Source organism: Simplicispira hankyongi (assembly GCF_003570885.1).
GTDB lineage: Bacteria > Pseudomonadota > Gammaproteobacteria > Burkholderiales > Burkholderiaceae_C > Simplicispira > Simplicispira hankyongi.
The window spans coordinates 1-54,304 of the sequence record NZ_QXJC01000008.1 but is presented as its reverse complement, the minus strand read 5'-3'; the positions used below and the strand labels follow the sequence as shown (position 1 = coordinate 54,304).

Below are 54,304 nucleotides of genomic sequence, written 5' to 3'. Positions count from 1 at the left end.
TTCCAGGACGCCTTGATCCAGTCTTTGGTTTCAGTCATGGAGCCAATATAGGCGCTTTGCCTCCGCTTTCCAAGCATTTTTTGCTGCGGTGCAACAAATTAGACTATGGAGCCAAATTTCCAATGAAATCAAATGCTTGCCAAAACACCTCCAAGTAAGAGGCAGGCGTGAAAGGCCGTCAGACAGGTACCGCCGTCGTCGCCTTGACGTGGTCCAGCACAAAGCTGGTCTTGCAATCCTGCACGCTGGGGTGCTTGAGCAGTGTCTCCATGATGAAGCGGCTGTAATGCGCCATATCGGCCACGACCACACGCAGCAGGTAGTCCATTTCGCCGGTGAGCGAAGCGCACTCGACCACTTCTGGCCAAGTCTGCACCGCCGCGCGAAACACATCCATCGGGTTGCGCTTGTGGCTCTCGGTGGCCTTTTCCAGCCGCACGTTGAGGTAGGCGGTGAGCCCTAAGCCCACCGACTCTGGCTTGACCAGCGCCACATAGCGGTCGATTACCCCGGCTTCTTCCAGGCGCTTGACCCGGCGCAAGACGGCACTGGGCGAGAGCCCCACCTGCTCGCCGATCACATCGTAAGTTTCGCGTCCATTGGCTTGCAGAGAGCGCAGGATCGCGCGGTCCAGCTTGTCGAGTGCGTCTTTGGTTTGCATGGCGCAGGATTTTATCGACTCACGTTCCGTATGCGCGACGTGCGGCACCACGGGTATGTCCGAATACGCAGCGCCCAGCGCCACAGAAACAATTCTGTTCACAAAAAAGAACGCGCGTTCTTTTTTGTCTATAACGATCAGGAGACACCATGACCGCATTTTTCCGCCAGTTGCCGATGCGCTGGTTTTTCGCTCTCGTGCTGCTGTGCGCCACTGCCCTGCCCGCCACGGCTGCAAGCACCTACGCCCAAACGCGTTATCCCATCGTGCTGGTGCATGGGCTCTTCGGCTTTGATTCGGTTTTTGGTATCGACTATTTCTACGGCATCCCCAGCAACCTGCGCCAGAATGGCGCCCAGGTTTACGTGGCGCAGGTGTCGGCCGCCAACAGCACCGAAGTGCGCGGCGAACAGTTGCTCGCACAGGTGCGCAACATTCTGGCGATCACCGGCGCGGCCAAGGTGAACCTGATCGGCCACTCCCACGGCGGCCCCACGGCGCGCTATGTGGCCGGTGTGGCGCCGCAACTCGTGGCCTCGGTCACTTCGGTTGGCGGCGTCAACCGTGGTTCGCGCGTGGCCGATGTGTTGCGCGGCGTAGCCCCGGCCGGCAGTGTAGGCGAGACAATTGCCCAGGGTGCCGCTGGCGCCCTGGTGACCTTGATCAACCTGGCCTCGGGCGGCAGCGGCCTGCCGCAGATGCCCACCGCCGCCCTCGATTCGCTGACCACGGCCGGCTCGGCCCGCTTCAACCAGCGCTTTGGCGCAGGCGTGCCCACCAGCGGCTGCGGCAACGGCGCCGAACTGGTGGCGGGCGTGCGCTATTACTCCTGGACCGGCAAGAACACGCTGACCAACGTGCTTGACCCGAGCGACGCGGCCTTGTTTGCCACCGGCCTGGTGTTTGGCGAAGCCAACGATGGACTGGTGGCGGCTTGCTCGGCCCATCTGGGCCGCCACCTGGGCGATTACCGGCAGAACCACCTGGACGAAATCAACCAGATGGTGGGCCTGCGCGACTGGTTCTCACCCGATCCGGTCACGCTGTACCGTGAGCAGGCCCACCGCCTGAAGAACGCAGGACTGTGAAGGGACGCGCCATTGCGCTGGTGTGCGCGGCCGCGGTGCTTGCGGCCGGCGCATGGTGGCTGATCCCACAGGGCACCGGGGTGCTGACGCCCCAAAGCCCTGGCCATGCACCAGCGGGCGTTCGGCTGGCACAGCCTATGCACGGCCCAAGCGCTGCGCCGCCTGACGCGTTGGCGCGGCCCTCCAACGCCGTCGACCCCCTGCTCGCCCCAGGGCTGCGCGATGAACTGGAAGCAATGCTGCTGGAAGCCGGCAACATGCCCGACCCCCAAGCCTTGAAGCGACGCCTCGCCGAGTTGGTGGCACGGCGCTTTGGCGAGGCGCTCAGCACGCGCGCCCTGGCCTTGGCCGAGCGCTATGTGGACTACCGCGTCGCCCTGGGCGAACTCAAGCCACCCGAGGACGCCACCGATCCACGGGCCCTGCGCGACGTGCTGCAGGCCCGCGATGCGCTGCGCCGCCAGTATTTCGACGAATCTGAATTCGACGCGCTGTTTGCCGACCAGCAGGCGCTCGACCGCTACACCCTGGCGCGTCTGGAAATCGAGCGCAACCCCGATCTGACCGCGGAGCAGCGCCGCCAGGCGCTCGCGGGCACGGAAACCGAACTCGACCCGCAGCAACGCGCCGAGCGGGCGCAGAGCGTGGTGCAAGAAGCCGTGGGCGCGCAAACCGCCGCCTTCAACGCCGCCGGAACCGACGACCGCACCCGCTTTGCCCAGCGCAGCGCGCGCTTTGGCGAAGACGCCGCCCAGCGCCTGGCCCAACTGGACGCGCAAGACCGCGACTGGAACGCACGGCTGGACGACTATGCACGCGCCCAGGCAAGCCAGACCGACGCCAATGCCCTGGCGCAGTTGCGCGAGCGCAGCTTCACGCCGCAGGAGCAATTGCGGCTCGATGCGGCGCTGGCGTTGCGCGCTGTTTCGGTCCACTGAAACAGCGCAGGCGCCCCTTTAGGCGCCGCAGATACGCTGTTGAGCGCCTTGACGCAGCGCAGGACCATCGAATAAACCTGCGTTAAAGCGGAGCAATTCGCCTAAATATTGATCAAAGTCACGTCTAAAGTGCAGGAGTTCGTTCGCAAAGGCCCGCCCGCATCGGCTCCAAGCTTCGCGAACCAGCGCCAAGAACCTTCCACAAGACGGAGACCGCATGCAGCCCACCGAAACCCTCGCGTCCACCGACGCCCATGCCGCCTGGGACAACCCCATGGGCACCGACGGCTTTGAATTCATTGAATACGCCGCGCCCGACCCCGCCGCCATGGGCCGCGCCTTCGAGGCCATGGGCTTCAAGCCGGTGGCGCGCCACCGCCACAAGAACGTCATCCTGTACCGCCAGGGCACGATCAACTTCCTGATCAACGCCGAGCCCGACAGCTTCGCCCAGCGTTTTGCGCGCCTGCACGGCCCCAGCGTCTGCGCCATCGCATTCCGCGTGCACGACGCCAAGGCAGCCTACGAGCGTGCCGTGTCGCTGGGCGCCTGGGGCTACGCCGGCAAGGCGGGACCGGGCGAACTGAACATTCCGGCCATCAAAGGCATTGGCGACAGCCTGATCTACTTTGTCGACCGCTGGCGCGGCAAGGGCGGCGCACAGCCCGGAGACATCGGCAACATCGGCTTCTTCGATGTCGATTTCGAGGCCCTGCCCGGTGTCAGCGCCCAGGAAGCCCTAGCGCCCTTTGGGCACGGCCTGACCTATATCGACCACCTCACGCACAACGTGCACCGCGGCCGCATGGGCGAGTGGGCCGATTTCTACGAACGGCTGTTCAATTTCCGCGAGATCCGCTACTTCGACATCGAAGGCCAGGTGACGGGCGTCAAGAGCAAGGCCATGACCAGCCCCTGCGGCAAGATCCGCATCCCGATCAACGAGGAAGGCAAGGAAAACCCCGGCCAGATCCAGGAGTACCTCGATAGCTACAAGGGCGAAGGCATCCAGCACATCGCCATGGGCTCGGACGATCTCTACAAGACCGTGGACGGCCTGCGTGCCAGCGGCGTGCGCCTGCTCGACACCATCGACACCTACTACGAGCTGGTGGACAAGCGCATTCCGGGCCACGGCGAGCCGCTCGAAGAACTGCACAAGCGCAAGATCCTGATCGACGGCAAGAAGGGCGCCCTGCTGCTGCAAATCTTCAGCGAAAACCAGCTCGGCCCGATCTTCTTCGAGTTCATCCAGAGGAAGGGCGACGACGGCTTCGGCAACGGCAACTTCAAGGCGCTGTTCGAATCCATCGAACTCGACCAGATCCGCCGTGGCGTGCTCAAGGCACCAGCCTGAATAGAGACACCCCCTGTGTCGCTCCGCTCCTTCCCCCCGCTCTCGCATCGCTGCGCGACGCGGGCAGGGGGACGCCGCCAGCGCGGCGGGGCGGCCCTGGCCTGGGCGGCGCCGGTTGCATGCGCCGTGGCCGGTACATGCCCCATGAAGACTGAAAAGGAGACCCCATGGCCATCGAACCCGTCGTCTATGGCGCCAGCGAGCGCCCCCCGCGCGGCGACTACGCCCGCGCGGGCGCCGACTACACCTGCCCGCAAGACTACGCCCGCTACACCGAGCAGGACCACGACACCTACCGGCGCCTCTACGCGCGCCAGTCGGCGTTGCTGCCAGGCTTGGCCAGCGAGGCCTTCATCGCCGCGCTGCCGTCGCTGGGCGCAGAGGACCGCATCCCACGCTTCGAAGACATCAACGCGCGCCTGAAACCTGCCACCGGTTGGGAGATCGTCGGCGTGCCGGGGCTGATCCCCGAAGTGCCTTTCTTCACCCTGCTCGCCAACCGCAAGTTCCCGGTGACGGACTGGATCCGCACGCCCGAAGAGTTCGACTACATCGTCGAGCCCGACATCTTCCACGACCTGTTCGGCCATGTGCCGCTGCTGTTCAACCCGGTGTTTGCCGATTACGTGCAGCGCTACGGCCAGGGCGGGCTCAAGGCCGAGCGCCTGGGCGCCTGCGAAATGCTCTCGCGCCTGTACTGGTACACCATCGAGTTTGGCCTGATCCGCGAAGCCGGCGGCCTGCGCGCCTATGGCGCAGGCATTCTGAGTTCGTCGGGCGAGTTGCCGTATTCGGTGCAAAGCAGCGCACCACAGCGCCGGCCGCTGCAGTTGGAGCGCACCATGCGCACCCGCTACAAGATCGACAGCTTCCAGGAAACGTATTTCGTCATCGACAGCTTCCAGGACCTGTTCGACATGACAGCGGCCGATTTCGCGCCGGTGTACGAACGCTTGCGCGGCCTGCCCGAGATCGCCGCCAACGCATCAGGCGACTGAGCAGGCAGGGAAGTTGCTCTTGTTTCAATAGCTACTAACGCTTATCAGATAAGCGCTATAGGCCAATTTGGCTTAACTTTTTACAACAGGATCTGCTGCCCGCGCCAGCAAGGCCAGGCAGCCCTGCAGCACCTCGGGGCGGCGCGCCATCTCCACATGCGCCACGCCGGCAATCAAACGGTTGTCGGCGCCCCGCAAGGTGGCGGTGCTGGTGGGGAAGACGATGTTGTCGCAGTTGGAATACCAGCAGGTGAACAGCGCCGCACGGCCCGGCGGCTCGGCCCCGCTGAGCGCGCCTACCCAATCACCGTCAAGCGCCATCTGCCGGCCATTGGCGGCGCGCGAGAAGCGCCCGGCCCAGGTGCCGCGGTGCGGCGTGCCCAGGGTAATGACATGCTGCACCCGCGCCTCGCCTGCGCAGGCGCGCAGCCAGGCACGCGCGGCGAGGCCCCCCATGCTGTGGCAGATGAGCACCGGCGCCAGGCCGGTGGCCGCGTGCACACGCTGCACAGCCGCCTCGATGGTGGGCGCGTAATCGTCAATCGAACCGAACACCGGCTCCAGGTTCACCGCCTCGTAGGCATGGCCGGCGGCGCGCAGGGGCTCGAACCACGGGCGCCAGAGCGCCCGGTTGCACAAAAACCCGTGCACCAGCACCACACCGCGCTGGCCAGCGGGCGCCGTGGGCAGCCAGTCGGGTTCCGCATGGCTGCGAAAGGGCTGGTCCCAGCAGAACACGCGCAGCGCCACGCCCAGCTCGGCCCACCAGGCGCGCACCACCTGCGCAAGCCGGGCGCGCGGCGCCGGGTCTGCGGCATTCACGCGCTGCATCAAGGTGAACTGCAGCGCCATCACAGCCAGGTACAGCAGCGCGGCGAACGCCAGACCGCCCACGGCCCAAACGGGCGAGCGCGGCAGGGCAAAAACCAGCCAGAGGGCCGCCATCAGCAGCAGGCCAATGGTCCAGGTGGCTTGGAGGCGGGCGATCATGGCAATGGTGTAATGGGTGCAAGCCCTATTGTGCAAGCCGAAATCTCGAAATGGACGCAGCAGAAAACATCCGGCAAAGTATTGCCCGCGTGACCGAACTGCGCGCCGCGCAGGCGTCCAACCCCGCGCTGGCCACCGCCGTGCGCGACATCAAGCAGTTTCAGTCGCGCCGCTTCATGGGAAGCTACACCGATCTGATGCGCGACCCCACGGTACGCCCCGCCACGCAATTTTTCCTGGATGAGCTCTACAGCCCCGGCGACTACAGCGCCCGCGACGCGCAGTTCGCACGCATCGCCGGCACGCTGCAAACCGTCTTTCCCCGCCCGGTGGTCCACACCGCGCTGACGCTGGCGCTGCTGCACGCCAAGACCGAGGAGCTGGACCACGCCATGGCCCAGGCCTGGCTGGCGCAGCCCGCAACCACCCCCGAAGCGGGCCGCTACGCCGCAGCCTGGAAGACGGCGGGCCAGCCCGAAGCGCGGCGCCAGCAGCTGGCCTGGGTGATGGAGCTGGGCCACGACCTGACGCGCTTCACCCGCACACCCGGCCTGCGCCTTCTCCTGCGCGCCATGCGCGGGCCCGCCCAGGCGGCAGGCATGGGCGCATTGCAGCATTTCCTGGAGGTGGGTTTCGACACGTTTGGCGCGCTGGCAAGGAAGCGCGGCGCCGTCGAAGGTTTTCTGGACACGGTGCGCGAACGCGAAACCCGCTTGATGGGCTTGCTGTTCGACGCCGAGCTTGTCGCCTGCGAGACGCAATTGGCCCACACCCTAGGACAAGCCCGGTAGGCCCGTACAGCAAGGCCCAACAGAATCAAAGGTTTCGTCACTTTGCACCCGCTTCCTCGCATGGACAAGATCTGGCTCAAGAATTACCCCGCAGGCGTACCGCACGAGGTGCACCCCGAGCAGTACCGCTCGGCCGCCCACATGATCGAAGACGCCATGCGCCAGCATGCCGGGCGCCCGTTCTCGGTCTGCATGGAGCAGTGGATGGGCTATGCCGAGCTCGACCGCCAGTCTGCCGCGCTGGGGGCCTGGCTGCAAGGCCAGGGGCTCGCACCCGGTGCGCGCGTGGCCATCATGCTGCCCAATATTCCGCAGTTCGCCGTGACCATGGCGGCGGTGCTGCGCGCGGGCTACATCTGCGTCAACGTCAACCCGCTCTACACCGCACGCGAGCTGGAGCACCAGCTCAAGGATTCGGGCGCCAGCGCCATCGTCATCCTGGAGAACTTCGCCCATACCCTGGCCGAAGTCATTGGGCACACCGGCGTGCAGCGCGTGGTGATGGCGTCCATGGGCGACCTGCTGGGCTTCTGGTACGGCCGCTGGATCACCTTTGCCGTGCGCCACCTCGCCAAGATGGTGCCGGCCTACAGCCTGCCGCTCTCGGCGGGGCGCACGCTGGTCACCTTCCGCCAGGCCCTGGCCGATGGCGCGCGGCGCACGCTCACCGCCAGCAGCGCCACATTGGACGACACGGCATTCCTGCAATACACCGGCGGCACCACGGGGCGATCGAAAGGCGCGGTGCTGACCCACCGCAACATCGTCACCGCGACACTGCAGGCCGAGGCCTGGTTCACCCCGGCGCTGGCCAAAATGGGCGACGTCACCCGCGCCAACAGCATTGCCGCGCTGCCGCTGTACCACATCTTCGCGCTCACGCTGTGCCTGCTGGCAATCCGCCAGGGCTCGCACCTGACCCTGATTCCCAACCCGCGCGACATTCCCAAGTTCGTCGAGGTGCTCAAGAAGCGCCCCTTCCACATGCTGCCGGCGGTGAACACCTTGTTCAATGCGCTGCTCCACAACCCGCAGTTCCGCACACTGGATTTCTCGCAGCTCTGCGTGTCACAGGCCGGCGGCATGGCAGCATCCGAGGGCACGGCGCGCCAATGGCAGAAGGTCACCGGCAGCACCATGGTCGAAGGCTGGGGCATGAGCGAAACCTGCGCCATCGGCACCAACAACCCGGTGAACACCACCGAGTTTTCCGGCAGTATCGGCCTGCCGCTGCCGGGCATCGACATCGCCATCAAGGACGACGAGGGCAACAGTTTGGCACTCGGTGAGCCGGGCGAAATCTGCATCCGCGGCCCCAACGTGACACCGGGCTACTACGAAAAACCCGAGGAAAACGCCGCCGCCTTCACGGCCGACGGTTTCCTGCGCACCGGCGACATCGGCATCATGGACGCGGAGGGCTACACCCGCATCGTCGACCGCAAGAAGGACATGATCCTGGTCAGCGGCTTCAACGTCTTCCCCAACGAAATCGAGAACGTGGTCTCGCTGTGCCCCGGCGTGCTCGAATGCGCGGCCGTGGGCGTGCCCGACGAGCGCCAGGGCGAGTCGGTCAAGCTCTTCGTGGTGCGCAGCGACGCGAGCCTGACCGAGGACGACGTGGCGCGCTATTGCCACGACAATCTGACCGGCTACAAGCGCCCTAGCCGTATCGAGTTCCGCGACGACCTGCCAAAAACCAACGTAGGAAAGATCCTGCGGCGCGAGTTGCGGCACACTGCATGAACTTCAAAAACAATAGCTGATGACGCTTGCTACACCTGCGCTACCGCCTGAAATCACCGTATTCGAGCGCGGCTGGCTCTCGTCCAACAACGTCTTGTTCACGGGCCCCGACGGCGCTGCACTGGTGGACACTGGCTACTGCAGCCACGCGCAGCAGACGGTGGCGCTGGTGCGCTCGGCCTTGGGCGACGTGCCGCTCACCCGCATCCTGAACACGCACCTGCACAGCGACCACTGCGGGGGCAATGCCGCGCTGCAGCAGGCCTGGCCGGGCGTGCACACCGCCATTGCGCCCGGGCAGGCAGAGCATGTGCGCCATTGGGATGCCTACGCGCTCAGCTACACGCCCACCGGCCAGGAATGCCCGCCCTTTCGCTGCGACAGCGTGCTGGCGCCGGGCCGCGAGGTGCGGCTGGGCGGCAAACCCTGGCAGATCCACGCCGCGCCGGGGCATGACCCGCATTCCATCGTGCTGTTCGAACCGCAGGAGCGCATCCTGATTTCGGCCGATGCGCTGTGGGAAAACGGCTTTGGCGTGGTGTTCCCCGAACTCGAAGGCATCGCCGCGTTTGGCGAGGTGGCCGCGACGCTCGACGTGATCGAGCGCCTCGCCCCCGCTGTGGTCATTCCGGGTCACGGCCCGGTGTTTGCCGATGCGCCGCGCGCCCTGAGCACGGCACGCCGGCGCCTCGACGGCTTTGTGCGCGCGCCGCAAAAACATGCGCTGTATGCCGCCAAGGTGCTGCTGAAATACAAGCTGCTCGAATGGCAGCGCATCGAACAGCGCGCACTGGAAGCCTGGGCCAAGGCCACCCCGTATTTCGGCCAGTTGCACGCCACGCATTTTGCCGACCAGAGCGAGCGCGAATGGCTCGACAGCCTGGTGGACGAGCTGCTGCGCTCGGGCGCCGCGCGGCGCGAGGGATCGCTGCTGCTCAACGTCTGAGCCTGCAGCAGCACCTGTTCTGGTGCGCACGGGTCGGGGAAGCCCGGGTGGCACGTCCTATGATGGACGCTGTTGCCACCCGCAGGAGAACGGCCCATGGCCCGCGTGAATGCGTTACCCCGGACGGCTTCGGCGGTCCTGCCAGGCCCCGACGCAGCGGCGGCAGCATGAGCACCGTGTTCGACGCACTGCGCCTGTCCACGGTATCGCTAGACGTGGCGGCCGCCCAGCGCGGCACGCCGCAGGACATTGCGCGGCGCCAGCAAACCCGCCTGGCTGCGCTGCTCGAATCCACCCTGCGGGGCTCCCGCCTGTACCGCTCGCTGTGGCCCGCCGGCACCACGCCCAACACCGCACTGCACCAACTTCCCGTGGTGACGCGGGCACAGTTGATGGCGAACTTCAACGACTGGGTGACCGACCCGCAGTTGCAACTCGATGCGCTGCGCGCCTTCACCGCCGACCCGAACCGCATTGGCGAGCCCTGGCTGGGCCGCTACATGGTGTGGGAAAGCTCGGGCACCAGCGGCCAGCCGGGCATTTTTGTGCAGGATGCCCAGGCCATGGCCGTGTACGACGCACTCGAAGCCCTGCGCCGCAGCCCGCCGCCCAAACCCCTGCTGTCGAGCTGGTGGGACCCGCTGGGGCTGGGCGAGCGCACGGCCTTTATCGGCGCCATCGACGGACACTTTGCCAGCACCGTGTCGGTGCGGCGGCTGTGCACCCTCAACCCATGGCTGGCCCACAGCACGCGCAGCTTTTCGCTGCTCCAACCCCTGGGGGCACTGGTGCAGGCGCTCAATGCCTTTGCCCCCACCGCCATCGCCACCTACCCCACAGCCGCCGCCCTCCTGGCCGACGAAGCCGCACGCGGCGCCTTGCGCATCCGGCCGCGCGAAATCTGGACCGGCGGCGAGTATCTGGCGCCTGGCGTGCGGGACCACATCACGCGGCAGCTCGGCGGCGCGGTGCGCAACAGCTACGGCGCCTCCGAGTTCCTCTCCATCGGCTGGGAATGCGCACACGGCCAGATGCATGTGAACGCCGACTGGGTGATTCTGGAACCGGTGGACGAGCACCTGCGCCCGGTGCCCGCCGGCCACGCCGCCAGCAGCGTGCTGCTGACCAACCTGGCCAACCACGTACAGCCGCTGGTGCGCTACGCCCTGGGCGACCAGATCACGGTGCACACCGAGCGCTGCCGTTGCGGCTCCCCGCTGCCCGTGGTGCAGGTGCAAGGCCGCCACGACGAGCCGCTGGTCATGTGCGGGCCGGACGGCCGGCGCGTGACGCTGCTGCCGCTGGCGCTGTCCACCGTGCTGGAAGACAAGGCAGGGGTGTTCGACTTCTACCTGCGCCAGATCGATGCCTGCACCCTGGAACTGCAGCTGCCCCTGGAAGGCGAGGCCGGGCACCAGGCGCTGGCACGCTGCTGCGCCGAGCTGCAGAGCTTTGCCCGCGCCATGGGGCTGGGTGCCATCGAGGTGCGCGGCAAGCTGGGCCAGCGCACACCGCGCGGGCGCAGCGGCAAGGCCTGCCGCATCGTGGCCTGCGCCAAGACCTGATCGACCCATGCGCCGTCAGGCCGCCATCACCACCGGCCCACCCTTGGCGATGGCCATCTGGTACGCCGGCCGCGCCTGCATGCGTGCGCAATAGGCCTGCAGCTTGGGGCAGTCCTTGGCCTTGGCGGCGCGCGAGAGCGCGGCTTCGACGGCAAAGCTCATTTGAAAATCGGCCATGCTCAGGTGCTCGCCGGCAAACCAGCGGTGGCGGCCCAGGTGGTCTTCCATGAAGGCCAGGGCCGCATCCACATTCGGGTCCACCAATTGCTCCTGCACCTTGGCGCAGAGCGCGCGGGCAATGGGCCTGGCAAAAAACGGCATGGGCTGGCGCGGAATGCTGGTGAACACCAGCTTCATCACCAGCCAGTTCATCAGCGAGCCCTCGGCGTAGTGCATCCAGAAGCGGCAGCGCCGGTGCTCGGGCGTTCCGGGCCGGGGCTGCAAATGCGCCAGATCGCCGCTGGCATGGGTTCCGTGGGTTTCCACCAGGTATTCGATGATGGCGCCCGACTCGGCAATCGTCTCGCCGTTCTCGGTAATCACCGGCGACTTGCCCAGCGGATGCACCTTGCGCAGCGCGGCCGGCGCCAGCCGGGTGCGCGGGTCACGCGCGTAGACCTTCAGGTCGTACGGAACACCCAGTTCTTCCAGCAGCCAGAGAATGCGCTGCGAACGCGAGGTTTCAAGGTGGTGGACGGTGAGCATGGCCACTATCTTAGGCAGAAACCCCGTGATGCGCTGACCCAAGATGCAGCGATGTAGCTATCATAAACATAGCTTCTTGCGCTTACCCCATAAGCGCTAGAGGCCAAAAATATCAAAACTTCAAGGCAGTTCCTTGTTCACCTCGGGCGCCGCCGCATCGCGCGGACCGATCTTGCCCAGACGCTCGCGCAGCGACTGCGGCTTGCCGGTGAGCAGCGCCGCGTAGTTGGTGGTGTTGGCCAGCACCTTCTTCACGTAATCGCGCGTTTCGGTGAACGGTACGTTCTCGGCCCAGATGGCCGCGTCCAGCACCGGGCCGTTGCGCCAGTTGCGCGGCCGGCCTGGCCCGGCGTTGTAGGCCGCGGCGGCCAGCGGCATGGAGCCGGCAAAATCGTCCAGCGCCAGCTTGAGGTAGGCCGTGCCGATGGTGATGTTGGTGTCGCGGTCGTGCAGCTGGTCGGGGGTAAAGCCGGCCAGTCCGATTTTTTTCGCCGTCCAGCGCGCCGTGGCCGGCATGACCTGCATCAGGCCCGAAGCGCCCACGCCCGAGCGCGCGTCCATGATGAAGCGGCTCTCCTGGCGGATCAGTCCGTACACGTAGGCCGGGTCCAGCCCCACCTGGCGGCTGTGCGCCACCACCGCGCCCTCGAACGGCATGGGGTAGCGCTGCGAATAATCGGCCACCGCCTGGGTGCGCTCGCTGGTGTTGATGCAGCGGTCCCACACCTCGTACTGGCAGGCGAAATCGGCTGCGGCGAGCAACTCGCGCTCGCCCATACCGCCGCGCTCGTGCAGGTTGGTGGCGTAGTTCCATTCGCGCACGCCTTCGTGCCGCAAGCCAATCAGGATCGCGTAGAGCCCACGGTTGAGCCCGGGGTTGGCACGCGCGGCCGCTTTTTCCTCCGCCGTGAGCGGCGCGGGCGCTGGCGGCACGCTGACGCGCTCGCCCAGGTCTTCCAGGGCCAACTGCCCGTAGAAACCGCCGGGGCCGGCAATCGAGCGCAGCAAGGCGGTGGCCTCGGCACGTTCGGCGTCCGTCACACGGCCCTGTAGCAGGGCGCGCGCCTTCCAATAGGTCCAGGCGCTGTCTTTTTGCGCGCCGGGCGACATGGCGGAGATCGCCTTGCGCACCATGTCCCACTGGCCGGCACGCAGGGCTGCGCGCACCTTCCAGGCGAGCAATTCGTCGCTCAGATCGGCGTCGCGGCTGACCTTGGCAAAGTAGTCGCTCGCCATGGGCGAGAGGCGCAACGCGGCCTGTTTGCCGATCACGCCCCAGGTCCAGTTGCGCTCTTCGGCATTGAAATGCACGCTCCATTTGGCGTCCAGCAGCTGGGCCGCGTTGTCGGGGTCGCTGGTGGCCAACTTGATCAGCGCCAGCACCATGATTTCCTTGCGCTGGCGGCCAGGCGCGGTGGAGTGCGCACGCAGGAACTTGGTGGGCGCATCGTTCAGCTGCGTGACCTGCGGCAACCAATCCGCCGCCACGATGGCCACGGCATCGCGCGCAGCACGCACGCGGTTGGCCTCCATGGCCAGGCGCGCCTTGCGCCATACATCACTCGCTGACAGCGCACCCGCAGAAAACAGCTCGCTCGCCGCGTGCGTGCAGCCGTCGTCCGCGTCACGCTGCGCATACCAGTTCTCGCGCACCTGGGCCCCTATGTCCTGCGGCGCGTGCCCTTCGATCTGGTCGATCGTCAACGCGTAGCAGCGCACTTCGCGGTCATCGCCCATGCGAAATTGCGGCTGCATGGCGGCAAAGCGCGCCCATTCACGCCGCTGGCCGAGCAGCAGCAGCCAGTCGTTGCGCAGCCGATCTTCCTGGTAAGTGCCGGCCCAGCGCTGCAAAAAGGCGTCGACTTCGCTCGCCTGCGCGTCTTCCAGCCGCGCACGCAGTTCCCAGTACGCGGCCCAGGGCTCCAGTGCATGGCCGCGCGTTTGTGGCAGGAGCTGCGCCAGACGCACGCGGTCCTTCTTGCGAAATGCCTGCTGCATATCGATCAGCACCTGGTCCGCCGCCGTGGGCGCCGCACCCACGGCCAGCGCCTGCGCACTGCTCCCCATGCCCATCAGGGACAACGAAAGCGCCAAGGGTGTCAGAATCTTCATCCAATGCATGGGGGGAATTATGTGATGGACAAAGCAGCCTTGCGCCGAGCGCTGGTAGAACAGCGCCTGAATATGCCCGACCGGCTCAAACGCGCCGACCTGTTGCAGCGCGTGATGCGCATCTGGCTGGTGGACAGACCCGACACGGTGATTGGTGCCTACTGGCCCATCAAGGGCGAGTTTGACCCCCTGCCGGCCCTGCACCGCTGGAAGGAAGACGGCGAACTGCTGGACGAACCCCAGCTGCGCCGCATCGGCCTGCCGGTGGTGAACAAGCAGCACAAAACCCTTACCTTCCACGCCTGGTACCCCGGCTGCGAGATGGAGGAGGATGCCTACGGCATCCCCAAGCCCAAGGACACCGAAATCATTGTGCCCACGCTGCTCTTCGTGCCCTGCGTCGGCTACGCCGCAGGCGGCTACCGCCTGGGCTACGGCGGCGGGTTTTACGACCGCACGCTGGCCACGCTGCAACCGCGCCCCGTTACGGTGGGTCTGGGCTATACGCAAGGCTTTCTAGACGATTTCGTGCCCGAGCCGCACGACCTGCCGCTCGACGCGATCCTGAACGACAACGGCATCGTCTGGCCTGTATAAGAGCCTGTTGAGAACGTGCTCACGATCTAAGGGCAACCCTCTGAGCCGCGCGCGGCTCCGCGCCATCGCCAGATGGCGGCAAACAACAGGCAACAAGTGCGCCCAGCGCATGGCAATAAAAAGTGCCATGCATGGGTGCGCACTGTTTTATTACACATATACACAGCAATAGATTATTTATGTAATATTCAACCGCCATGTCTTCCCCCCACGCACCGGACGCCAAGGTCCAACCCAAGCACCTGCTACTGGAACTGCTGCTGGCCAGCGGCGACAACCCGCTGCCGGTCAGCCACGCCGTGGCGGCGTGCGCGGTGTTCGGCATCAGCGAAAACCATGTGCGCGTGACGCTGGCGCGGTTGGCGGCGCAGGACATGGTGCTGGCCACCGAGCGCGGCGCGTACCGCCTGGGCCCGGCAGCGCAGCGCCTGGCCCAGGACGTGGCCAACTGGCGCAGCACCGAGCAACGCCTGCGCCCCTGGAACGGCCAGTACGTCGCCGTGCACTGCGGCGCGCTGGCGCGCAGCGATCGCAGCGCCACCCAGCAGCGCGAGCGCGCCCTGCACCTGCTGGGCTTTACCGAGCTACAGCGTGACTTCTGGCTGCGCCCCGACAACATCGAGCAGGACATCGCCGCCATCCGCGAGCGCCTGCGCGCACTCGGGCTGGAGCCACAGGCCGTGGTCTGCGGCTGCACCTCGCTTGATGCGGCGACAGAAGCCGCTGTGGACGCGCTGTGGGACGGCTCGGCCCTCAACCTTGGTTACCGCACCACACAACAACGCCTGAAGGACTGGTTGGCCGGTGCAGCGCGCCTGCCCACCGCGCAGGCAGCGCGCGAATCCTTCTTTCTGGGCGGCGCGGCCATCCGTCAGCTGGTGTACGACCCGCTGTTGCCCGAGCCCATGGTGGACGGCGCACTGCGCGCGGCGTTCATCGCCAGCGTACATGCCTTTGACGATGCCGGCCGCACCATCTGGAGCCGCTTCTACAGCGCCCTGCCTGCCCCGAGCACGGCCAACAGCAAGGCACGTCTGATTCCCTCGCACCTCCTGGAGACCTTGCCATGAACGCCCTTGACGACACCACCCTGAACACCCGTTACCTGGCCAACACCCATGTGGTCGAGAACGTCTCCTGCGAGCTCGCCGACTACAACACGTACGCGCAGGACACCGCGCTGCGCGAAGCCGTGCAGCGCGAGGGCGCGCTCTGGGCGGACGCCGAGCTGCAGCGCTTCGGCCAGCTCACCGGTTCGGCCGATTACCTGGAGCAAGGCCATCTGGCCAACAAGTTTCCGCCTGAGCTGGACACGCACGACCGCTTTGGCAACCGCATCGACCTGGTCAAGTTCCATCCGGCGTACCACCAGTTCATGCGCACGGCGATCCAGCACGGCCTGCATTCCTCGCCCTGGACCGACCCGAAAGCCGGCGCCCACGTGGCACGTGCCGCCGGCAACTACCTGCACACCCAGGTGGAGGCCGGCCACGGCTGCCCCATCACCATGACCTTTGCCGCCATTCCGGCGCTGCGCCTGCAACCCGACCTGGCAGCGCTGTGGGAACCCAGGATCACCGCCCGCGTGTACGACCCGCGCAACGTGCCCGCAGAGCAAAAGCAGGGCGTGACCATTGGCATGGCCATGACCGAAAAGCAAGGCGGATCGGACGTGCAGGCCAACAGCACCCGCGCCTACCCCGTGGGCCAGGGCGGCCCGGGCCAGGCCTATGAACTGGTCGGCCATAAGTACTTTGTGTCGGCGCCGATGTGCGACGCCTTCCTCGTGCTGGCGCACACCGACAAAGGTTTGTCGTGCTTCCTGCTGCCACGCTGGCGCCCGGATGGCACGAAGAACCCCATGCAGGTGCTGCGGCTGAAGAAAAAGATGGGCAACGCCTCCAACGCATCGAGCGAGACCGAGCTGCGCGGCGCGCTGGCCTGGATGGTGGGCGAGGAAGGGCGCGGCGTGCGCAACATCATCGAAATGGTGGCCATGACGCGCTTTGACTGCATGGTGGGTTCGAGCGCGGGCATGCGCATGGCACTGTCGCAGGCGCTGCACCACTGCGCGCACCGCAGCGCCTTTGGCGCGCGCCTCAACCAACAGCCGCTGATGCAGAACGTGCTGGCCGACCTGGCGCTGGAGAGCGAGGCCGCGATGACCCTCTCGATGCGCATGGCGCGCGCGCTCGACCACCGTGATGATCGCCACGAAGACTTGCTCGTTCGCCTGGTCACTGCCGTGGGCAAGTACTGGATCTGCAAGCGCACCCCTGGCCACGCCTATGAGGCCATGGAATGCATCGGCGGCAGCGGCGTGATGGAAGACAGCATGTTCCCGCGCCTGTACCGCGAGGCGCCGGTCAACGCCATCTGGGAGGGCAGCGGCAACATCCAGTGCCTGGACGTGCTGCGCGCCATGGGCAAGACGCCCGAAGTGGTGGAAGCCTTTTTTGCCGAACTGCGCCCCACGCAAGGCCAGAACGCGCTGCTCGACCAGCAGGTGCGCGGCCTGGCCAAGGAATTTGCCGACACCGCTGACCTGCCGTACCGCGCCCGCCACGTGGTTGAGCGCATGGCGCTGGCACTGCAGGCGTCGCTGCTGGTGCGCAGCGCGCCGGCCTTCGTGGCCGACGCGTTCTGCGCCTCACGCCTGGCGCCGGAAAGCAGCTTCAATTACGGCGCTTTGCCGCGCGGCGTAGATGTGACCGCCATCATCGAGCGCGCCACACCGAGGTTGGGTTAAGGATGTCCTGCAAAACTCTACGCGAGTGGGTGTAGCGCGGATCGGGATGGGATGCTAGGCACGTTTTGCAGGCAATAGCCGTAGCTATTGGCTGTGAAACGCAACGACGCAGACCGCCCGAGTCCGGGCTATCACACGCCGCGAGGAGTTATGCAGGACGTCCTTGAGCCCCCTGAAGCACTTCGCGCTTTCCCCCAAGGAGGACGCACCCAGTGGCCCGGCAAAGCCGGTTCCACGGGTGCACTGGTGGAGGCAAACCCTGCGTGCGGCGTCCGAGATCTAAGGTCCGACATAGCGGTATGGAAAAGCGCATTGCCGCACAATGCCCGACGTCTTTCTGACCACCAAGGTGCCCCATGCTCAAGCTCTATATCGGCAACAAGAACTACTCCTCCTGGTCCCTGCGCCCCTGGGTGCTGCTGCGCCAATCCGGCATCCCCTTCCAGGAAGTGGTGGCCCGCTTTGACAGCTTCGATGCAGACTCGCAGTTCAAGGCGACGCTGGCTGGCATCTCGCCTACCGGCAAGGTGCCGGTGCTGGTCGATGGCGACTTGACGATCTGGGACACCCTGGCGATTGCCGAATACCTGGCCGAAACCTATCCCGACAAACAGCTCTGGCCCCAGGACAAGGCGGCCCGCGCCCGCGCCCGCAGCGTGGTGGCCGAAATGCACAGTGGTTTTGCCGCCTTGCGCGGTGCCTGCCCGATGAACATCGAGGCCGATCTGGCCCAGCAAGGCGCCCTGCTCTGGCGCGACCGCCCCGCCGTGCGCGCCGACGTGGCGCGGTTGGTGCAAATGTGGACCGAACTGCTGGAGCGCCATGGCGGCCCAATGCTGTTTGGCACCTTCACCATCGCCGATGCGTTCTATGCACCGGTGTGCATGCGCCTCTCGCGTTATGGACTGCCCGTTCCGAAACCGATTGCGGAGTACATCCAGCGCGTCGAGCAACTGCCTGCGATGCAGGAATGGATTGCCGCAGCGAAGGCAGAGCAGGATTTCCGTGAGTTTGAAGAACCCTACCGACTGGGGCGTTGACGCCTCGAACGATGCACTGGGTACCATCAAAGCCAGACAAGAGATCACAAAACTCTGCAAGAAAGGCTTGATGGGTAATGTCTGCTTTCCATTTTCTGGATGAGTTGCTCGACGACACCATCCACGCACTCGACTTCCGCACCTATTGGCGCATATATGCCGCTGTGGGGATCGGATGTCTGGTGGTCTTCATGCTGCCCTTTTTTGTTGCAAAGGAATCTGTGTCCGTCATTGGCATCCTGGGCATCATTGCCGCATCTGGAGTCGTTGGCGGCATTTGGCACGGCAGATCTACCAACCGCTGAGCCTCCGCGGCATTCCTCTCGCCACGCACACCTTCTACCGGAACTGTTTGCGTAAACACGCCTTGTGCCGCGCTATGTGAGCCATCTGCACGGGCGCAATGCTGCCCCCCAGGTCTTCGCCGTCCCCATTGAGCACCGCAATGGCATGCCCCATGGCGCGGGCCACCACGTCGGCCTCGTCAACGCCGTGCTGTGCCGCCAAATCCATGGCCACGCGGCGCATGGCACGCTGCGAGAGCATCCACATGGCACCAAAGGCGTCCCAGGCGGCTGCGGCTTCAAGGGCCTTTTCACGGTCGGCCAGGATTTCATTCAAGGGCTTGGCAAGCAGTGCCTGGAGTTGATCCACCTGCGCCTGCAAGTGCTCTATCTGCCCCTCTTGATGAAATGCAGCCGCCGCAGCATTGGCCGCTGCATCTGGTGCAACGGGAACTGGCACGCTGCCATCAGGGTTCAACTGTGCAATGGTGAGCGTGGACGACAGGGACATGGTGCAAAACTCCGGCAAACCGCCTCGGATGGCGGCCGGCCACTATACGGCCGGGCAAGCCGGCCCAGGCGCTGTCCAAAGGCAATACTGAACAAGTCCCTCACGCTCCGCGCATCCGCACCTCAAGCTGTATGCGGCGTTGCAAATCCTCGCCATAGCTTCGGCTATGGCGAGGATTTGCGCGCAGGGGGCCGCCCCCTTGCCTCCCCTCCCGATGCACGGCGCGCCTCATCGCGGTGACCTATTCGGCATCGCCCTAAACTCGCGGCCATGCAAATCTATATGGTCGGCGGCGCTGTACGCGACCGCCTGTTGGGCCTGCCCGTCAACGACCACGACTGGGTCGTGGTGGGCACCACGCCCGAGCAAATGCTCGCCCGGGGCTTCGTGCCGGTGGGGCGCGATTTCCCGGTGTTCCTGCACCCCAAAACGCACGAGGAATACGCCCTGGCGCGTACCGAGCGCAGCAGCGCACCCGGCTACCGGGGTTTTGTGGTGCACGCAGCTCCCGACGTGACGCTGGAAGAAGACCTGGCGCGGCGTGATCTGACCATCAATGCCATAGCCGCCAGCGCCGACTGGGCCAAAACGGGGGTGGTGATCGACCCTTATGGTGGCCAGCGCGACTTGCAGGCGCGCGTGCTGCGCCACGTCACCGGGGCCTTCCGAGAAGACCCGGTGCGCATCCTGCGCGTGGCGCGTTTTGCCGCACGCTTCACCGATTTTTCCGTGGCACCCGAAACCATGCGGCTGATGCGCCAGATGGTGCAAGCGGGGGATGCCGACCACCTGGTGCCCGAACGCGTCTGGCAAGAGCTTGCACGCGGGCTGATGGAGGCGCAACCCTCCCGCATGTTCGAGGTGCTGCGGGCCTGCGGCGCGCTGGCCGTGCTGCTGCCCGAAGTCGAGCGCCTGTGGGGCGTGCCCCAGCGCCCTGAATACCACCCCGAGGTGGACACCGGCGTGCACCTGATGATGGTGCTGGACATGGCGGCGCGGCTGAACGCGCCGCTCGGCGTGCGCTTTGCCTGCCTGACGCACGACCTAGGCAAAGGCACCACGCCCGCCGACATGCTGCCGCGCCACATCGGCCACGAGCAGCGCAGCGCCCAATTGCTGCGCGGCGTGTGCGAGCGCCTGCGCGTGCCGGTGGACTGCCGCGAGCTGGCCGACGTGGTGGCGCGCGAGCACGGCAACATCCACCGCAGCGGCGAGCTGAACGCGGCGGCGCTGCTGCGCCTGCTCGAGCGCTGCGACGCCATCAGGAAGCCGGCGCGCTTCGAAGACGTGCTGCTGGCCTGCGAATGCGATGCCCGGGGGCGCCTGGGGTTTGAAGAATCCGCCTACCCGCAGCGCGCGCGCCTGCTGGCCGCCCTGCACGCCGCGCGTGCGGTGGAGACGGCGCCGCTGGCGGCCGAAGCGGCCAAGCGCGGCCTTAAGGGGCCGCAGGTGGGCGAGCAGATACATGCCGCCCGCGCACAGGCCATTGCTGCCGCTGTGCCGCGCTGAATCACCAACGCAGTACCCGCGGCCCGAGCAAGGCGCCCAGCCCCGTGGGCAGGGCAATGCCCAGCACGTACCAAACGGCGAGAAAGGGGGCCTGCATTTCCGGGCAGTGCAAGGCATAGGCCAGGGTGGCCAGCGCGCCGGCCAGCAGACCAGCGCACGCGCCGGCCAGCCGCAAGCGCGTCGGCGCGGCCTGGCGCATGGCCCAGAGCAGCGCGGCAAAACCCGGCAGGGACAGCAGAGCAATATTGAACGGGCAGCTGCGCCAGGTGCTGCCCAGCACCATCGCCGCGCGCTCACCGGGCGCGGCGCCCTGCAGCGCCGCCAGCGCCATCAGCCACAGCACCAGCGGCGGCAGCAGCACCCAGGCCGGCGCGTGGCCCAGGCGCATGCCGGGGCGCGCCAGGCGCAGCAGCGCCAGCGCTGCGGCGCCAGCCAGTACGGCAGCAAAAGAAAACTTCAGCCACCACATGGGCAACTGCAGGGCCTGCGCCAGGTCCGGCCGCACGCCATAGATCAGCAGCATCAATGCGCCCGCGCCCACCAGGCCCAGCAGCACCGCGCCGCCAAAGCGCTGCTCCAGCCGGTGGGGCGCCACGGGGCGGGCGCCCGTGGCCAGAATGCCAATCAACTCATCCGTCTTCATGCCACACCCCTGATTCGAGCCGCCAGGGCCTTCAGGCCCCGGTGTACACCTACTTTGACCGCCGACTCGGAAAGCCCGGTCAGGCGGGCCGTCTCTACCACCGACAAGCCTTCAAGCTTGACGTGCTGGATCGGCAGACGCTGTTTGTCGGGCAACGTTTCCAGCAGCAGCCCCAGGTCGCGGCGTGCCTGTGCGGCATCCTGGTCTTGCGTGGAAAACAATTCGTCCGCGTCATCCAGCGGCACGTTGCGCGCACCGCGCACCGCGTGTGCGCGAAACCAGTCCACCAGCTTGTAGCGCGCAATTGCGTGCGCCCAGGCGGTGACCGGCATATCGGCACGGTAGGTGTGGCGCTGGTTGTGCACCGCGAGCAAGGTTTCCTGCACCAGATCCTCCACTTCATCGGGCCATTGGCCCAGTCTGCGCCGCAAGAAGGCGCGCAAATGGGTGCTCAGTGCCGCGAGAAAGCGTTCGTAGTCCCGCGCCTCGCCAGCCAGGCCCTGCAGCAGCAGCGCACGCAGGCGCTCTTCAATTTCCATAGTCGGTTCCTGCGGATATTCGTTGCGAGGCGTGTTGCGGTTACAGCGTGGCGCAAAAAGAAATATCTGCCCTTTTTAAGCCAGCCGTAACCGGTGGGATCAAAAGCGCGAATTACACCGCAGACAGGCCGGCGGTGATCACCCGGCATGGCCGGTCTGGAATAAAGCCGTATCCCAATCAACTTTCGCAATGGAGAAATTCACATGAAAGCATCTTCTCTCACCTTCGCCGCCATCGCCCTTGCCGCCCTGACTTCGGGCGCTGCCATGGCCCAGGCCCAGAACGGCGACATGAAATCGGACATGGCAAAACCGAAAATGGAAAAGTGCTTCGGCGTCGCCATGGCCGGCAAGAACGATTGTGCTGCCGGCCCCGGTACCACCTGTGCGGGCACCTCGAAGATGGACTACCAGGGCAATTCCTGGAAGTACGTGCCTGCAGGTACCTGCACCAGCATGAAGACACCCAAGGGCATGGGATCGCTCGAAGCCATGAAGTCCTGATCCACGCGGCGCTGCCATGAACACCTCCCTCACCGCCGGCCTGGGTCTCAAGCCCGAGCACTATGAACAGGCCCTGGCCTGCCAGGACACCGGCCTGTGGTGGGAAGTGCACCCAGAAAACTACCTCGCAGACGGAGGGCCGCGCCTGGCCTGGCTGGACGCCATCCGTTCGCGGCACCCAGTGTCGCTGCATGGCGTCTCGCTGTCGCTCGCGGCCGACGCGCCGCCCGACGAGACGCACCTCACCCGCCTGGCTCTACTCGTGCGGCGCATCGAGCCGGCGCTGGTCTCCGAACACCTCGCGTGGTCGCACTGGCGCGGGGTGTACCAACCCGATCTGCTGCCGTTTCCCCGCACCCAGCAAGCCCTGGCGCGCGTGGCGCGCAACATCGAACGCACGCAAGAAGCCTTGGGCCGTCCCATTGCCATCGAAAACCCCAGCCACTACCTGCACCTTCCCGGCCACGACATGGGCGAGGGCGCATTCTTTGCCGAACTGGTGCGCCGCACCGGTTGCCAGTTGCTGCTGGACATCAACAACGTCTTTGTCAGCGCCAACAACCTGGGCACCGACGCGCTCGACTACCTGGACCAGTACCCCTTGCACGCGGTGGCCGAGATGCACTTGGCCGGCCACCATGCCGACCCGGTGCACGGCGCAGCCCTGCTGATCGACAGCCACGACGCACCCGTAGCCGAACCGGTATGGGCACTGTGGCGGCACGCCATTGCACGCACCGGGCCGGTTCCCACGCTGATCGAGCGCGATGCCGAGCTGCCGCCACTGGCCGAGCTGCTGGCCGAACGTGCACGCGCCCACCGGGCGCTTTGCGGCACGCCGCACGAGGAGCTGGCATGCAACTGAGCGCGTTCCAGGACGGCTTCTGTGCCGCGCTGCGCACGGCGGCCCCCACACCTGCCTGGATGGACGCCCTCTGCGCCCAACCCGGCTTTGCCGTCTACCGCAACAGTGGCCGCAAGGCGGCGCTGGACGCGCTGCGCGCCAACTACCCCACGGTGGTGCAACTGGTGGGTGAGGATTGGTTTTGCGGCGCAGCGCAAACCTACCTGGCCGTGCAGCCGCCCGCCGATGGCCGCCTGATGCACTATGGCGTCGGCTTTGCGGCGTTCCTGGCCCGCTTTGCGCCCGCCGCCGAACTGCCTTACCTGAGCGACGTGGCGCGTCTGGACCGCGCCTGGACCGAAGCGCACCTGGCAGCCGATGCACCGCCGCTGGCCGCCAGCTGGCTGGCTCGACAGCCGCCCGAAGCCTTGGGCGCGGCACGTATCGCGCCCCACCCAGCCGCCCGCTGGCTGTGGTGCCACGAACACCCCGCGTATTCCATTTGGCAGCGCCACCGCGAAGGCCTGGCCGTCGATACAGCGCTGCCCTGGCAGGCCGAAGGCGCCTTGCTGACACGCCCCAGTGGCGCTGTGCAGTGGTGCGCCCTGCCGCGCGCCGGCGTGGCCTTTCTAGACGTTTGCGCCGCCGGCCAACCGCTTGCCGAAGCCGCCGAGTCAGCGCTGGCAGCAACGCCTGGTGGCGCTGGCGAAACCCTTGCCCAACTGACGGCGCTGCTGCTTTCCAGCGGCGCCCTGTGCGCGCCAACTGGCGCAGAGGACCCCGTATGAACACCGCCGCCCTGCCCCACCGCCCCACGCACACCGAACGCCCCCTCACGCGCCTGCGCCAACTCGCCGAACGCGCCACGCCGCACACGCTGCTGGCGCTGGTCAATCGCCTCGGCATCGCCAGCATCTTCTGGATGTCGGCACGGACCAAGGTTGACGGCTGGTTCCACATCAAGGACAGCACCTATGTGCTGTTTCGCGAGGAGTACCACCTGCCCGTCATTCCGCCCGAATGGGCAGCGCAGATGGCAACCGCCTCCGAACACCTGTTTTCGATACTGCTGGTGCTGGGCTTGTTCACACGCCTGTCCGCCCTGGCACTGCTAGGGATGACGGCGGTGATCGAGGTTTTCGTCTACCCGGACGCCTGGCCCACACACCTGTCATGGGCCGGCCTGTTGTTGTATCTGGTGGGGCGCGGCGGCGGTGCACTGTCGATGGACCGCGCGCTGTTCAACCGCTAGAACCGTCGAGGGACCCGGCCCCGAGGTGGCGGCACCAGCGGCGCAGGCCGTCCGCCGCGGCGTCTCTTGGCGATGTAAAAACTTGGTCTAAATAGCCTTTAGCGCTTTTCATTAATGCGTTTACAGCTATCATTTTTATTGTATCCACCCGCTACAGGTGGAGCAGGGCGCGCCTGAATCCAACCTGTGGGCTTGTACCATCAAGCGCTTATGCGCCTTCTCGTTCAGCTTCTGCGGTTTTGCCTGCCTTTCTGCGCCCCACGCGCTGCACGCGCTGGCGGCAGTGGGCTGGCGCACACGCCGCCTGGCGGGGTTTCGTCCAGCAGCTTTCGCCTTGTCAGGCCGATGCCCAGGTGCCTACGTGCCGTCTTCCTCATGGCGCTGGTCCATAGTGGTCTGGGCGTTGGGGCTGCGTGGGCGTCTGGCACTGCATCGCCCAGCGTCTACCTCGAAGACATGACATGGACCGAACTGCGGGACCGCATCGCCGCTGGCAGCACCACCGTGCTGGTGCCCATCGGTGGCACCGAACAAAGTGGGCCACACATGGTGCTGGGCAAACACAATGCGCGCGTTCGCTTCCTGGCCGGGCAGATCGCGCAGCGCGCAGGGGGCACGGTGGTGGCGCCCGTGCTGGCCTATGTGCCCGAGGGCGCCATTCACCCACCACAGGCGCACATGCGCTTTGCGGGCACGATTTCGATTCCCGATGCCGCCTTTGAAGCGGTGCTGGAGGGCGCTGCGCGCTCGTTCAAACAGCACGGCTTTCGCCATGTCGTGTTCCTCGGTGACCACGGCGGCTACCAGCAACTCGAAGCCCGCGTGGCCCAACGCCTCAACCATGAGTGGGCGAGCGATCCGAGCTGCCGCGTGTATGCGCTGGCCGAGTACTACCAGGTCACGCAATCGCTCTACGTGGCCGAATTGTTGAAAAGGGGCTTCACCCGCGCTGAAATCGGGACCCATGCCGGCCTGGCCGATACATCGCTGTCGCTGGCGGTTGACCCGGCGCTGGTGCGCGCTGGTGAACTGAACAGGGCAGCGCAGGCCGGCAAGCGCGGCGGCGTTTACGGCGACCCGCGGCGTGCGAGCGCCGAACTTGGCCGCATCGGCGTGAGCCAAATTGTGGACAGCAGCGTGGCAGCCCTGCATGCCCTGATGCAGGAGCAAGCTGGCTCAAGCCCTGCGCCAACCCCCCTCAAAAAATGAAACCCACTCCCATGAAAATCTGGCTTCTTCTCCTGACCGCATTCGGCGTGGTGGGCGCCAGCGCAGGCGATCGCCAGGAGGCGAGCGCACCGGTTCAGGCGCAAGGCACAGCCGTGACGGCCCTACCGACACCCCCGATCAAGACGGTGCCTGGCATGCCGCCGGTGCCAGACCCGAAAAACCTCTACAGCGAAACGACACCGGACCATATGAGTCCCGCTGTGAAAGACCACCTTGAGCGGGTTTACGTGCCCAACCTGCGCTCCGGGTCTGTGTCGGTGATCGACCCCCATACCCTGAAAGTGGTGGATACCTTGCGCGTCGAAAAAGGCCCGCAGCACGTGGTGCCGTCGTGGGATTTGTCCACGCTGTGGGTGGCCAACAACGCCGAGCGCAGCACCGAGGGCAGCCTGACCCCCATCGACCCACGCACCGGCCAAACAGGCAAGTCGGTGCCCGTGGACGACCCGTACAACGTGTATTTCACGCCCGATGGCGCCTCGCTCATCGTCGTTGCCGAAGCGCGGCGCAGGCTGGATTTTCGCGACCCGAAGACGCTGGCCATGCAGTACGCGATCAGCACGCCCCAATGTGGGGGCATCAACCACGGTGATTTCTCAATCGACGGCCGATTCGCGCTCTTCACCTGTGAGTTCGACGGCAGCGTGGCCAAGATCGACCTCGCCAACCGGAAGGTGCTGGGCTACCTGAAGCTCAAGATGCCTGCTGTGCGCTTCTCAGAGTCGAAGGCGGCGCTCAATCCGTTGGAGACCGAGATTTGCACCTCAACCAAGGGCATGCCGCAGGACATCCGCATTTCCCCCGACGGCAAGCGCTTCTTTGTGGCCGACATGGACGCCGATGGCGTGCACGTGCTGGACGGCGATGCGTTCGTGGAAGTCGGTTTCATCCCCACGGGGCTGGGCACGCACGGTCTGTACCCGAGCCGCGATGGCAAGCGCCTGTATGTGGCGAACCGCGGAACGCACAAGATCCACGGCACCAAAAAGGGCCCAGGCAAGGTGAGCGTGATTGATTTCGCCACCCAGACTGTCGTGGCGCAATGGCCCATTCCCGGGGGCGGAAGCCCCGACATGGGCAACGTGAGTGCCGACGGCAAGTGGCTGTGGCTATCCGGGCGGTTTGACGATGTGGTGTACCGGTTCGATACGGCGACCGGCGCGGTAACCAAGGTGCGCGTGGGCGCCGAACCCCACGGACTGACCGTCTGGCCGCAGCCGGGGCGCTATTCGCTGGGGCACACCGGCAATATGCGCTGACATTGGGGCACTTACCCGCCCCGCAGTTTTACAGAGCCGAACGCACCCACCGCACGATTTCGCTGGCGGGCAGTGCGCCCGAAATGCGCGCGGCCTCCTTGCCGCCCTTGAACAGAATCATGGTGGGAATGCTGCGAATGTTGAAGCGTGCCGCCGGCTGCGGATACGCTTCAGTATCGAGCTTGGCCAGGCGCACCTGCGGCTCCAGTTCTTTGGCGGCCTGGGCAAAGGCCGGCGCCATCTGACGGCACGGCCCGCACCAGGGCGCCCAGAAATCCACCAGCACCGGAATCTGGCTGCGCCCGATATGGCGCTCGAAACTCGCCGCATCCAGCGCCAGCGGGCTGGCGGTGAACAGCGGTTGGTGGCATTTTCCGCAGTCTGGCGCACTGCCCAACTGGTCCGCCTGGACGCGGTTGGTGGTGTGGCAGTGCGGGCAGACGATGTGCAGCGTTTGTTCGGTCATGGTGCTTCTCTCCGGGGCGGGTACGGCTGCACATGGCGGCGATCTGCCTGCGATTCAAGGGCTGCGCAACGGCTGCGGTGTCCGCCTACGCAGTCTGCCGCGCGCTCCTGCTAAGGTATTGCTTCAATGCCCCTGATGCCCACCTTGACCCGCGCCAATGCGCTCTTTCTCGATTTCGACGGCACGCTGACCGATATTGCGGCCCAGCCGCAGGCAGTTCATGTGCCGGTCGGCCTGGCACCCACACTTTCCGCGCTGCACCGCCTGCTGGGTGGCGCGCTGGCCATCGTCACCGGGCGGCGCGAGTCCGATATCGACGGTTTTCTGGCACCTCTTGTGCTGCCGCTGGCCAGCGAGCATGGCGCGCAGTACCGATTTGGCGATGGCAACCGACCTGCCATAGCGGCCCCCGAACTCGGCCCAGTGCTGCAGGCTGCGGAACAACTGGCTGCCCAGCACCCTGCTTTGCTGGTGGAAATCAAGCGTGCCAGTGTGGCGCTGCATTTTCGCCAGGCGCCGCACCTCGAAAAACTGTGCCGCCAAACGCTTGAACGGCCGATGAGGGACCTGACCGGGCTCGAACTGCTGAACGGCAAATGCGTTTACGAAGTCAAACCGGCTGGCATCCACAAAGGCCAGGCCGTTGCCGCTTTCATGGGCCAGCCCCCCTTTGCCGGTCGCACCCCCGTGTTTGTCGGTGACGATGTGACCGACGAAGCAGGGTTTGCCAGCGTGATGGCGCTCGGCGGTCTGGCGATCAAAGTGGGCGAAGGCCCGACGCACGCGCAATTTCGCTGCATGACGCCCGCCGCCCTGCGGGGCTGGCTGTCGGCGTCGCGCACGGCTTTGGAGCGTGCCTGATGAGCGAACCCATGAAGCACTCGCTGTCACCCGCCCTGCCTGGCTCACTCGGCCTGGGCATGATCGGCAACTGCGCCATCAGCGCACTCATCGACGCCCAGGCCCGCATGGTCTGGTGCTGCCTGCCGCGTTTTGATGGCGACCCGGTGTTCAACGCCCTGCTGGAGCCTGGCGAGAATGGCGGCCACTTCGCCATTGAAGTGGAGCACCTTGCCTCAACAGAACAGTGGTACGAACCCAATACCGCCATCCTGCGCACGCGCTTGCTCGACAAGGCCGGCCAGGGGGTCGAGATCACCGACTTCGCCCCGCGGTTCTTCAGTCGCTCGCGCTATTTCCGGCCTATGACGCTGGTGCGCCGGGTGCGGCCGATCCAGGGCTCTCCGCGCATCCGCGTCGTCCTGAAACCCCGCTTCGACTGGGGCCAGAGCCCGCCACGCGTGACGCACGGCAGCAACCACATTCGCTACGTAGGCGAACCCATGACGCTGCGCGTCTCCACCGATGCGCCGATTGCGCACGTGCTCGCGGGCCAGCCCTACGTGCTGACGCGCGAGCAGAACTTCCTGCTGGGCGCCGACGAAACCCTGGACCACGGCATTGCCGACACCGCGCGCATGTTCGAGCAGGAAACGCAGGACTACTGGCGCGTATGGAGCCAACGCCTGGCGGTGCCGCTGGAATGGCAGGACGCGGTGATCCGCGCCGCCATCACGCTCAAACTCTCCGTGTTCGAAGACACGGGCGCCATCGTCGCCGCCATGACGACGAGCATCCCCGAGTCGGCCGACAGCGGACGCAACTGGGACTACCGCTACTGCTGGCTGCGCGATGCCTTCTTCGTGGTGCGCGCGCTCAACAGCCTGTCGGAAGTCGGCACCATGGAAGATTATTTGCGCTGGCTGGGCAACGTCGTGACCGACGCCGGCAGCGGCCACATCCAGCCGCTGTACGGCATCGGCCTGGAGCGCGACCTGCCGGAAGCCACGGTCCCCACGCTCTCGGGCTACCGCGGCATGGGGCCGGTGCGCGTGGGCAACCAGGCGGCTGAACACTTTCAGCACGACGTGTACGGCAACATCGTCCTGGGCGCGGCGCAGGCGTTTCACGACCACCGGCTGCTGCACCGCGCGGGCCTGGCCGAGTTCACGCGCCTGGAGCGGGTGGGTGAGCAGGCGGTGCGCGTCTATGGCCAGCCCGACGCTGGCATGTGGGAGCTGCGCACGCGCGCCCGTGTGCACACTTCGTCGGCATTGATGAGCTGGGCCGCATGCGACCGGCTGGCAAAAATCGCGGTGTCGCTGGCGTTGCCCGAGCGTGCCGACTACTGGCGCAGGCACGCGGCGCACATGCAGCGCGAAATCCTCGACAAGTCCTGGAGCGACAAGCGGTGTGCCTTTGCCGAGAGCTTTGGCGGCAGCGAATTGGATGCCAGCGTGCTGCTGATGGCCGAAGTGGGCCTGATCGATGCCCGCGACCCACGCTTTGTGAGCACGGTGAACGCCATGGAAGCCAGCCTGTGCGACGGCCCCTACATGCGCCGCTACGAGGCTGCCGACGATTTCGGCAAACCCGAGACGGCGTTCAACATCTGTACCTTCTGGCGCATTGATGCGCTCGCGCGCATCGGCCGCCAACAGGAGGCACGCACCATCTTTGAAACCATGCTGGCCGCGCGCAACCCGCTCGGGCTGTTGTCGGAAGACACGCACCCCGATACCGGCGAAATGTGGGGCAACTTTCCACAAACCTATTCGATGGTGGGCATCATCAACGCGGCGGTACGGCTCTCGGCGCCCTGGGACAGCGTGATTTAAGCAAGCGTCCGACAGACAGGCCATGCACGATGAAGAATGATCGCCAGATGCAATTTTCAGGCCGCCTCGTTGTCGTCTCCAACCGCGTCGCCGACCCGCGCAAGCCCGCTGCCGGCGGCCTGGCCGTCGCTCTGGGCGAGGCCCTGGCACAAAGCGGCGGCCTGTGGTTTGGCTGGAGCGGCGCGATCGACGAAGCGGGTGCGCCCGGCGAAGGCCGCTTGCAGACACGCCAGGCCGGCCGCGTCACGCTGGCCACGGTAGACCTCGCCCGCCAGGACCACGACAGCTACTACCTGGGCTACAGCAACAGCGTGCTGTGGCCGGTGTTCCACTGCCGGCTTGACCTGGCCAACTTCGAGACCGGCGACATCGCCGGCTACCGCCGCGTCAACCGCATGATGGCGCGCAAGCTATTGCCGCTGCTGCGGGACGATGATGTCATCTGGATACACGACTACCACCTGATTCCACTGGCCGCCGAGTTGCGCGCGCTGGGGTGCCGCCAGCGCATGGGCTTCTTTCTGCACATTCCGCTGCCGCCGCCGGTGATTCTGGCGGCGATTCCGCAGCACCAGTGGCTGATGCGCTCGCTCTTTGCCTATGACCTGGTGGGTTTGCAAAGCGAAGCTGACCTGTCGCATTTCGACCGCTATGTGCAAGCGGAAGCCGATGCCAAACCCGTGGCGGAACACCAGTACCGCGCCTTCGGCGCCACGGTGCGGGCCCAGGCGTTCCCCATTGGCATCGACGTGGCCGAGTTCGAGCGCCTGGGCAAGGCGCCCGAGGCCGTGGAAATCTACGAGAACATGCGCGAGGAATACGCCCGTCGGCGGCTGCTGCTGGGCATCGACCGGCTCGACTATTCCAAGGGCATTCCGCAGCGCGTGCGCGCCTTTCGCAGCATGCTGTCGCGCTATCCGGATACGCACAGCGACGCCACCCTGATCATGATTGCCTCGCCATCGCGCGACAGCGTGCACGCCTATGCGGATCTGCGCCAGGAGCTCGAAGGTCTGTGCGGCGCCACCAACGGCGACTATGGCGAGCTCGACTGGATGCCGGTGCGCTACATCCACCGCACGGTGGCGCGCAAGCGCGTGCCCGGCCTGTGCCGCGTCGCCCGCGTGGGGCTGGTGACGCCGCTGCGCGACGGCATGAACCTGGTAGCCAAGGAATACGTGGTGGCGCAAAACCCGGAAGACCCCGGCGTACTGGTGCTCTCGCGCTTTGCGGGAGCCGCCGAGCAGCTCAAGGACGCGCTGCTGGTGAACCCCTACGACACCGAAGGCATGGCCGACGCCATGTACCGCGCCCTGAACATGCCGCTCGAAGAGCGCCAGCGCCGCCACCGCGCGCTGCTGGCCAACGTGTGCGAGTTCGATGTGCACTGGTGGCGTGGCCGCTTTCTGCAAGCGCTTGCCGAGACCAACGCCGACGCGGACGAGGCCGCGCGTGCCCTCATAGCCACTTCGCGATAAGGCTGACCAGTACGCTGATCAGCACCGTGCTGGCGAGTGGCACAAAGATATCGCGCCCAAACAGTCGGAACCGAAAATCACCCGGTAGCCGCCCCAGCCCGAGGCGGCGCAGCCAGGGCGTCAGGCTGTTGAGCACGACCAGCGCCACAAAGGTGGCCAGCAGCCAGCGGATCATGGCAAAGAGGCCTTCACAGCCGGTGCGAGCGGTCGCCTTGCGAAAACCCGCACGGTTCCCACGGCTCGCCCTTGGCAAGCAGCAGCACCTTGAACAGCTCGCCCATCTCGTGTTCCATGATCAATTTGGCCGCCAGCGCACGTTCTGCTTGGCTTTGTAGCTCCATTTTTGGAAGCAATCCACAGTTGATGAGGAAATGCGCCTGCGTGGTGTAGCCCAGCACGTTCCAGCCCTGGCCGTCAGGCAGCAGCTGCTCCTGCGCCGCCAACGCGATACCGGTGAAGTTCACGTGGGCCGTAATGTCCTTGAGGCCGACGTCCGCCAGCGGGTTGTCGTCGGATCGGTGCGCGCGGTGGCACATCACGGTGCCCATGTGGCGCTGCGGGTGGTAATACTCACTCTCGCCAAAACCGTAGTCCAAAAACAAGGCAGCGCCGCGGGTGAGGCGATCGCCCAGGGTGTGAATGAACGCTTCTGCCTGGGGGTGGATTTCCGTCAGGTAGTCGTGATCGCCGTCAATCTCTATGGGTGGGCGCAGCTGCGTGGGCCGGTCCTGCCAGACGAATGCGTCGTCTTGCATGGCCACGCCGCGCTCATGCCACTGCCCCGCGAGGCGCACCAGCAGCTTGACCGGCATCGCATCCAGCAATTCGTTGCCCACCACGACGCCCTCAAAGCGCTCGGGCAGCGCGTCGGCCCAGTGCACTGTGTCGGCGTGGCCCGCGAGCAGCAATTGCTGGCGAGCGCGCAGGCTCCCTGAAATATCGACGATGGTGTAGCGCTCCACCCGCTCGCCCAAGACGCCCAGCAACTGCAGCGCCAGCGCGCCCGAGCCGGCCCCGAACTCCCAGATCTCGCGCGTGCCGGTGCGCGCGAGCGCCTCGGCCACCTGCGCGGCCACGGTCTGACCAAACAGCGGCGTCATCTCGGGCGCGGTGACGAAATCGCTGCCCGATTCGGGCATGGCGCCGAACTTGGTGCTGTCGTTGGCGTAGTAGCCCAGGCCAGGCGCGTACAGCGCCAGCGCCATGAAGCGGTCAAAGGCGATCCAGCCACCGGCATCCGCAATGGCGCGCGCCATACACCCGTGCAGGGCACTCGTTAAACTTGTAGGTTCGTTCATCACGCCTGCGATTGTCCCCCAATGTCCCTCCCTGACCGCCCCAAAGCCGTACTTGTCACGGGTGGCGCGCGGCGCCTGGGCCAAGCGTTTTGCCTGGCCTTTGCCCGGGCGGGGTGGGATGTGGTGTGCCACTACCAGCACTCGGGTGAGGACGCCTTGCAGACTTGCGAGGCCGTGCGCGCCCTGGGCCAGGAGGCGTACGCGGTGCAAGGCGACCTGGGCCAGTCAGATGCCATCGAAGCCCTATTCGCCGCCACCGTGGCCGCACTCGGGCAGGCGCCCGATGCCATCGTGAACAACGCCTCGGCCTTCGAGCCAGACAGCGGCTTGGATTTTTCGCCCGAGCTGTTGCACACCCAGATGCAGATCAACCTTGCAGCGCCCTTGCAGCTCGCCAGCCTGCTGGCGCGGTCCACAAGCGCGGCCACCGCCGCGCCTCCCTGCGTGATCCACGTGCTCGACCAGAAGGTGTTCAACCTGAACCCCGATTATTTTTCCTACACCCTGAGCAAGCTGGCGCTCGAGCGCGCCGTGGCACTGCAGGCGCAGGCACTGGCGCCGCGGGTGCGGGTCAACGGCGTGGCGCCGGGGCTGATTTACGTGAGCGGCCCCCAGAGCGGCGAGAACTTCCGCCGCGCCAGTAGCGTGAACCTGCTGCAAAGCGCCACCGACCCGGCCGACGTGGCAAGCAGTGCCGTCTTTCTGGCGGAGAACCCTTCCATCACCGGCGTCACCATCGCCGTGGACAAGGGCCAACACCTCGTCCCCCTGGCGCGCGACATCATGTTCGTGGCCGAGCAACTGGCGCCGGCCGCGCCACAGGGCAGCGCATGATCGATCCCTTGCTGACCGATTGCCGGCGCATTTTTCTGCGCGGCCTCAGCCGCCGGGTGCGCATCGGCATCCACGACTTCGAACGCGCTGCCGCCCAGCGCATTCTTTTTGACATCGACCTGTACGTTCCGCTGGTCCAAACGACGCCGCAGTGCGACCGCATCGACGAAGTGGTGGACTACGACTTTGTCCGCAATGAGGTCACCCACATCACCGAGCGCGGCCACATCGACCTGCAGGAGACCCTGTGCGACGCCGTGCTGAACGCCTTGCTGGCGCACCCACTGGTCGTGGCGGCGCGCGTTTCCACCCGCAAACCCGACGTGTACGACGACTGCGAGGCCGTGGGCGTTGAAGCCTTCCGGCGCAAACCCACTCCCGGCGCCCTGCCACCCACCAAAGCCCTGCCATGACCGCTGCCTCTTCCGGCGCCCAGATCCTCACGCTCACCGGCCTGCGCTTTGATGCCAGCCTGGGCGTGCTCGACCACGAAAAAATCGCCCCCCAACCGATTCAGGTGGACGCCGAACTGAGCCTGGGGCGCCAGCCCCTGGCGCCGCGCGATGATGATCTGGCGCATGTGCTCGACTACCGGCGCGTGCGCCAGATCATCATCGACGAGTGCACGGCCGAGCACCTGAACCTGCTGGAGAGCCTGATTGGCAAACTCGCCCAGCGGCTGATGCAGCTGCCCGGCGTGCAAGGCGTGCGGGTGAAGATCGCCAAACTGGAAATATTCGACGACTGCGAAGTCGCCATACGCGTCGAAACCGGCGCCTGGTGACGCAGAGAATGACAAACATGGACACCGTGATTTCCGGCGCCTGGACCGCCGATACCCCTGACCCTCTTGAGGGCAGCGCGCCGGCCAGCAACGCCCAACGCCTGAAGATCGAGCGCGAAGCCCACAAGCTGGAAAAGCGCCTGTGCCGCGAAACCGGCCGCGCCATCGTGCACTACAACATGATCGAGGAGGGCGACAAGGTCATGGTCTGCATGTCGGGCGGCAAGGACAGCTACGCCCTGCTCGACATCCTCATCAAACTCAAGGCCAGAGCGCCCATCCGCTTCGACCTGGTGGCGGTGAACCTGGACCAGAAACAGCCGGGCTTTCCCGAGCATGTCTTGCCGGATTACCTCAAGAGCACCGGCGTTCCCTTTCACATCGAGAACGAAGACACCTACAGCATCGTCAAGCGCCTGATCCCCGAGGGAAAAACCACCTGCAGCCTGTGCAGCCGGCTGCGCCGCGGCATCCTGTACCGCGTAGCCGACGAGCTGGGCGCGACAAAAATAGCGCTCGGCCACCACCGCGACGACATTTTGCAGACCCTGCTGCTCAACATGTTCTTTGGCGGCAAGCTCAAAAGCATGCCGCCCAAACTGGTCAGCGACGACGGCAAGCATGTGGTGATCCGCCCGCTGGCCTTCGTGACCGAGAAGGACACCGCGCGCTGGGCCGCGCAGCGCAACTTCCCCATCATTCCCTGCAACCTTTGCGGCAGCCAGGAGAACCTGCAGCGCAAGCAGGTCGGCGAAATGCTGCGCGACTGGGAAAAGCGCTTTCCCGGCCGCATCGAAAACATGTTCAACGCCCTGCAGAACGTGGTGCCCAGCCATCTGCTGGACGCCAATTTGTACGATTTCAGGAACGCCGTGGCCACGGGCGTATCGGACGAGAACGGCGACAAGGCCTTTGACGCCGAAGACTTCCCCCCACCCCCGGCCCTGCCCGGCATGCAGGTGCTGCGGCTCGGGTAACGAGCCTTCTCACAGGAGTAGCGCCATGTTCGTACGCCTCGTCGCTGTGCTTTTGACCGCCCTCACGCTGGCCGGTTGCGCCGTGCAGCGCACCGTGGACAGCCAGGTGCAGAGCTGGTCCACGCTCGCCAGCCTGCCCCAGCCGCCCACCTACCGCCTGGATCTGCTGCCCTCCCAACAACAGGCGCGCGCCTTTGGCGCCATCGTTCCCATGGCGCACGCCGCCTTGGCGCGCGCGGGCCTGCAGCGCGATGATGCGGCCCCACGCCTGATCGCCGAAATCGGCGTGCGCACCGGCACCGCGCTGGCCGACGGCCCCTGGTACCCCTACGGCCCTTGGGGCGGCTGGGGTGGCGGCTTCGGCTGGGGCCACCACTCCGGCATGCACGCCGGCTGGATGCTGCGCGACATGCCGCCGACGCTGTACCGCAACGAAGTCAGCGTGGTGCTGCGCGACGCCGCCACGCAAAAGACCGTGTACGAGACCTCCGCCAGCAACGAAGACGTGTGGACCGACGCGCCGCGCATCTTCGGCGTGCTGTTCGATGCGGCGCTGGCGGGCTTCCCCACACCGCCCGCCGGAGCGCGCCAGGTGCGCCTGCCGCTGGTGCCCACACCCACCGCACACTAAACCCCATGGACGTCACCCGCCTCGTCGCCGTGCGCCACGGTGAGACCGCCTGGAACGTGGACACCCGCATCCAGGGCCACCGCGACATTGCGCTGAACGACACCGGGCGCTGGCAGGCCACGCAAGTGGCACGCGCGCTCGCCGGCGAACCGATTGCCGCCGTGTACGCCAGCGACCTGCTGCGCGCACACGCCACCGGCGCCGCCATCGCGGATGCCGCCAACGCCCCGCTGCACGCCGAACCCGGCCTGCGCGAACGCAGCTTTGGCGCCTTCGAAGGCCGCACCTTTGCCGAGATCGAGACCGAGCAGCCCGAGCAGGCGCTGCGCTGGCGCAAACGCGACCCCCACTACGCGCCCGAGGGCGGCGAGAGCCTGACACGGCTGCAGGCGCGCATCGCCAACGTCACGGCGCGCCTGGCCGCGCGCCATATGGGCGAGCAGATCGTGCTGGTGGCGCATGGCGGCGTGCTCGATGTGCTCTACCGCCTGGCCACCGGGCAGGCGCTGCAGGCACCCCGCACCTGGCTGCTGACCAACGCAGCCGTCAACCGGCTGCTGTGGACACCCCAGGCGCTCACCCTCGTGGGCTGGGGCGACACCCGCCACCTTGACAGCGCATCGCGCGAAGAAACCAGCACCTGATTCGGTTTCTCAATCAATCGAGTACGCGAAGGCGAAGCGCAGACAGTACAAGCGTACGCCAAGCGAAGCCGACAAAGTAATCGTTTGATTTAGAAATGGAATGACGCGATGGCACCAGACCGCACACCTTTGACGCGCCGGCCTTCCAACGCCACAGGCCTGTCGCTGCCGCAAAGCCTGCTGCACACGGCGCTCATTGGCCTGGCCACCTGGGCACTGACCTGGCAGGCCGGCGTGCTCACGCGCGCGCATGTACTGGTCTGGCTGGCGGCCTTGTGCGCCGCCGCGCTGGCGGTGGTGGCGGCACGGCGTGGGCAAATCGCCAGTCTGGAGCTGTGGATGGTCGAGGCCAGCGCGCTGTCGGCGGCAACGGCCGCCACGGGGGCCTGGGGCTGGCATCTGGCGTTCAAGCCCGTGGCGCTGTTAATTGCTATTTGTTTTGTAGCTGTTAGCGCATACCAGTCAAGCGCTAGAGGCCGATTTTACTCAAAATCCTGGTGGCTGTTGGGCATCGCGCTGCTGTGCTCATTGGCAGGCGACGTGGCGCTGATGCTGCAGGGCTTGTTTATCCCCGGCCTGGTCAGCTTCCTGCTCGCCCATCTGGCCTACATCGCGCTGCTGCGCCGCGGCGTGCGCTGGTTTGCCCATCGGGGCGCGCTGCTGGCCACGGTGGCCCTAGGCGCCGCCATGGTCGCCTGGCTATGGCGCAGCGGCCTGCCCGCCGACCTGCGCATTCCCGTGGCGGTGTATGTGCTGGTGATTGCGCTCATGGCGGCGCAGGCACTGGGGCGTGCAGCCGAGCTGCAGACCCACGCCGCGCGCACCGTGGCACTGGGCGCCTGCATCTTCATGGCCAGCGATTCGGTGCTCGCCATCGACCGTTTCGTGCAGCCCGTGCCGATGGCCATCCTGTGGGTGCTGGCCACCTACTACGCCGCGCAGTTCTGCATCGTGCACGGCATGGTGCAGCAGTTGCGCGCTGCGCGCAGTTAGCTTGCGTCCGTCTGGTTCGCTGGGTGTGCCATCACAAACGGCGCCAGCGCTTCGCAGTGCTCGGCAATGCGCTTGACAGTCGGATACGGCGCCAGGTCCAGACCAAAGCGGCGCGCGTTGAACACCTGCGGCACGAGGCAGCAGTCGGCCATGCCTGGGATGTCGCCGTGGCAGAACAGGCCGGTGGGCGCACCGGGGCGGGTGAGCATTTCCTCGAACGCCTCGAACCCGAGCGCAATCCAGTGGCAGGCCCAAGCCTTGCGCCCTTCTTCGCCTGCCCCCAGGGTATCGCCCACGTAGTTGAGCACACGCAGGTTGCCCAGCGGATGCACGTCGCAGGCGATGGTGAGCGCCAGCGCACGCACCCGGGCGCGGCCAAGCAGATCGCGCGGAAGCAGCGGCGACGCCGGGTAGGCCTCGTCCAGGTACTCCATGATGGCGAGGGACTGCGTGAGCACGCTGTCTCCGTCCTGCAGCACCGGCACCAGGCCCGCAGGGTTGACGGCACGGAAGGCCGGCTGGTGCTGCTCGCCACCGCCCTTGAGCAGGTGCACTGCCACCGTCTCATAGGCAAGGCCCTTGAGCGCCAGGGCAATGCGCAGGCGGTACGACGCCGAACTGCGGAAATAGCTGTAGAGCGTGAGCATGGCGCTTGCGGCTCCTCAGAGCGCCGCCTGGATCTGGCGCACGGTCTGGTCGATGGCGCCAAAGATGCTCGCGCCCTGGGCATCCAGCATTTCGATGCGCACACGGTCGCCAAAGTGCAGGAACTCGGTCACCGGCTTGCCGCCTTCAATCGTTTCGTACATGCGCACTTCGGCCAGGCAGCAGTAGCCCACGCCGCCATTGGCGACGCTGGAGCCATGCAGGCTGCCCTGCTTGTTCGACACCGTCCCCGAGCCGATGATGGAGCCGGCACCTAGCGTGCGCGTCTTGGCCGCATGGGCCATGAGCTGCGCAAAGCTGAACGCCATGTCCTCGCCCGCGTCGGGCTCGCCAAAGGGCTGGCCGTTGATCTGCACGCGCAGTTGGCCTTTCAGTTTGCTGCCTTGCCAGGCGGCGCCGAGCTCGTCAGGCGTCACGGCCACGGGCGAAAAAGCGCTCGCCGGCTTGGCCTGGAAGAAGCCGAAACCCTTGGCGAGCTCGCCAGGAATCAGGTTGCGCAGCGAGACATCGTTCACCAGCATGACCAGGCGAATGGCCTGCGCGCAGCGCTCCACGCCCGAGCCCATCGCCACGTCGCCGGTGACCACGGCCACCTCGGCTTCGAGGTCAATGCCCCAGTCTTCGCTGATCGCATCGATGGGGTCTCGCGGGCCAACGAAAGAGTCCGAGCCGCCCTGGTACATCAGCGGATCGGTCCAGAACGAGGCCGGCACTTCGCTGCCTCGCGCCTTGCGCACCAGCTCGACATGGTTCAGGTAGGCCGAACCATCGGCCCATTGGTAAGCGCGCGGCAGGGGTGAGTGGCAGGCTGTGGCGTCGAAGGCCGTTGCGCCTTGCGCGGTGCCGGCGTTAAGGGCGTCCGACACGGCCTGCAGCAGCGGCGCGCAGCGCTCCCAGTCGTCCAGTGCGGCTTGCAACGTGCGCGCAATCTGCGGCACGGCAAGGCATTGCGAGAGGTCGCGGCGCACGACGACGAGCGTACCGTCGCGGCCGCCAGCTTTGAGGGTGGCGAGTTTCATGGGGCAATCCTTGAGAAAACGGTCCGGCCCGCGCAAGAGGGCGCGGCCGCCGGCGAGGCACCCCGCCCGCGCAGGGCAAAGGTGCGGTGGTGCAGCGCCTTATTTGGCCAACTGGTCGGTCACTTCCTTGTACAGACCTTCGCCGACACTGGGCGCAAACATCTTCCACACGGGCTGGACTTTCTCGCGCATGCGGGCGCGTTCAGCATCGGTGACGTCGTTGACGATCAGTCCCTTGGCGGCCATTGCCGCCTGGGCGGATTTTTCCTGGTCGCGCGCCACACCGCGCTGGAAGGCACGCGCCTCAATGGCGGAGTCCTTCAAGATTTTTTGATCCCCTGCGGAGAGCTTGTCCCAGAACTTCTTGGACACCAGGGGAATGAAGGCGCCGTAGCTGTGGCGGGTCAGCGAGAGGTACTTCTGCACTTCGTTGAGCTTGAGCGCAGCAATCACGGCCGTGGGCGTTCCCTGGCCATCGACGGTGCGGGTTTCCAGCGCGGTGTAGAGCTCCGGCACGGCCAGTGGGACCGGGTTGGCGCCCAGCGCCTTGACGGTTTCCTGCGAAATCTTGGCCTGCACGGCGCGGAATTTCAAGCCTTCAAAGTCTTCCACCTTGTTGATGGGGTGCTTGCTGTTGGTGGCGTTAAAAAAGCCGTTTTCCCAGTACGCCAGGCCCACCAAGCCCTTTGCAGGGAGCATGGCCAGCAGCTTGTCGCCCACCGGGCCGTCGAGCACTTTCTCAGCTTCCTGCACGTTGGAGAACAGGAACGGGAAATCAAGAATTTCGTATTCCTTCACCATGCCGGTCAGCGTGGTCGTCTGCGGCACGGTGAACTCAATGGTTCCGCCCTGCAAGGCCGAGGTCACCTGCACATCGTTGCCGAGCGCACCGGCATAAAAGCCTTTGATCTTGATCTTGCCGCCGCTCTTGGCGTCCACCAGTTCAATGAACTTGGCAACACCCTGGCCCTGGTGCGATTTTTCCGGCAGCGTCACGGCAAATTTTGCCGTGACCTGGGCCATAGCGGCCAACGGGGCCGCCACCGCAAAGCTGCCGGCAAGTGCCAGGGCCATCAATTTGGAAAACGTTTTCATGGGTTGTCTCCTGGGTTGAAAAAGGGGGAATCAGCGCCACCAACCAGCCGGCACGGTGACCAGTGCGGGGAACAGCACCAGCGCGACGAGCACCGCCAACTCGGCGATGAGGAAAGGCAGGACGCCGCGCGCCGCCTGGCCCAGCGTCACCTTGCCAATCGAACTGACGACATTGAGCACCACGCCCACGGGCGGCGTGATCATGCCGAGCGAGCAGTTGATGATGAAGATGACCCCGAAGTACACCGGGTCGATGCCCGCCTGCTGCACGATGGGCAAGAACACCGGCGTGAAAATCAGCACGATGGGAATGAAGTCCAGCACCATGCCGGCGAGGAACACCACCAGCATCATGGCGGCCGTGAGCGCCTGCGGGTGCTCGCCCAGACCGCTCAGCCAGCCGCCCACCTGGCCCGGCACATCGGCAATGGTGATCATGTAAGACGCCACCATGGCCAAGCTGGCCAGCAGCAGCACCACGGCGGTGGTGCGCGCCGTCACCAGGAAGCAGTGGTAGATGGCTGCCAGCGTGAGTTCGCGGTAGACGGCGGCACCGACAAACAGCGCGTACGCCGCTGCCACCACCGCCGCCTCGGTGGGCGTGAAGATGCCGAACTTCAGGCCGCCAATGATGATCACCGGCAGCATCAAGGCCCAGAAACCCTTGCCGAGCAGCGCCATGCGCTCGCCCCAGGGCTTGCGCGGCGCCACCTGCACGCTGGTGCGGCGCGACACCAGCCACCAGGCCAGCACCAGTGAGCCACCCATCATCACGCCCGGCAATATGCCCGCCAGAAACAGCCGCGTAATGGACACGTTCGCCACCACGCCAAACAGCAGGAAACCAATGGAGGGCGGAATGACCGGGGCGATGATGCCCCCGGCCGCCATCAGCCCGCAGGCGCGTTCCGGGTTGTAGCCCGCCTGGCGCATCATGGGCACGAGAATGGCAGCCAGCGCTGCGGTATCCGCCACCGCCGAGCCTGAAAGACTGGCCAGCAGGATGGCGGCAAAAATGGCCACATAGCCGAGCCCGCCGCGCAAATGGCCGACAAAAGCCCCAGCCATTTCCACGATGCGGCGCGAGAGGCCACCGGCATTCATGAACTCACCGGCCAGAATGAAGAAAGGCACGGCCATGAGCACAAAGTTGTCGGCACCACCAATGGCGTTCTGCACGACGATTTGCGAGTCGAACTGGCCCATCTGGAACATCACGGCGACGCCGGAGAACAGCAGCGCAAAGGCGATCGGCATGCCCAGCACAATGAGCAGCAACAGCACTGCCAGGAAGATGAAGGCGCTCACCGCGGTTCTCCCTTTTGCTCAACGGATGCCACTTCGGGCATCTTCTCCAGAATGCGATCGCCCAGATCTTTTGTCATCGCCGAACCAGCGGGACTGTGCAGCGTTTGCCAGATGTTGTTGGCGATTGCCAGCGCCATCCCGCCGCCAAACACGATGGCCACACCGTACAGCCAGCCGTAGGAAATGCCGAGCACCGGGTAGCTGTTGCCGAGGTTGATCTGCATTTGCTGCCAGCCCCCCACCAGGAACATGCCACAGGCCCAGAGCATGAGTCCTCCGGTCAACACCACCAGAAGCTTGCGGCCGGCCAGCGGCAGGCGCTCCACCAGTGCGTCGAAACCAATGTGCGCGCGCTGTACCGATGCCAGGATGGCACCGAGAAAAATCAACCAGACAAAGAGCAGGCGCGAGAGCTCTTCCGACACCGCAATGCCCGAATCAAACCCGTAGCGCAGCACCACATTGCCAAACACCAGGATCGCCATCACCGCCAGGCAGGTGACGATGACGATTTCCAGCACACGCACGCAGGCGCGTCCCCAGCGATTTCCCATGGATTCCCCTTTGTGCAGCCCGCACACGGCGGGCTGAATTAACAACCTGTTGGCGGGCCTGCGCGCTCAGGCGCCGGGGAATCCCTTGCCGTCGTGCATCCAGGCAGCGTGCTTGGGCGCCTTCTTGGTGCGGTCCCACTCGTTGATCATGTCCCACTTGACTTCGTCAAGTTGCTTCATCATCTCGGGCGTACCGGTGTTTACGGCCAACTCCAGCCGGTGTCCGCTGGGGTCGCGGAAGTAGATGGACTTGAAGATGGTGTGGTCGGTGGGGCCCAGCACTTCGATGCCATCGGCTTCCATGCGCGCCTTGGCGTCCATCATTTCTTCCATGCTGCCCACTTCCATGGCCAGATGCTGCGTCCACGTGGGGGTATTGCGGTCGCGGTCCATGGGCGGCTTGGTGGGCAGTTCAAAGAACGCCAGGATGTTGCCGTTGCCCGCATCCAGGAAGATGTGCATGTAGGGATCGGGATCTTTGGTGGACGGTACTTCGTCTTCGGCAATCGCCAGGATGAAATCCATGTTCAGGTATTTGCCGTACCACTCCACGGTTTGCTTGGCGTTGATGCAGCGGTAGGCCACATGGTGAAACTTCTTGATCTTCATGCGCTTGTCTCCAATCGGGTCGCTCGTGCCAGCATCCAGAAGGCCGCCTGGGTTGCAACGCGGACACGGCACGCTGCGGGCGGGTCGCAGGCTGCTTGGGGCGCCTTGCGATGGTTGGAATTAAAGGCCGTATCGATCTATGATTCAAACGCTTTATTTTTCTGCATTCACAAGGAAATTTAATGAATGTCAGCCTGCGGCAATTGCGTGCGCTGGTGGCCCTGGTGCGCACCGGGAGCTTCACGCAGGCCGCCGTTTCCCTGCACGTGACGCAATCGGCGCTCAGCAGCCTGATCAAGGAACTGGAGCAGAGCCTGGGCGTGCGCCTGGTCGAGCGCAGCACCCGCAGCATCGGCCTGACCGAAGCTGGCCGGGGCTTTGTGCCCTTGATCGACAAGATCCTGCAAGACCTCGACGGGGTGCTGGGCGGCATCGACGACCTCAAGGCATTGCGGCGCGGCGTGGTGCGCGTGGCAGCGCCGCAGCTCATGGCGTGCACGCTGATGCCCGAAGTGATTGCCGCCTACCGGCGCGAGCACCCCGGCGTGCAGGTGCGCCTGTCGGACTGCGCGGTCGATGGCGTGCTCGCGCGCGTGGCCGCGGGGGAAGCCGATTTCGGTGTCGGCCCCGAGCGCGGCATGGGCGGCGACATGGCAGGTGAGACCTTGTTTGAAATGCCTTTCATGGTGGTGTTTCCAAGCGACCACCCGCTGGCCGAGCTGCCGCGCATTTGCTGGAGCGACGCCATCACGCACCCGTTCATTGCCTTGCAGGGGCAGTTTGCCGAACGGCTGTCGCTCGACCTGCACGGCGCCTTGCGGGAGATCACGCTCAACCCCAGCAACGAAGTGACCTTCATGACGACCGCGCTGAGCATGGTCAGCGCCGGCCTGGGTATCACGGCGTGCCTGCCTTATGCCAGCTCGCTGGTACGTCTGTACCAGTTGCAACTGGCCCCGCTGCATGAGCCGCAGGTACTGCGCAAGTTTCTGGTGTACCAGCGCAGCGCGGCCACGCTGTCGCCGGCTGCGCAGAGTTTCAGGGAATTTCTGCTGGCGTATGTAGCATCTCACCACTGGGGCGTTGCCGGAGACCCGACGGCCCTGCCAACGCAGGCATCAGGCAGTCGCAGGCCCTGACACCATGCCGGCGCCACCGGGCGGCACGACCTGACGCCCGACGGCCTCGCCAATCATGATCAGCGCCGGCGGTTTCACGCCATACCGCACGCCCAGCGACGGCAGCGTGGCCACGGTTCCCACGATGCAGCGCTGCTCGGGCAGCGTGGCGCGCTCGACGAGCGCCGCTGGGGTGGTTTCCGGCAATCCATGGGCGACAAGTTGCTCGCACACCACAGGCAATGTGCCGACACCCATGTAAATGACCACCGTCTGCCAGGGGCGCGCAAGCGCCTCCCAATCGAGCTGCACCGTACGGTCTTCCTGTGCACCCTGCAGGTGCCCCGTGGCGTAGACCAGCATGCCGGCGGTTTCCCGGTGCGTAAGCGGTATGCCGGTGGCGGCGGCGGCGCCCTGGGCCGCGCTGATGCCCGGAATGGTTTCGCAGGCAATGCCGGCCGCAGCCAAGCCTTCGGCCTCTTCGCCTCCGCGCCCGAACACAAACGGATCGCCGCCTTTAAGGCGCACCAGCGAGCGCCCCTGGCGTGCCAGCCGCACCATTAGCTCGATGATGCCTTCCTGCGGCAGGGTGTGGTTGCGGCTTTGTTTGCCGACATAGATCCGCTCTGCGCCAGGCGCAATGTGGGCGAGTACAGCGTCGGACACCAGATGGTCGTAGAGCACCAGCTCTGCGCTTCCCAGCACGCGCGCCGCCTTGAGCGTCAGCAGTTCCGCATCCCCCGGACCGGCCCCGACCAATGTGACCAAGCCCCAGGGTGCGGGACTGGCGGGGGGCGCAGCGCTTGCGGCGCCCGGCGAAACATCATTCATCGCATCTCCTGCATCAATACAGACCATTGTCAAAAGCTGCAGCACGATAGCTCTTGATACTAGTCAAGTACTCGGCGCGGGATAACCCTGATTATTTGTTTGTCTTCGTTTTGGCGCCACGCTATGTTGTTTTTCCCTGTCCCTTGCTTGCGGCGCAAGCTCGCTGGCGCCGTCGCCTTCCTGGCCTTGGCTCCAGGCATCACCATCGCGGGCAATGCACAGACGGTACCGGACACCGGGCGCCAGCAGGCACTCGTGCGCATGGTCCGGCAGGACTGTGGCTCCTGCCACGGCATGCGCCTGACTGGGGGCCTGGGGCCGGCACTGACCGCAGCCGCTCTGGCCGGCAAACCCGTGGAAGCCCTGGAAGCCACCATCTACGGTGGGCGTCCTGGAACGCCCATGGCCCCCTGGAGCGCCATGCTGAGCGAAAGCGACGCCCACTGGATTGCAGAACAACTGCTCACCGGTTTTCCCGAACTTCCGAAAGCACATCCATGAACCGCAGGCATCTTCTCACCACCGCCGCCGCTGCCGGCCTTCTTGCCAGCGGCTGTGCCTCCACCGCTTCGCCACCCCAAGCTGCGGCCCCCGTGCTGCGAGGCACCGGCGACCTGGGTGTGGTGGTGCTGCGCGCCAGCGGCACGCTGGCCATCATCGACACCAGCCACCGCACGCTGCTGGGCCAGGTCACGGGCCTGGGCGACTTGTCGCACGCCTCGGTGGTTTTTTCGCGCGATACCCGCTATGCCTTTGTGTTCGGGCGTGACGGGGGCCTCACCAAGGTGGATCTGCTCACCCAGGCCATCGTCGGCCGCGTGATGCAGGCAGGCAACTCCATCGGCGGAGCCATCAGTGCGGACGGGCGCCTGGTGGTGGCGCAGAACTACACACCTGGCGGTATCAAGGCATTCGATGCGCAGACGCTGGCGCTGGTGGCCGACGTGCCCGCCGAGTACGCGCCGGGAAAACTCTCGCGCGTGGTGGGCCTCGTGGACCTGCCCGGCCAGCGCTTTGCCTACAGCCTGTTCGACGCGGGCGAGATTCGCATCACCGATTTTTCCGACCCTGCGCACCCCCACACCACGCGCATCCCGAACATCGGGCGCCAGCCCTACGACGCGCTGGTCACGCCCAATGGTCGGCACTACATCGCCGGCCTGTTTGGCGAGGACGGACTGGCGCTGGTGGACCTGTGGCAGGAGCCCCCCAAAGTACGCCGCATTCTGAACGGCTATGGCCGCGGTGAGCAGACGCTGCCGGTCTACAAGATGCCGCATCTGCGCGGCTGGGCCGTGGCCGGCCGGCGCGCCTACCTGCCCGCGATTGGCCACCACGAGGTGCTGGTGGTGGACACCGAAAGCTGGCAGGAGGTGGGCCGCATCCCGGTCGCCGGCCAACCGGTGTTCGTCATGGCGCAGCCCGACGGACGCCAGGTGTGGGTGAACTTTGCCGTACCCGACTACCACCGCGTACAAGTCATCGACACCACCACGCAGCAGATCGTGCGCACGCTGGAGCCCGGCAAGGCGGTGCTGCACATGGAGTTCACACCACGCGGCGAATCGGTATGGATCAGCTCGCGCGATGCCAACCGGGTGAGCGTAATCGACACCCACAGCTTCGCCACCCAGGCCGTTCTGGAGGTCGATTCCCCCAGCGGCGTTTTCTTCACTTCACGCGCCGCCCGCCTCGGGTTCTGAGTGCTCAACCGCATGCCCTCCGTGCTCCCCACCGCCGATCCGCTGGTGCTGGCGCTGCTCAACCCCTGGCAGCGCGGCTTCCCGCTGGTGCGCGCACCCTTTGCGCAGATCGGCGCCGCCGCCCACCTGAGTGAAACGCAGGTGATCGACGGCTACCGCCGTCTGCAGGAGACAGGCGCACTCAGCCGCATTGGCGGCGTGTTCTCCGGAGGCGCAGGCGGCGCGGCCTTGCTCGCTGCCATGGCCGTGCCCCCCGCGCGTCTGGCCGAGGTCGCCGCCATCGTGTCGCAGCACCCCGGCGTCAACCACAACTACCAGCGCGAGCACACCCACAACCTGTGGTTCGTGATGACCGGTGCCGACCAGCACGCTGTCCAGAACGCCATGCACAGCCTGGACGCAGCGACCGGCCTGCGCGCCCTGCAATTGCCCATGCTGCGCGCCTACCGCATCGATCTGGGCTTCGATCTGCGCTCGAACACGGCCGCCCACGCCATGCCCGAGGCGACTGGAACGACCCCCGTCGCCCCATCTGACCGGCCCCTTGCCGCCTTGCTGGAAGCCGGGCTTCCCTTGACGCCCCACCCCTTCGACGACTGGGCGCAAGTGCTGAACCGCACACCCGAGGCCATTCTGGCCACGCTGCAACAGTGGCTGGACCAGGGCACGCTGCGGCGCATGGGCGCGATCGTGCGGCACCACGAACTGGGCTTTGACGCCAACGCCATGACGGTGTTTGACATTCCTGATGCTGCCGTTGACGCCTGCGGCGAGGTGCTGGCGCGCGAAACCGGCGTGACGCTGGCCTACCGGCGCGAACGCGCCGAAGGATGGCCCTACAACCTGTACTGCATGGTGCATGGCCGCGACCGCACCGAGGTGCTGGAGGTGATCGCACGCGCCATCGGCAATACAGGCCTGGCGCCCTACCCGCACGAGGTGCTGTTCTCCTGCCGCCGCTTCAAGCAGACTGGCCCCCGGCGTTTTCGCGCCCTGCCCGTCGCTATGGCCCCGGACACCGCTGCCACACCGGAGGTGCTCGATGCTGTCGCCGGATGACGCCCGCCTACTGGAGCGCCTGCACGGCGACCTGCCCCTGACCGAGCGGCCCTTCGCCGATGTGGCGGCCGAGTTTGGCTGGACCGAAGACGATGTGATCGGACGGCTGTCGGCCCTGTTGGAGAACGGGATGCTGACCCGCTTTGGGCCGCTGTTCCAGATCGAGCGCGCGGGCGGCCTGTTCGTGCTCGCCGCCATGGCCGTACCCGAAGAACGCTTCGATGCCGTAGCGGCCCAGGTCAACGCCCACGCCGAGATCGCGCACAACTACCGGCGTGCGCATACGCTGAACATGTGGTTCGTGCTCGGGACCGAAACCCCGGCGCAATGTGCGGCAGCCATCGCACGCATCGAGGCTGAAACAGGATTGAGCGTGCTGGCCTTCCCAAAAGAGCGCGAGTTCTTCGTCGAGCTCAAACTCCCCTTGACGAGCGGATCCCCCCATGGCGCTTGACGACTTTGACCGCGCCCTGATCGCCGCCACCCAGGGCGGCCTGCCGCTGGTGCCGCGTCCTTACGACGCCGTGGGCGAACGCCTGGGTGTCTCGGGCCAGCAGGTGCGCGAGCGGCTGAAACAGATGCTTGAAACCGGCCTGATCCGCCGCATCGGCGCCGTACCCAACCACTACCGCCTGGGTTTTACCGCCAATGGCATGAGCGTGTGGAACGTGGACGACGCCCAGGTGGATGCCTTGGGCGAGCGCATCGGCCAGTTGCCAGGCGTGAGCCACTGCTACCGCCGCCCACGCCGCCTGCCCGCGTGGCCCTACAACCTATTCGCCATGCTGCATGGCCGCTCGCGCGCCGAGGTCGAACAGCAGGCCGCGCAGGTGCAACAGCTCCTGGGCGCGGCCTGCACGGGCCACGACATTCTTTACTCCACCGCGATCCTGAAAAAAACCGGATTGCGCCTCAAGGAAAACTGAACCATGTTCCGCATCAGCCAGTACATGCGCGAGCTCGCGCACGCCGAAAAAACAGGGCATTACCCAGAGGCAGTGCACGCACGCCGGGGCAGCGGTGGCGCCCCCGGACCGGTGGTCATCTGGAACCTGATCCGCCGCTGCAACCTGACCTGCAAGCACTGCTATGCGCTCTCGGCTGACCACGACTACGAGGGGGAGCTCTCGACCAGCGAAGTGTTCGGCGTGATGGACGACCTCAAGGACTACCGCGTGCCGGTGCTCATCCTCTCGGGCGGCGAGCCGCTCATGCGCCCCGACATCTTCGAGATCGCCGAACGTGCCAAGGCGATGAAGTTCTACACGGGCCTCTCGACCAACGGCACGCTGATCGACGAGGCCATGGCCGACCGGGTGGCCGCCACGGGTTTTGACTATGTGGGCATCAGCCTGGACGGCCTGCGCGAAACGCACGACCATTTCAGGCGGCTCGAAGGCGCTTTCGAGCGCAGCCTGGCCGCCGTGCGCCACCTGCACGCGCGCAGCGTAAAGGTAGGGCTGCGCTTCACCATGACCGCCATGAACGCGCACGACCTGCCCGCGCTGCTCGACCTGATGCGCGCCGAGCAGGTGGACAAGTTCTATTTCTCGCACCTCAACTACGCCGGCCGGGGCAACATCCACCGCGGCAAGGACGCGCAGTTCCAGGCCACGCGCAATGCGCTGGACATGCTGTTCGAGCGCGCCTGGCAGGCGGCGCTGGAGGGCCGCGAGGAAGACTACGTGACCGGCAACAACGACGCCGACGGCCCCTATCTGAGTCAGTGGGTGCGCGCACGCATGCCGCAGTGGGAGGCCCCCCTGCGCGAGCGCCTGGTCGCCTGGGGCGGCAATTCGAGCGGCGTGAACGTGGCCAACATCGACAACCTGGGCAGCGTGCACCCCGACACCATGTGGTGGCACCACGACCTGGGCAATGTGCGCCAGCGGCCCTTCTCTGCCATCTGGTCCGACACCTCCGAGCCGCTGATGGCCGGCCTCAAGGCGCACCCGCGCCCCGTGGGCGGGCGCTGCGCGCAGTGCCACTACTTTGACCTGTGCGGCGGCAACACCCGCGTGCGCGCCCAGCAGCTCACGGGCGACGCCTGGGCCGAAGACCCCGGCTGCTACCTGCGCGACGACGAGATCGGCCTCGCGGCGGGCAGCGATGCCAGCCGCGTCGCCGTGACGCCGTTTCGCAATGCACGCCAGACGATCCGCATCGTCGCCGGAGAAACCCATGTCTGACAACACACTCTTCGCCCGCGTCGCTCCCTGGCTGCTCGCCGCCGGCCTGATGTGGATGGGCCAGGGCCTGGCACGTGCGGATAGCGCGGCCGCACCCCACATCGACGCTGCCAGGCTCTACCAGCAGCATTGCGCCACCTGCCACGACAGCGCGCGCACCGGCGGCATGGGGCCGGCGCTGCTGCCTGAAAGCCTGGAGCGCCTGCGCAAGAAAGACGCACTGGACGTGGTGCAGCACGGCCGTACTGCCACCCAGATGGCGGGCTTTGCGCAGCAGCTCTTGCCTGAAGAGATTGCCGCCGTGGTGGACTGGATCTACCGGCCCGTCATCCCCGCGCCCACCTGGAGCGACGCCGACGTCCGCGCGTCACGCGTCGAGACACCCGGCGCCAAAGACCTGCCTGCCAAGCCCCAATGGAGCGCCGACCCGATGAACCTGTTTGTCGTCGTCGAAGCCGGTGACCACCATGTGTCCCTCGTCGATGGCGACCGCTTCGAGGTGATCCACAGGTTCCCCAGCCGCTACGCCCTGCACGGCGGACCGAAATTCACGCCCGACGGGCGTTTTGTCTATTTCGGCTCGCGCGACGGCTGGATCACCAAGTACGACCTGTGGAACCTCACGGTGGTGGCTGAAGTGCGCGCTGGCCTGAACATGCGCAACGTGGCCGTCAGCGGTGATGGCCGCTACGTCATGGCGGCCAACTACCTGCCCAAGGACGTGGTGCTGTTCGATGCCGACCTGCAACTCATCAAGCACATCGATGCGAGCACGCTCGATGGCAAGCAGACCTCGCGCGTCTCGGCCGTGTACGACGCCGAGCCGCGCAAGAGCTTCGTCGTCGCACTCAAAGATATTCCTGAACTTTGGGAAATTTCGTACGACGAAAAGGCGGCGCCCATCTACGACGGACTGGTGCACGACTACAAGATGGCCGAGGCGATCGCCAAACCCGGATTTCTGAACCCGCGCCGCACGCCACTCGACGAGCCACTGGACGACTTCTTCTTCGACCAGAGCTACAAGAACGTGCTGGGCTCCACCCGCCCCAAGCCCGGCGCGCAGGGAACCCCCAAGGCGCAGGTAGTCAACCTCGATGTGCGCCGCAAGATCGCCGAACTGCCGATGGCCGGCATGCCGCACCTGGGCTCGGGCATCACCTTCGCATGGAATGGCACCACCGTACTCGCCAGCCCCAACCTGAAGGACGGCACGATCGACGTGATCGACATGCACACCTGGAAGTTGGTCAAGGCCATTCCCACGCCCGGCCCAGGCTTCTTCATCCGCAGCCACGAGAACACCCGTTACGCCTGGGCCGACTCCATGATGAGCCCAACAGCCAAGGACACGCTGACGCTGATCGACAAACAGACTTTGGAGCCCGTGGCGACTCTGCGCGAACCCGGCCACACCTTGGCACACACCGAATTCACCAAGGATGGCCGCTACGCGCTGGTGAGCGTGTGGGACATGGACGGGGCGCTCATCGTCTTTGACGCCAAGACGCTCAAGGAGGTCAAGCGCCTGCCCATGAAAAAACCTGTGGGCAAGTACAACGTATGGAACAAGATCACGCGCTCGGAAGGCACCTCGCACTAAGGCGATGCTGGATAGGTCACCGCGATGGCGCGCGCCGTGCATCGGGATGGGAGGCAAGGCGCCAACCGCAGCCATAGCCGCAGCTATGGCGGGGATTGGCAACGCCGCAGACCGCCCGAGGTACGGATGCGCGGCACGTGAGGGACTTGTTCAGCATTGCCCTAAAGCCCAGTGAGGCTGGGCCCACGGGCTGTACGGATTCTTGTGAAAATTGATAGAAAAATGGCTTCTAGCGCTTATCCAATAAGCGTAGGAAGCTATTTATTTAGGAGCAATCCAAGTCTTTTTGGGCCCTGCTTTTTTGATCCAAGCTGAGAAAAAATAGCAGGGCCAGCAGCCCCGCGCCTGATTTCACTTCAGTGGGCACGCAGGCAGCGCGTCAGCGCTGGGCCGGCTGATGCCTAGCGTCTGCAATTCCTCGTCGGTGAACACCCGCGAGCGCGTGTGGAAGGCCTTGCCCTCCGGCCCTTCGAGCGAAAAGCTGCCGCCATGGCCCTCGATCACATCGAGGATGAGTTGGGTATGTTTCCAGGTTTCGTACTGCGCGCGTCCCATGTAGAACGGGCAGCCGCCCACATCGCCCAGGTACACATCGCCAGCCCCCATGGTGATCTCGCCGGGCAGGAAGCAATTGGCCGCGCTGTTGTCACAACAACCGCCTGACTGGTGAAACATCAGTTCAGGGCCGTATTTGGTTTGGAGGAAAGCCACCAGTTCCAGTGCGGCAGGTGTGGCAATGATTTTGTCGACCATGCTCGTCTCCTTGTTCTCTAAAGCCTAGACCGATCGGTAGGTGGCCGCTGAGGCGCCTTCTCTATCCCTTGTGCAACCAGGGTTTGGTGGCTTCGACCGCGCTCGCCGCAAGGGTGCGTTATGCCCACCAGCACCGCACTCGGCGCGCCATGCAGCGCGACCCCTCCTTGCGGGCATGAACCCGCTGCCTCGTCTCGCTCACCTTGCCTGGCACACCGCTAACGGCACCGCCGCGCGGAGCCAAATGCCGGTTTCAGGTTCTCAAACGAAGAAGGGGAGCGGCTGCCCGCACCCCTTCGCTCATTGGTAGCAGCCGCCGGCCTTAAAAGAAGCCCAGCTTGTTTTCGCTGTAGCTCACGAGCAGGTTCTTGGTCTGCTGGTAGTGGTCGAGCATCATCTTGTGCGTCTCACGCCCAATACCCGATTCCTTGTAACCGCCGAACGCAGCGTGCGCCGGGTAGGCGTGGTAGCAGTTGGTCCACACGCGCCCGGCCTTGATGGCGCGGCCCATGCGGTAGGCCACGTTGCCGTTGCGGCTCCACACGCCGGCGCCCAGGCCATAGAGCGTGTCGTTGGCAATGGCCAGGGCTTCGGCTTCGTCCTTGAAGGTGGTCACGGCCAGCACGGGGCCAAAGATTTCTTCCTGGAAGATGCGCATCTTGTTGTGGCCCTTGAACAGCGTGGGCTGCACGTAGTAGCCGCCTTCCAGGTCCCCGCCCAGATGCGCTTGGCTACCACCGGCCAGGACCTCGGCACCTTCCTGCTTGCCCAGATCAAGGTACGACAGGATCTTGGTGAGCTGCTCCTTGGAGGCCTGTGCGCCCATCATGCTGTCGGTGTCCAGCGGGTTCATGTGCTTGATGGCGGCCACGCGCTTGAGCACACGTTCCATGAACTTGTCGTAGATGGATTCCTGGATCAATGCGCGCGATGGGCAGGTGCAAACCTCGCCCTGGTTGAAGGCAAACAGCACCAGGCCTTCAATCGCCTTGTCGAGGAAGGCGTCGTCCTTGTCCATGATGTCGGCAAAGAAGATGTTGGGGCTTTTGCCACCCAGTTCCAGCGTAGCGGGAATCAGGTTGTTCGCGGCGGCCTGCGCAATCACGCGGCCCGTGGTGGTGGAGCCAGTAAAGGCAATCTTGGCAATGCGCTTGCTGGTAGCCAGCGGCATGCCGGCTTCGCGGCCGTAGCCGTTGACGATATTGAGCACGCCAGGGGGAACGATGTCGGCAATCAGCTCGGCCAAAATCAAAATGCTGATGGGGGTGCTCTCTGCGGGCTTGAGCACCACGCAGTTGCCGGCGCCCAGGGCGGGTGCCAGCTTCCACGCGGCCATCAGGATGGGGAAGTTCCAGGGAATGATCTGGCCCACCACGCCCAGAGGTTCCTGGATGTGGTACGCCACGGTGTTCTCGTCGATATTGGACAGCGCGCCTTCTTGTGCCCGCACGCAGCCGGCAAAGTAGCGGAAATGGTCCACGGTGAGCGGAATGTCGGCATTCAGCGTCTCGCGGATCGCCTTGCCGTTGTCCACGGTTTCAGCGTAGGCCAACAGCTCCAGATTTTGCTCAATGCGGTCGGCAATCTTGAGCAGGATGTTGGAGCGCGTGGCGGCATCGGTCTTGCCCCAGGCATCGGCGGCGGCATGGGCGGCGTCGAGCGCCAGTTCAATGTCTTCGGCGGTGGAGCGGGCTACCTGCGTATAGACCTTTCCACTGATAGGCGTCACCACGTCAAAGTACTGGCCTTTCACGGGGGCGACGAACTTGCCACCGATGAAGTTGTTGTACTGGGGTTTGTAGGCGATTTTGGCGCCAGCGGCGCCAGGGGCTGCATAAACGGTCATGTGCTTGTCTCCAGGTGAAAAGTCGATCCGGCGCCCACTTAGGCGGCCAGATGCCAAATACCATTCACAAACCGTGCCAGGCTTTCCTTGCGCTGCCAAAGCATTGAATTTGCAGGACCTTGCAAGTTTTCTGTGTGGGATACCGCCAGTCGCCGGCAAGGCGACGCTCCACAGCGCGACAACTGTCACAAGGTGGAACACTCGGTGGGCTTGGGGGCAATGCACAGTTGCCTCCGGGTGGCGAGCCGCCCATACTGGCGCCAAAAAGCGGGGCACCCCAGCACCCGCGCAGGAGACAACACATGCCATC

58 protein-coding genes (1 of these 58 cut by a window edge) are annotated in these 54,304 nt (G+C 65.7%); 38 read left to right on the top strand and 20 right to left on the bottom strand.

The window, feature by feature from the left end:
* Nucleotides 1-38, bottom strand: partial view of a GNAT family N-acetyltransferase gene (locus tag D3F03_RS14895; RefSeq protein ID WP_119110269.1) — the beginning only. 691 nt of this gene lie to the left of the window's left edge; 38 of the gene's 729 nt are visible here — the first part of the coding sequence; the start codon lies at nucleotides 36-38; its stop codon lies off the left edge, out of view.
* 140 nt (nucleotides 39-178) lie between these two features.
* A complete protein-coding gene (locus D3F03_RS14890) occupies nucleotides 179-661 on the bottom strand; it encodes an Lrp/AsnC family transcriptional regulator (protein ID WP_119110268.1) in 483 nt (160 codons plus the stop codon).
* 149 nt (nucleotides 662-810) lie between these two features.
* Between D3F03_RS14890 and D3F03_RS14885 the strand changes: the two genes are divergently transcribed.
* The 4 genes from D3F03_RS14885 to phhA all read left to right on the top strand — a co-directional run bounded on the left by D3F03_RS14885 (nucleotide 811) and on the right by phhA (nucleotide 5,042).
* Nucleotides 811-1,749: an esterase/lipase family protein gene (locus D3F03_RS14885; protein WP_119110222.1), complete on the top strand. Its 939-nt coding sequence runs from the start codon at nucleotides 811-813 to the stop codon at nucleotides 1,747-1,749.
* Nucleotides 1,746-2,687: a lipase secretion chaperone gene (locus D3F03_RS14880; protein WP_119110221.1), complete on the top strand. Its 942-nt coding sequence runs from the start codon at nucleotides 1,746-1,748 to the stop codon at nucleotides 2,685-2,687. The genes D3F03_RS14885 and D3F03_RS14880 overlap by 4 nt, the downstream gene beginning before the upstream one ends.
* A gap of 217 nt (nucleotides 2,688-2,904) precedes the next feature.
* Entirely contained in the window at nucleotides 2,905-4,044 is a 1,140-nt protein-coding gene (gene hppD, locus D3F03_RS14875; RefSeq protein WP_119110220.1) for a 4-hydroxyphenylpyruvate dioxygenase, read from the top strand.
* A gap of 167 nt (nucleotides 4,045-4,211) precedes the next feature.
* A complete protein-coding gene (gene phhA, locus D3F03_RS14865; RefSeq protein WP_119110219.1) occupies nucleotides 4,212-5,042 on the top strand; it encodes a phenylalanine 4-monooxygenase in 831 nt (276 codons plus the stop codon).
* Nucleotides 5,043-5,114: 72 nt separating this feature from the next.
* Here the strand turns inward: phhA and D3F03_RS14860 are convergent, their stop codons facing one another.
* The gene (locus D3F03_RS14860; RefSeq protein ID WP_119110218.1) at nucleotides 5,115-6,032 is read right to left on the bottom strand and encodes an esterase/lipase family protein; all 918 of its coding nucleotides are present in this window, start codon (nucleotides 6,030-6,032) and stop codon (nucleotides 5,115-5,117) included.
* 50 nt (nucleotides 6,033-6,082) lie between these two features.
* Here D3F03_RS14860 and D3F03_RS14855 point away from each other — a divergent pair, with 50 nt between their 5' ends.
* The 4 genes from D3F03_RS14855 to D3F03_RS14840 all read left to right on the top strand — a co-directional run bounded on the left by D3F03_RS14855 (nucleotide 6,083) and on the right by D3F03_RS14840 (nucleotide 11,080).
* Nucleotides 6,083-6,823, top strand: a complete 741-nt coding sequence (locus D3F03_RS14855; protein ID WP_119110217.1) for an FFLEELY motif protein — start codon at nucleotides 6,083-6,085, stop codon at nucleotides 6,821-6,823.
* 60 nt (nucleotides 6,824-6,883) lie between these two features.
* Nucleotides 6,884-8,569, top strand: coding sequence for an AMP-binding protein (locus tag D3F03_RS14850; RefSeq protein WP_119110216.1), 1,686 nt, complete (start codon nucleotides 6,884-6,886; stop codon nucleotides 8,567-8,569).
* A 19-nt stretch (nucleotides 8,570-8,588) separates the two neighbouring features.
* Nucleotides 8,589-9,515 carry an MBL fold metallo-hydrolase gene (locus D3F03_RS14845; protein WP_119110215.1) on the top strand — a complete coding sequence of 309 codons (927 nt, stop codon included), beginning with the start codon at nucleotides 8,589-8,591 and terminating at the stop codon, nucleotides 9,513-9,515.
* A gap of 167 nt (nucleotides 9,516-9,682) precedes the next feature.
* Nucleotides 9,683-11,080, top strand: coding sequence for a phenylacetate--CoA ligase family protein (locus tag D3F03_RS14840; RefSeq protein ID WP_119110214.1), 1,398 nt, complete (start codon nucleotides 9,683-9,685; stop codon nucleotides 11,078-11,080).
* 15 nt (nucleotides 11,081-11,095) lie between these two features.
* On the opposite strand, the gene D3F03_RS14835 is transcribed toward D3F03_RS14840, so the two are convergent.
* Together D3F03_RS14835 and D3F03_RS14830 are read right to left on the bottom strand one after the other, a co-directional pair.
* On the bottom strand, nucleotides 11,096-11,785 hold the full coding sequence (locus tag D3F03_RS14835; protein ID WP_119110213.1) for a glutathione S-transferase family protein: 690 nt from the start codon (nucleotides 11,783-11,785) through the stop codon (nucleotides 11,096-11,098).
* 120 nt (nucleotides 11,786-11,905) lie between these two features.
* Entirely contained in the window at nucleotides 11,906-13,906 is a 2,001-nt protein-coding gene (locus D3F03_RS14830; protein WP_119110212.1) for a lytic transglycosylase domain-containing protein, read from the bottom strand.
* Between the two features lie 15 nt (nucleotides 13,907-13,921).
* On the opposite strand from D3F03_RS14830, the gene D3F03_RS14825 reads away from it, so the two are divergent.
* The 5 genes from D3F03_RS14825 to D3F03_RS14805 all read left to right on the top strand — a co-directional run bounded on the left by D3F03_RS14825 (nucleotide 13,922) and on the right by D3F03_RS14805 (nucleotide 18,588).
* On the top strand, nucleotides 13,922-14,494 hold the full coding sequence (locus tag D3F03_RS14825; protein WP_119110211.1) for a 5-formyltetrahydrofolate cyclo-ligase: 573 nt from the start codon (nucleotides 13,922-13,924) through the stop codon (nucleotides 14,492-14,494).
* Between the two features lie 197 nt (nucleotides 14,495-14,691).
* Nucleotides 14,692-15,564 (top strand): PaaX family transcriptional regulator C-terminal domain-containing protein, encoded by an 873-nt coding sequence (locus tag D3F03_RS14820; protein WP_119110210.1) that lies wholly within the window; start codon nucleotides 14,692-14,694, stop codon nucleotides 15,562-15,564.
* Nucleotides 15,561-17,243 carry an isovaleryl-CoA dehydrogenase gene (locus D3F03_RS14815; RefSeq protein WP_119110209.1) on the top strand — a complete coding sequence of 561 codons (1,683 nt, stop codon included), beginning with the start codon at nucleotides 15,561-15,563 and terminating at the stop codon, nucleotides 17,241-17,243. Before D3F03_RS14820 ends, D3F03_RS14815 begins: the two co-directional genes overlap by 4 nt.
* 356 nt (nucleotides 17,244-17,599) lie before the next feature.
* Nucleotides 17,600-18,283, top strand: coding sequence for a glutathione S-transferase family protein (locus D3F03_RS14810; RefSeq protein WP_119110208.1), 684 nt, complete (start codon nucleotides 17,600-17,602; stop codon nucleotides 18,281-18,283).
* A gap of 77 nt (nucleotides 18,284-18,360) precedes the next feature.
* Nucleotides 18,361-18,588: a hypothetical protein gene (locus D3F03_RS14805; protein WP_119110207.1), complete on the top strand. Its 228-nt coding sequence runs from the start codon at nucleotides 18,361-18,363 to the stop codon at nucleotides 18,586-18,588.
* Between the two features lie 34 nt (nucleotides 18,589-18,622).
* Here D3F03_RS14805 and D3F03_RS14800 read toward each other — a convergent pair whose 3' ends face one another.
* Nucleotides 18,623-19,078: a hypothetical protein gene (locus D3F03_RS14800; protein WP_119110206.1), complete on the bottom strand. Its 456-nt coding sequence runs from the start codon at nucleotides 19,076-19,078 to the stop codon at nucleotides 18,623-18,625.
* A 270-nt stretch (nucleotides 19,079-19,348) separates the two neighbouring features.
* On the opposite strand from D3F03_RS14800, the gene D3F03_RS14795 reads away from it, so the two are divergent.
* A complete protein-coding gene (locus D3F03_RS14795; protein ID WP_119110205.1) occupies nucleotides 19,349-20,587 on the top strand; it encodes a multifunctional CCA addition/repair protein in 1,239 nt (412 codons plus the stop codon).
* A 1-nt stretch (nucleotide 20,588) separates the two neighbouring features.
* Here D3F03_RS14795 and D3F03_RS14790 read toward each other — a convergent pair whose 3' ends face one another.
* On the bottom strand, nucleotides 20,589-21,230 hold the full coding sequence (locus D3F03_RS14790) for an NrsF family protein (protein ID WP_119110204.1): 642 nt from the start codon (nucleotides 21,228-21,230) through the stop codon (nucleotides 20,589-20,591).
* Nucleotides 21,227-21,769, bottom strand: a complete 543-nt coding sequence (locus D3F03_RS14785) for a sigma-70 family RNA polymerase sigma factor (protein ID WP_119110203.1) — start codon at nucleotides 21,767-21,769, stop codon at nucleotides 21,227-21,229. The genes D3F03_RS14790 and D3F03_RS14785 overlap by 4 nt, the downstream gene beginning before the upstream one ends.
* Nucleotides 21,770-21,973: 204 nt before the next feature.
* Between D3F03_RS14785 and D3F03_RS14780 the strand changes: the two genes are divergently transcribed.
* From D3F03_RS14780 to D3F03_RS14755, 6 genes are all read left to right on the top strand, one after another.
* A complete protein-coding gene (locus D3F03_RS14780) occupies nucleotides 21,974-22,273 on the top strand; it encodes a BufA1 family periplasmic bufferin-type metallophore (RefSeq protein ID WP_119110202.1) in 300 nt (99 codons plus the stop codon).
* A 16-nt stretch (nucleotides 22,274-22,289) separates the two neighbouring features.
* Nucleotides 22,290-23,138, top strand: a complete 849-nt coding sequence (gene bufB, locus D3F03_RS14775; RefSeq protein ID WP_119110201.1) for an MNIO family bufferin maturase — start codon at nucleotides 22,290-22,292, stop codon at nucleotides 23,136-23,138.
* Nucleotides 23,129-23,905 (top strand): HvfC/BufC N-terminal domain-containing protein, encoded by a 777-nt coding sequence (locus D3F03_RS14770; protein ID WP_119110200.1) that lies wholly within the window; start codon nucleotides 23,129-23,131, stop codon nucleotides 23,903-23,905. The genes bufB and D3F03_RS14770 overlap by 10 nt, the downstream gene beginning before the upstream one ends.
* A complete protein-coding gene (locus D3F03_RS14765) occupies nucleotides 23,902-24,369 on the top strand; it encodes a DoxX family protein (protein ID WP_119110199.1) in 468 nt (155 codons plus the stop codon). The genes D3F03_RS14770 and D3F03_RS14765 overlap by 4 nt, the downstream gene beginning before the upstream one ends.
* Nucleotides 24,370-24,744: 375 nt before the next feature.
* On the top strand, nucleotides 24,745-25,578 hold the full coding sequence (locus D3F03_RS14760) for a creatininase family protein (protein WP_199665484.1): 834 nt from the start codon (nucleotides 24,745-24,747) through the stop codon (nucleotides 25,576-25,578).
* 11 nt (nucleotides 25,579-25,589) lie between these two features.
* On the top strand, nucleotides 25,590-26,858 hold the full coding sequence (locus D3F03_RS14755; protein ID WP_199665483.1) for a YncE family protein: 1,269 nt from the start codon (nucleotides 25,590-25,592) through the stop codon (nucleotides 26,856-26,858).
* A 28-nt stretch (nucleotides 26,859-26,886) separates the two neighbouring features.
* On the opposite strand, the gene trxC is transcribed toward D3F03_RS14755, so the two are convergent.
* Nucleotides 26,887-27,324, bottom strand: a complete 438-nt coding sequence (trxC, locus tag D3F03_RS14750) for a thioredoxin TrxC (protein WP_119110196.1) — start codon at nucleotides 27,322-27,324, stop codon at nucleotides 26,887-26,889.
* 126 nt (nucleotides 27,325-27,450) lie between these two features.
* Here trxC and otsB point away from each other — a divergent pair, with 126 nt between their 5' ends.
* Genes otsB through D3F03_RS14735 form a run of 3 tightly spaced genes read left to right on the top strand, consistent with a single transcriptional unit; the run spans nucleotide 27,451 to nucleotide 31,480 of the window.
* Nucleotides 27,451-28,185 (top strand): trehalose-phosphatase, encoded by a 735-nt coding sequence (gene otsB / locus D3F03_RS14745; RefSeq protein WP_119110195.1) that lies wholly within the window; start codon nucleotides 27,451-27,453, stop codon nucleotides 28,183-28,185.
* Nucleotides 28,185-30,002 carry a glycoside hydrolase family 15 protein gene (locus tag D3F03_RS14740; RefSeq protein ID WP_245960645.1) on the top strand — a complete coding sequence of 606 codons (1,818 nt, stop codon included), beginning with the start codon at nucleotides 28,185-28,187 and terminating at the stop codon, nucleotides 30,000-30,002. Before otsB ends, D3F03_RS14740 begins: the two co-directional genes overlap by 1 nt.
* A gap of 29 nt (nucleotides 30,003-30,031) precedes the next feature.
* A complete protein-coding gene (locus D3F03_RS14735; RefSeq protein ID WP_245960644.1) occupies nucleotides 30,032-31,480 on the top strand; it encodes an alpha,alpha-trehalose-phosphate synthase (UDP-forming) in 1,449 nt (482 codons plus the stop codon).
* Here the strand turns inward: D3F03_RS14735 and D3F03_RS14730 are convergent.
* Together D3F03_RS14730 and D3F03_RS14725 are read right to left on the bottom strand one after the other, a co-directional pair.
* Nucleotides 31,461-31,655 (bottom strand): DUF2905 domain-containing protein, encoded by a 195-nt coding sequence (locus D3F03_RS14730; RefSeq protein ID WP_119110194.1) that lies wholly within the window; start codon nucleotides 31,653-31,655, stop codon nucleotides 31,461-31,463. The two genes, D3F03_RS14735 and D3F03_RS14730, sit on opposite strands and share 20 nt — an antisense overlap.
* A gap of 13 nt (nucleotides 31,656-31,668) precedes the next feature.
* Nucleotides 31,669-32,778, bottom strand: a complete 1,110-nt coding sequence (locus D3F03_RS14725; protein ID WP_119110193.1) for a class I SAM-dependent methyltransferase — start codon at nucleotides 32,776-32,778, stop codon at nucleotides 31,669-31,671.
* 21 nt (nucleotides 32,779-32,799) lie between these two features.
* Between D3F03_RS14725 and D3F03_RS14720 the strand changes: the two genes are divergently transcribed.
* The 7 genes from D3F03_RS14720 (at nucleotide 32,800) to D3F03_RS14690 (ending at nucleotide 37,641) form a co-directional block, all read left to right on the top strand.
* Nucleotides 32,800-33,612 carry an SDR family oxidoreductase gene (locus D3F03_RS14720; protein WP_119110192.1) on the top strand — a complete coding sequence of 271 codons (813 nt, stop codon included), beginning with the start codon at nucleotides 32,800-32,802 and terminating at the stop codon, nucleotides 33,610-33,612.
* Nucleotides 33,609-34,025 (top strand): dihydroneopterin aldolase, encoded by a 417-nt coding sequence (locus D3F03_RS14715; RefSeq protein ID WP_119110191.1) that lies wholly within the window; start codon nucleotides 33,609-33,611, stop codon nucleotides 34,023-34,025. Before D3F03_RS14720 ends, D3F03_RS14715 begins: the two co-directional genes overlap by 4 nt.
* Entirely contained in the window at nucleotides 34,022-34,396 is a 375-nt protein-coding gene (locus tag D3F03_RS14710; protein ID WP_119110190.1) for a dihydroneopterin aldolase, read from the top strand. The genes D3F03_RS14715 and D3F03_RS14710 overlap by 4 nt, the downstream gene beginning before the upstream one ends.
* 17 nt (nucleotides 34,397-34,413) lie before the next feature.
* Nucleotides 34,414-35,373 (top strand): tRNA 2-thiocytidine(32) synthetase TtcA, encoded by a 960-nt coding sequence (gene ttcA, locus D3F03_RS14705; protein ID WP_245960643.1) that lies wholly within the window; start codon nucleotides 34,414-34,416, stop codon nucleotides 35,371-35,373.
* A gap of 25 nt (nucleotides 35,374-35,398) precedes the next feature.
* Nucleotides 35,399-36,004: a DUF4136 domain-containing protein gene (locus tag D3F03_RS14700; protein WP_119110189.1), complete on the top strand. Its 606-nt coding sequence runs from the start codon at nucleotides 35,399-35,401 to the stop codon at nucleotides 36,002-36,004.
* A 5-nt stretch (nucleotides 36,005-36,009) separates the two neighbouring features.
* Nucleotides 36,010-36,648, top strand: a complete 639-nt coding sequence (locus tag D3F03_RS14695) for a histidine phosphatase family protein (RefSeq protein ID WP_119110188.1) — start codon at nucleotides 36,010-36,012, stop codon at nucleotides 36,646-36,648.
* Between the two features lie 108 nt (nucleotides 36,649-36,756).
* Entirely contained in the window at nucleotides 36,757-37,641 is an 885-nt protein-coding gene (locus tag D3F03_RS14690; protein WP_119110187.1) for a lysoplasmalogenase, read from the top strand.
* On the opposite strand, the gene maiA is transcribed toward D3F03_RS14690, so the two are convergent.
* The 6 genes from maiA to D3F03_RS14660 all read right to left on the bottom strand — a co-directional run bounded on the left by maiA (nucleotide 37,638) and on the right by D3F03_RS14660 (nucleotide 42,892).
* Nucleotides 37,638-38,288 carry a maleylacetoacetate isomerase gene (gene maiA / locus D3F03_RS14685; RefSeq protein ID WP_119110186.1) on the bottom strand — a complete coding sequence of 217 codons (651 nt, stop codon included), beginning with the start codon at nucleotides 38,286-38,288 and terminating at the stop codon, nucleotides 37,638-37,640. The genes D3F03_RS14690 and maiA overlap by 4 nt on opposite strands.
* A gap of 15 nt (nucleotides 38,289-38,303) precedes the next feature.
* Complete coding sequence (locus tag D3F03_RS14680) at nucleotides 38,304-39,326, bottom strand: fumarylacetoacetate hydrolase family protein (protein ID WP_119110185.1); 1,023 nt, start codon at nucleotides 39,324-39,326, stop codon at nucleotides 38,304-38,306.
* A 99-nt stretch (nucleotides 39,327-39,425) separates the two neighbouring features.
* Entirely contained in the window at nucleotides 39,426-40,421 is a 996-nt protein-coding gene (locus tag D3F03_RS14675) for a TRAP transporter substrate-binding protein (protein ID WP_119110184.1), read from the bottom strand.
* A gap of 30 nt (nucleotides 40,422-40,451) precedes the next feature.
* The gene (locus tag D3F03_RS14670; protein WP_119110183.1) at nucleotides 40,452-41,729 is read right to left on the bottom strand and encodes a TRAP transporter large permease; all 1,278 of its coding nucleotides are present in this window, start codon (nucleotides 41,727-41,729) and stop codon (nucleotides 40,452-40,454) included.
* Complete coding sequence (locus D3F03_RS14665) at nucleotides 41,726-42,283, bottom strand: TRAP transporter small permease (protein WP_119110182.1); 558 nt, start codon at nucleotides 42,281-42,283, stop codon at nucleotides 41,726-41,728. Before D3F03_RS14665 ends, D3F03_RS14670 begins: the two co-directional genes overlap by 4 nt.
* Before the next feature lie 66 nt (nucleotides 42,284-42,349).
* Complete coding sequence (locus D3F03_RS14660; RefSeq protein ID WP_119110181.1) at nucleotides 42,350-42,892, bottom strand: VOC family protein; 543 nt, start codon at nucleotides 42,890-42,892, stop codon at nucleotides 42,350-42,352.
* A 182-nt stretch (nucleotides 42,893-43,074) separates the two neighbouring features.
* On the opposite strand from D3F03_RS14660, the gene D3F03_RS14655 reads away from it, so the two are divergent.
* Nucleotides 43,075-44,031, top strand: coding sequence for a LysR family transcriptional regulator (locus D3F03_RS14655; RefSeq protein WP_119110180.1), 957 nt, complete (start codon nucleotides 43,075-43,077; stop codon nucleotides 44,029-44,031).
* Here D3F03_RS14655 and cobA read toward each other — a convergent pair.
* On the bottom strand, nucleotides 44,011-44,841 hold the full coding sequence (gene cobA, locus D3F03_RS14650) for a uroporphyrinogen-III C-methyltransferase (RefSeq protein ID WP_119110179.1): 831 nt from the start codon (nucleotides 44,839-44,841) through the stop codon (nucleotides 44,011-44,013). The genes D3F03_RS14655 and cobA overlap by 21 nt on opposite strands.
* A 123-nt stretch (nucleotides 44,842-44,964) precedes the next feature.
* On the opposite strand from cobA, the gene D3F03_RS14645 reads away from it, so the two are divergent.
* Genes D3F03_RS14645 through D3F03_RS14615 form a run of 7 tightly spaced genes read left to right on the top strand, consistent with a single transcriptional unit; the run spans nucleotide 44,965 to nucleotide 51,395 of the window.
* Nucleotides 44,965-45,342, top strand: coding sequence for a c-type cytochrome (locus D3F03_RS14645; protein WP_119110178.1), 378 nt, complete (start codon nucleotides 44,965-44,967; stop codon nucleotides 45,340-45,342).
* A complete protein-coding gene (locus D3F03_RS14640) occupies nucleotides 45,339-46,544 on the top strand; it encodes a cytochrome D1 domain-containing protein (protein ID WP_119110177.1) in 1,206 nt (401 codons plus the stop codon). Before D3F03_RS14645 ends, D3F03_RS14640 begins: the two co-directional genes overlap by 4 nt.
* Nucleotides 46,545-46,556: 12 nt before the next feature.
* Nucleotides 46,557-47,603 carry a siroheme decarboxylase subunit beta gene (gene ahbB / locus D3F03_RS14635; RefSeq protein ID WP_119110264.1) on the top strand — a complete coding sequence of 349 codons (1,047 nt, stop codon included), beginning with the start codon at nucleotides 46,557-46,559 and terminating at the stop codon, nucleotides 47,601-47,603.
* A complete protein-coding gene (locus D3F03_RS14630) occupies nucleotides 47,587-48,057 on the top strand; it encodes an Lrp/AsnC family transcriptional regulator (RefSeq protein ID WP_119110176.1) in 471 nt (156 codons plus the stop codon). Before ahbB (D3F03_RS14635) ends, D3F03_RS14630 begins: the two co-directional genes overlap by 17 nt.
* Nucleotides 48,047-48,529, top strand: coding sequence for a siroheme decarboxylase subunit beta (gene ahbB, locus D3F03_RS14625; protein WP_119110175.1), 483 nt, complete (start codon nucleotides 48,047-48,049; stop codon nucleotides 48,527-48,529). Before D3F03_RS14630 ends, ahbB (D3F03_RS14625) begins: the two co-directional genes overlap by 11 nt.
* 3 nt (nucleotides 48,530-48,532) lie before the next feature.
* Nucleotides 48,533-49,792: a heme d1 biosynthesis radical SAM protein NirJ gene (nirJ, locus tag D3F03_RS14620; RefSeq protein ID WP_119110174.1), complete on the top strand. Its 1,260-nt coding sequence runs from the start codon at nucleotides 48,533-48,535 to the stop codon at nucleotides 49,790-49,792.
* Nucleotides 49,785-51,395: a cytochrome D1 domain-containing protein gene (locus tag D3F03_RS14615; protein WP_199665482.1), complete on the top strand. Its 1,611-nt coding sequence runs from the start codon at nucleotides 49,785-49,787 to the stop codon at nucleotides 51,393-51,395. Before nirJ ends, D3F03_RS14615 begins: the two co-directional genes overlap by 8 nt.
* A gap of 351 nt (nucleotides 51,396-51,746) precedes the next feature.
* On the opposite strand, the gene D3F03_RS14610 is transcribed toward D3F03_RS14615, so the two are convergent.
* The gene (locus tag D3F03_RS14610) at nucleotides 51,747-52,148 is read right to left on the bottom strand and encodes a DUF779 domain-containing protein (RefSeq protein ID WP_119110173.1); all 402 of its coding nucleotides are present in this window, start codon (nucleotides 52,146-52,148) and stop codon (nucleotides 51,747-51,749) included.
* A gap of 322 nt (nucleotides 52,149-52,470) precedes the next feature.
* Entirely contained in the window at nucleotides 52,471-53,994 is a 1,524-nt protein-coding gene (gene exaC, locus D3F03_RS14605; protein WP_119110172.1) for an acetaldehyde dehydrogenase ExaC, read from the bottom strand.
* Nucleotides 53,995-54,304: the final 310 nt, after the last annotated feature.

Coding starts and splice junctions, on each gene's coding strand:
- D3F03_RS14695 (WP_119110188.1), top strand. CDS start 36,010: ATGGACGTCACCCGCCTCGTCGCCGTGCGCCACGGTGAGACCGCCTGG.
- bufB (WP_119110201.1), top strand. CDS start 22,290: ATGAACACCTCCCTCACCGCCGGCCTGGGTCTCAAGCCCGAGCACTAT.
- D3F03_RS14725 (WP_119110193.1), bottom strand. CDS start 32,778: ATGAACGAACCTACAAGTTTAACGAGTGCCCTGCACGGGTGTATGGCG.
- D3F03_RS14735 (WP_245960644.1), top strand. CDS start 30,032: ATGAAGAATGATCGCCAGATGCAATTTTCAGGCCGCCTCGTTGTCGTC.
- trxC (WP_119110196.1), bottom strand. CDS start 27,324: ATGACCGAACAAACGCTGCACATCGTCTGCCCGCACTGCCACACCACC.
- D3F03_RS14845 (WP_119110215.1), top strand. CDS start 8,589: ATGACGCTTGCTACACCTGCGCTACCGCCTGAAATCACCGTATTCGAG.
- ahbB (WP_119110264.1), top strand. CDS start 46,557: ATGCCCTCCGTGCTCCCCACCGCCGATCCGCTGGTGCTGGCGCTGCTC.
- ttcA (WP_245960643.1), top strand. CDS start 34,414: ATGGACACCGTGATTTCCGGCGCCTGGACCGCCGATACCCCTGACCCT.
- D3F03_RS14640 (WP_119110177.1), top strand. CDS start 45,339: ATGAACCGCAGGCATCTTCTCACCACCGCCGCCGCTGCCGGCCTTCTT.
- D3F03_RS14675 (WP_119110184.1), bottom strand. CDS start 40,421: ATGAAAACGTTTTCCAAATTGATGGCCCTGGCACTTGCCGGCAGCTTT.
- D3F03_RS14765 (WP_119110199.1), top strand. CDS start 23,902: ATGAACACCGCCGCCCTGCCCCACCGCCCCACGCACACCGAACGCCCC.
- D3F03_RS14655 (WP_119110180.1), top strand. CDS start 43,075: ATGAATGTCAGCCTGCGGCAATTGCGTGCGCTGGTGGCCCTGGTGCGC.
- D3F03_RS14800 (WP_119110206.1), bottom strand. CDS start 19,078: ATGTCCCTGTCGTCCACGCTCACCATTGCACAGTTGAACCCTGATGGC.
- phhA (WP_119110219.1), top strand. CDS start 4,212: ATGGCCATCGAACCCGTCGTCTATGGCGCCAGCGAGCGCCCCCCGCGC.
- D3F03_RS14850 (WP_119110216.1), top strand. CDS start 6,884: ATGGACAAGATCTGGCTCAAGAATTACCCCGCAGGCGTACCGCACGAG.
- D3F03_RS14660 (WP_119110181.1), bottom strand. CDS start 42,892: ATGAAGATCAAGAAGTTTCACCATGTGGCCTACCGCTGCATCAACGCC.
- D3F03_RS14840 (WP_119110214.1), top strand. CDS start 9,683: ATGAGCACCGTGTTCGACGCACTGCGCCTGTCCACGGTATCGCTAGAC.
- D3F03_RS14730 (WP_119110194.1), bottom strand. CDS start 31,655: ATGATCCGCTGGCTGCTGGCCACCTTTGTGGCGCTGGTCGTGCTCAAC.
- maiA (WP_119110186.1), bottom strand. CDS start 38,288: ATGCTCACGCTCTACAGCTATTTCCGCAGTTCGGCGTCGTACCGCCTG.
- D3F03_RS14755 (WP_199665483.1), top strand. CDS start 25,590: ATGAAAATCTGGCTTCTTCTCCTGACCGCATTCGGCGTGGTGGGCGCC.
- D3F03_RS14770 (WP_119110200.1), top strand. CDS start 23,129: ATGCAACTGAGCGCGTTCCAGGACGGCTTCTGTGCCGCGCTGCGCACG.
- D3F03_RS14780 (WP_119110202.1), top strand. CDS start 21,974: ATGAAAGCATCTTCTCTCACCTTCGCCGCCATCGCCCTTGCCGCCCTG.
- D3F03_RS14785 (WP_119110203.1), bottom strand. CDS start 21,769: ATGGAAATTGAAGAGCGCCTGCGTGCGCTGCTGCTGCAGGGCCTGGCT.
- D3F03_RS14890 (WP_119110268.1), bottom strand. CDS start 661: ATGCAAACCAAAGACGCACTCGACAAGCTGGACCGCGCGATCCTGCGC.
- D3F03_RS14790 (WP_119110204.1), bottom strand. CDS start 21,230: ATGAAGACGGATGAGTTGATTGGCATTCTGGCCACGGGCGCCCGCCCC.
- otsB (WP_119110195.1), top strand. CDS start 27,451: ATGCCCCTGATGCCCACCTTGACCCGCGCCAATGCGCTCTTTCTCGAT.
- D3F03_RS14665 (WP_119110182.1), bottom strand. CDS start 42,283: ATGGGAAATCGCTGGGGACGCGCCTGCGTGCGTGTGCTGGAAATCGTC.
- D3F03_RS14615 (WP_199665482.1), top strand. CDS start 49,785: ATGTCTGACAACACACTCTTCGCCCGCGTCGCTCCCTGGCTGCTCGCC.
- ahbB (WP_119110175.1), top strand. CDS start 48,047: ATGGCGCTTGACGACTTTGACCGCGCCCTGATCGCCGCCACCCAGGGC.
- D3F03_RS14720 (WP_119110192.1), top strand. CDS start 32,800: ATGTCCCTCCCTGACCGCCCCAAAGCCGTACTTGTCACGGGTGGCGCG.
- D3F03_RS14760 (WP_199665484.1), top strand. CDS start 24,745: ATGGCGCTGGTCCATAGTGGTCTGGGCGTTGGGGCTGCGTGGGCGTCT.
- D3F03_RS14680 (WP_119110185.1), bottom strand. CDS start 39,326: ATGAAACTCGCCACCCTCAAAGCTGGCGGCCGCGACGGTACGCTCGTC.
- D3F03_RS14805 (WP_119110207.1), top strand. CDS start 18,361: ATGTCTGCTTTCCATTTTCTGGATGAGTTGCTCGACGACACCATCCAC.
- D3F03_RS14820 (WP_119110210.1), top strand. CDS start 14,692: ATGTCTTCCCCCCACGCACCGGACGCCAAGGTCCAACCCAAGCACCTG.
- D3F03_RS14610 (WP_119110173.1), bottom strand. CDS start 52,148: ATGGTCGACAAAATCATTGCCACACCTGCCGCACTGGAACTGGTGGCT.
- D3F03_RS14810 (WP_119110208.1), top strand. CDS start 17,600: ATGCTCAAGCTCTATATCGGCAACAAGAACTACTCCTCCTGGTCCCTG.
- D3F03_RS14740 (WP_245960645.1), top strand. CDS start 28,185: ATGAGCGAACCCATGAAGCACTCGCTGTCACCCGCCCTGCCTGGCTCA.
- D3F03_RS14690 (WP_119110187.1), top strand. CDS start 36,757: ATGGCACCAGACCGCACACCTTTGACGCGCCGGCCTTCCAACGCCACA.
- D3F03_RS14710 (WP_119110190.1), top strand. CDS start 34,022: ATGACCGCTGCCTCTTCCGGCGCCCAGATCCTCACGCTCACCGGCCTG.
- exaC (WP_119110172.1), bottom strand. CDS start 53,994: ATGACCGTTTATGCAGCCCCTGGCGCCGCTGGCGCCAAAATCGCCTAC.
- D3F03_RS14645 (WP_119110178.1), top strand. CDS start 44,965: ATGTTGTTTTTCCCTGTCCCTTGCTTGCGGCGCAAGCTCGCTGGCGCC.
- D3F03_RS14825 (WP_119110211.1), top strand. CDS start 13,922: ATGGACAAAGCAGCCTTGCGCCGAGCGCTGGTAGAACAGCGCCTGAAT.
- cobA (WP_119110179.1), bottom strand. CDS start 44,841: ATGAATGATGTTTCGCCGGGCGCCGCAAGCGCTGCGCCCCCCGCCAGT.
- D3F03_RS14860 (WP_119110218.1), bottom strand. CDS start 6,032: ATGATCGCCCGCCTCCAAGCCACCTGGACCATTGGCCTGCTGCTGATG.
- D3F03_RS14630 (WP_119110176.1), top strand. CDS start 47,587: ATGCTGTCGCCGGATGACGCCCGCCTACTGGAGCGCCTGCACGGCGAC.
- D3F03_RS14885 (WP_119110222.1), top strand. CDS start 811: ATGACCGCATTTTTCCGCCAGTTGCCGATGCGCTGGTTTTTCGCTCTC.
- nirJ (WP_119110174.1), top strand. CDS start 48,533: ATGTTCCGCATCAGCCAGTACATGCGCGAGCTCGCGCACGCCGAAAAA.
- D3F03_RS14795 (WP_119110205.1), top strand. CDS start 19,349: ATGCAAATCTATATGGTCGGCGGCGCTGTACGCGACCGCCTGTTGGGC.
- D3F03_RS14715 (WP_119110191.1), top strand. CDS start 33,609: ATGATCGATCCCTTGCTGACCGATTGCCGGCGCATTTTTCTGCGCGGC.
- hppD (WP_119110220.1), top strand. CDS start 2,905: ATGCAGCCCACCGAAACCCTCGCGTCCACCGACGCCCATGCCGCCTGG.
- D3F03_RS14700 (WP_119110189.1), top strand. CDS start 35,399: ATGTTCGTACGCCTCGTCGCTGTGCTTTTGACCGCCCTCACGCTGGCC.
- D3F03_RS14815 (WP_119110209.1), top strand. CDS start 15,561: ATGAACGCCCTTGACGACACCACCCTGAACACCCGTTACCTGGCCAAC.
- D3F03_RS14830 (WP_119110212.1), bottom strand. CDS start 13,906: ATGCATTGGATGAAGATTCTGACACCCTTGGCGCTTTCGTTGTCCCTG.
- D3F03_RS14835 (WP_119110213.1), bottom strand. CDS start 11,785: ATGCTCACCGTCCACCACCTTGAAACCTCGCGTTCGCAGCGCATTCTC.
- D3F03_RS14855 (WP_119110217.1), top strand. CDS start 6,083: ATGGACGCAGCAGAAAACATCCGGCAAAGTATTGCCCGCGTGACCGAA.